Source organism: Sphingomonas sp. BK235 (assembly GCF_004345855.1).
In the GTDB taxonomy this organism is placed as follows: Bacteria; Pseudomonadota; Alphaproteobacteria; order Sphingomonadales; family Sphingomonadaceae; genus Sphingomonas.
The window spans coordinates 341,706-397,655 of sequence record NZ_SLXN01000004.1 but is presented as its reverse complement, the minus strand read 5'-3'; the positions used below and the strand labels follow the sequence as shown (position 1 = coordinate 397,655).

At 72.6% G+C, this 55,950-nt stretch carries 56 protein-coding genes and 1 tRNA gene (2 of these 57 running past the window's edge); 35 read left to right on the top strand and 22 right to left on the bottom strand.

Annotated elements, in window-relative coordinates; genetic code table 11:
- The 12 genes in view from EV292_RS13670 to EV292_RS13620 are tightly spaced (at most 31 nt apart) and all read right to left on the bottom strand, a layout consistent with a single transcriptional unit that may run on beyond the window.
- Positions 1–124: the beginning of a hypothetical protein gene (locus EV292_RS13670; RefSeq protein ID WP_132909761.1), read on the bottom strand. 566 nt of this gene lie to the left of the window's left edge; the window shows 124 of its 690 coding nt (coding positions 1–124); the start codon lies at positions 122–124; the stop codon falls past the left edge of the window.
- The gene (locus EV292_RS13665) at positions 121–582 is read right to left on the bottom strand and encodes a hypothetical protein (protein ID WP_132909760.1); all 462 of its coding nucleotides are present in this window, start codon (positions 580–582) and stop codon (positions 121–123) included. Before EV292_RS13665 ends, EV292_RS13670 begins: the two co-directional genes overlap by 4 nt.
- Positions 579–1,904, bottom strand: a complete 1,326-nt coding sequence (locus EV292_RS13660; protein ID WP_132909759.1) for a FliI/YscN family ATPase — start codon at positions 1,902–1,904, stop codon at positions 579–581. The genes EV292_RS13665 and EV292_RS13660 overlap by 4 nt, the downstream gene beginning before the upstream one ends.
- Positions 1,891–2,511, bottom strand: a complete 621-nt coding sequence (locus tag EV292_RS13655) for a FliH/SctL family protein (RefSeq protein ID WP_165927109.1) — start codon at positions 2,509–2,511, stop codon at positions 1,891–1,893. The genes EV292_RS13660 and EV292_RS13655 overlap by 14 nt, the downstream gene beginning before the upstream one ends.
- A complete protein-coding gene (locus EV292_RS22670) occupies positions 2,508–2,981 on the bottom strand; it encodes a hypothetical protein (protein ID WP_165927108.1) in 474 nt (157 codons plus the stop codon). The genes EV292_RS13655 and EV292_RS22670 overlap by 4 nt, the downstream gene beginning before the upstream one ends.
- On the bottom strand, positions 2,978–3,745 hold the full coding sequence (sctJ, locus tag EV292_RS13650; RefSeq protein ID WP_165927107.1) for a type III secretion inner membrane ring lipoprotein SctJ: 768 nt from the start codon (positions 3,743–3,745) through the stop codon (positions 2,978–2,980). Before sctJ ends, EV292_RS22670 begins: the two co-directional genes overlap by 4 nt.
- A complete protein-coding gene (locus EV292_RS13645; protein ID WP_132909756.1) occupies positions 3,742–4,140 on the bottom strand; it encodes a hypothetical protein in 399 nt (132 codons plus the stop codon). The genes sctJ and EV292_RS13645 overlap by 4 nt, the downstream gene beginning before the upstream one ends.
- A 14-nt stretch (positions 4,141–4,154) precedes the next feature.
- On the bottom strand, positions 4,155–4,463 hold the full coding sequence (locus EV292_RS13640) for a hypothetical protein (RefSeq protein ID WP_132909755.1): 309 nt from the start codon (positions 4,461–4,463) through the stop codon (positions 4,155–4,157).
- Positions 4,464–4,494: 31 nt separating this feature from the next.
- On the bottom strand, positions 4,495–5,613 hold the full coding sequence (locus EV292_RS13635; RefSeq protein ID WP_132909754.1) for a hypothetical protein: 1,119 nt from the start codon (positions 5,611–5,613) through the stop codon (positions 4,495–4,497).
- Positions 5,610–7,589, bottom strand: a complete 1,980-nt coding sequence (gene sctC, locus EV292_RS13630) for a type III secretion system outer membrane ring subunit SctC (RefSeq protein WP_132909753.1) — start codon at positions 7,587–7,589, stop codon at positions 5,610–5,612. The genes EV292_RS13635 and sctC overlap by 4 nt, the downstream gene beginning before the upstream one ends.
- A gap of 16 nt (positions 7,590–7,605) precedes the next feature.
- Entirely contained in the window at positions 7,606–9,600 is a 1,995-nt protein-coding gene (locus EV292_RS13625; protein WP_132909752.1) for a flagellar biosynthesis protein FlhA, read from the bottom strand.
- A gap of 3 nt (positions 9,601–9,603) precedes the next feature.
- Entirely contained in the window at positions 9,604–10,311 is a 708-nt protein-coding gene (locus EV292_RS13620; RefSeq protein ID WP_132909751.1) for a lytic transglycosylase domain-containing protein, read from the bottom strand.
- Positions 10,312–10,747: 436 nt separating this feature from the next.
- Here EV292_RS13620 and EV292_RS13615 point away from each other — a divergent pair, with 436 nt between their 5' ends.
- From EV292_RS13615 to EV292_RS13555, 13 genes are all read left to right on the top strand, one after another.
- Positions 10,748–11,953 (top strand): EscU/YscU/HrcU family type III secretion system export apparatus switch protein, encoded by a 1,206-nt coding sequence (locus EV292_RS13615; RefSeq protein ID WP_243693769.1) that lies wholly within the window; start codon positions 10,748–10,750, stop codon positions 11,951–11,953.
- Entirely contained in the window at positions 11,953–12,273 is a 321-nt protein-coding gene (locus EV292_RS13610; protein WP_132909750.1) for a flagellar biosynthetic protein FliO, read from the top strand. Before EV292_RS13615 ends, EV292_RS13610 begins: the two co-directional genes overlap by 1 nt.
- The gene (locus tag EV292_RS13605; protein ID WP_132909749.1) at positions 12,270–13,295 is read left to right on the top strand and encodes a FliM/FliN family flagellar motor switch protein; all 1,026 of its coding nucleotides are present in this window, start codon (positions 12,270–12,272) and stop codon (positions 13,293–13,295) included. The genes EV292_RS13610 and EV292_RS13605 overlap by 4 nt, the downstream gene beginning before the upstream one ends.
- Before the next feature lie 4 nt (positions 13,296–13,299).
- Entirely contained in the window at positions 13,300–13,980 is a 681-nt protein-coding gene (sctR, locus tag EV292_RS13600) for a type III secretion system export apparatus subunit SctR (RefSeq protein ID WP_132909748.1), read from the top strand.
- A gap of 13 nt (positions 13,981–13,993) precedes the next feature.
- Positions 13,994–14,263: a type III secretion system export apparatus subunit SctS gene (sctS, locus tag EV292_RS13595; protein ID WP_132909747.1), complete on the top strand. Its 270-nt coding sequence runs from the start codon at positions 13,994–13,996 to the stop codon at positions 14,261–14,263.
- 7 nt (positions 14,264–14,270) lie between these two features.
- Complete coding sequence (sctT, locus tag EV292_RS13590) at positions 14,271–15,059, top strand: type III secretion system export apparatus subunit SctT (protein ID WP_132909746.1); 789 nt, start codon at positions 14,271–14,273, stop codon at positions 15,057–15,059.
- A complete protein-coding gene (locus EV292_RS13585) occupies positions 15,056–15,418 on the top strand; it encodes a LuxR C-terminal-related transcriptional regulator (protein ID WP_243693768.1) in 363 nt (120 codons plus the stop codon). Before sctT ends, EV292_RS13585 begins: the two co-directional genes overlap by 4 nt.
- 114 nt (positions 15,419–15,532) lie before the next feature.
- Positions 15,533–16,189 (top strand): hypothetical protein, encoded by a 657-nt coding sequence (locus EV292_RS13580; protein ID WP_132909745.1) that lies wholly within the window; start codon positions 15,533–15,535, stop codon positions 16,187–16,189.
- Between the two features lie 98 nt (positions 16,190–16,287).
- The gene (locus EV292_RS13575) at positions 16,288–17,052 is read left to right on the top strand and encodes a hypothetical protein (RefSeq protein WP_132909744.1); all 765 of its coding nucleotides are present in this window, start codon (positions 16,288–16,290) and stop codon (positions 17,050–17,052) included.
- An 81-nt stretch (positions 17,053–17,133) separates the two neighbouring features.
- The gene (locus EV292_RS13570) at positions 17,134–17,670 is read left to right on the top strand and encodes a hypothetical protein (protein WP_132909743.1); all 537 of its coding nucleotides are present in this window, start codon (positions 17,134–17,136) and stop codon (positions 17,668–17,670) included.
- 53 nt (positions 17,671–17,723) lie between these two features.
- Positions 17,724–18,563, top strand: coding sequence for a hypothetical protein (locus EV292_RS13565; protein ID WP_132909742.1), 840 nt, complete (start codon positions 17,724–17,726; stop codon positions 18,561–18,563).
- 568 nt (positions 18,564–19,131) lie between these two features.
- Positions 19,132–19,836 carry a DNA/RNA non-specific endonuclease gene (locus EV292_RS13560; protein WP_132909741.1) on the top strand — a complete coding sequence of 235 codons (705 nt, stop codon included), beginning with the start codon at positions 19,132–19,134 and terminating at the stop codon, positions 19,834–19,836.
- A gap of 31 nt (positions 19,837–19,867) precedes the next feature.
- Positions 19,868–20,278, top strand: coding sequence for a hypothetical protein (locus tag EV292_RS13555; protein WP_132909740.1), 411 nt, complete (start codon positions 19,868–19,870; stop codon positions 20,276–20,278).
- A gap of 73 nt (positions 20,279–20,351) precedes the next feature.
- Here the strand turns inward: EV292_RS13555 and EV292_RS13550 are convergent, their stop codons facing one another.
- Complete coding sequence (locus EV292_RS13550; RefSeq protein ID WP_243693767.1) at positions 20,352–21,056, bottom strand: SIMPL domain-containing protein; 705 nt, start codon at positions 21,054–21,056, stop codon at positions 20,352–20,354.
- A gap of 84 nt (positions 21,057–21,140) precedes the next feature.
- Here EV292_RS13550 and EV292_RS13545 point away from each other — a divergent pair, with 84 nt between their 5' ends.
- The 5 genes from EV292_RS13545 to EV292_RS13525 all read left to right on the top strand — a co-directional run bounded on the left by EV292_RS13545 (position 21,141) and on the right by EV292_RS13525 (position 25,476).
- Entirely contained in the window at positions 21,141–21,593 is a 453-nt protein-coding gene (locus tag EV292_RS13545) for a VOC family protein (RefSeq protein ID WP_132909738.1), read from the top strand.
- Positions 21,593–22,312, top strand: coding sequence for a hydroxyacylglutathione hydrolase (gene gloB / locus EV292_RS13540; RefSeq protein WP_132909737.1), 720 nt, complete (start codon positions 21,593–21,595; stop codon positions 22,310–22,312). The genes EV292_RS13545 and gloB overlap by 1 nt, the downstream gene beginning before the upstream one ends.
- Before the next feature lie 147 nt (positions 22,313–22,459).
- Positions 22,460–22,858 (top strand): hypothetical protein, encoded by a 399-nt coding sequence (locus tag EV292_RS13535; RefSeq protein ID WP_132909736.1) that lies wholly within the window; start codon positions 22,460–22,462, stop codon positions 22,856–22,858.
- A 20-nt stretch (positions 22,859–22,878) separates the two neighbouring features.
- On the top strand, positions 22,879–24,198 hold the full coding sequence (locus EV292_RS13530) for a cystathionine gamma-synthase family protein (RefSeq protein WP_132909735.1): 1,320 nt from the start codon (positions 22,879–22,881) through the stop codon (positions 24,196–24,198).
- Between the two features lie 114 nt (positions 24,199–24,312).
- Positions 24,313–25,476, top strand: a complete 1,164-nt coding sequence (locus EV292_RS13525; protein ID WP_132909734.1) for an NAD(P)/FAD-dependent oxidoreductase — start codon at positions 24,313–24,315, stop codon at positions 25,474–25,476.
- A gap of 547 nt (positions 25,477–26,023) precedes the next feature.
- Here EV292_RS13525 and hemA read toward each other — a convergent pair.
- Positions 26,024–27,268, bottom strand: coding sequence for a 5-aminolevulinate synthase (gene hemA, locus EV292_RS13520; RefSeq protein ID WP_132909733.1), 1,245 nt, complete (start codon positions 27,266–27,268; stop codon positions 26,024–26,026).
- Between the two features lie 457 nt (positions 27,269–27,725).
- A complete protein-coding gene (gene murI / locus EV292_RS13515) occupies positions 27,726–28,508 on the bottom strand; it encodes a glutamate racemase (RefSeq protein ID WP_132909732.1) in 783 nt (260 codons plus the stop codon).
- A gap of 84 nt (positions 28,509–28,592) precedes the next feature.
- Between murI and plsY the strand changes: the two genes are divergently transcribed.
- Positions 28,593–29,282 carry a glycerol-3-phosphate 1-O-acyltransferase PlsY gene (gene plsY / locus EV292_RS13510; RefSeq protein ID WP_132909731.1) on the top strand — a complete coding sequence of 230 codons (690 nt, stop codon included), beginning with the start codon at positions 28,593–28,595 and terminating at the stop codon, positions 29,280–29,282.
- 12 nt (positions 29,283–29,294) lie between these two features.
- On the top strand, positions 29,295–30,404 hold the full coding sequence (dprA, locus tag EV292_RS13505; protein ID WP_132909730.1) for a DNA-processing protein DprA: 1,110 nt from the start codon (positions 29,295–29,297) through the stop codon (positions 30,402–30,404).
- 24 nt (positions 30,405–30,428) lie between these two features.
- Here dprA and EV292_RS13500 read toward each other — a convergent pair whose 3' ends face one another.
- Entirely contained in the window at positions 30,429–32,507 is a 2,079-nt protein-coding gene (locus EV292_RS13500; protein WP_243693774.1) for a TonB-dependent receptor, read from the bottom strand.
- A gap of 190 nt (positions 32,508–32,697) precedes the next feature.
- Here EV292_RS13500 and topA point away from each other — a divergent pair, with 190 nt between their 5' ends.
- Entirely contained in the window at positions 32,698–35,298 is a 2,601-nt protein-coding gene (topA, locus tag EV292_RS13495) for a type I DNA topoisomerase (RefSeq protein WP_132909728.1), read from the top strand.
- A gap of 481 nt (positions 35,299–35,779) precedes the next feature.
- Here the strand turns inward: topA and EV292_RS13490 are convergent, their stop codons facing one another.
- On the bottom strand, positions 35,780–36,070 hold the full coding sequence (locus tag EV292_RS13490) for an SEL1-like repeat protein (protein WP_132909727.1): 291 nt from the start codon (positions 36,068–36,070) through the stop codon (positions 35,780–35,782).
- A gap of 71 nt (positions 36,071–36,141) precedes the next feature.
- A complete protein-coding gene (gene panC / locus EV292_RS13485) occupies positions 36,142–37,005 on the bottom strand; it encodes a pantoate--beta-alanine ligase (protein ID WP_132909726.1) in 864 nt (287 codons plus the stop codon).
- Positions 37,006–37,100: 95 nt separating this feature from the next.
- Here panC and EV292_RS13480 point away from each other — a divergent pair, with 95 nt between their 5' ends.
- The 4 genes from EV292_RS13480 to EV292_RS13465 all read left to right on the top strand — a co-directional run bounded on the left by EV292_RS13480 (position 37,101) and on the right by EV292_RS13465 (position 41,310).
- The gene (locus EV292_RS13480) at positions 37,101–37,916 is read left to right on the top strand and encodes a division plane positioning ATPase MipZ (RefSeq protein WP_132909803.1); all 816 of its coding nucleotides are present in this window, start codon (positions 37,101–37,103) and stop codon (positions 37,914–37,916) included.
- A 322-nt stretch (positions 37,917–38,238) separates the two neighbouring features.
- Positions 38,239–38,499 carry a J domain-containing protein gene (locus tag EV292_RS13475; RefSeq protein WP_207913428.1) on the top strand — a complete coding sequence of 87 codons (261 nt, stop codon included), beginning with the start codon at positions 38,239–38,241 and terminating at the stop codon, positions 38,497–38,499.
- A 13-nt stretch (positions 38,500–38,512) separates the two neighbouring features.
- Positions 38,513–39,889, top strand: coding sequence for a phosphomannomutase/phosphoglucomutase (locus tag EV292_RS13470; protein ID WP_132909725.1), 1,377 nt, complete (start codon positions 38,513–38,515; stop codon positions 39,887–39,889).
- 188 nt (positions 39,890–40,077) lie between these two features.
- Positions 40,078–41,310 (top strand): dicarboxylate/amino acid:cation symporter, encoded by a 1,233-nt coding sequence (locus EV292_RS13465; RefSeq protein WP_132909801.1) that lies wholly within the window; start codon positions 40,078–40,080, stop codon positions 41,308–41,310.
- Here the strand turns inward: EV292_RS13465 and EV292_RS13460 are convergent.
- Positions 41,252–41,797 (bottom strand): YcxB family protein, encoded by a 546-nt coding sequence (locus EV292_RS13460; protein WP_132909724.1) that lies wholly within the window; start codon positions 41,795–41,797, stop codon positions 41,252–41,254. The two genes, EV292_RS13465 and EV292_RS13460, sit on opposite strands and share 59 nt — an antisense overlap.
- 17 nt (positions 41,798–41,814) lie before the next feature.
- Positions 41,815–42,315, bottom strand: coding sequence for a YcxB family protein (locus EV292_RS13455; RefSeq protein WP_132909723.1), 501 nt, complete (start codon positions 42,313–42,315; stop codon positions 41,815–41,817).
- A 169-nt stretch (positions 42,316–42,484) separates the two neighbouring features.
- Between EV292_RS13455 and infA the strand changes: the two genes are divergently transcribed.
- The 5 genes from infA (at position 42,485) to EV292_RS13430 (ending at position 44,566) form a co-directional block, all read left to right on the top strand.
- Positions 42,485–42,730 carry a translation initiation factor IF-1 gene (gene infA, locus EV292_RS13450; RefSeq protein WP_022685627.1) on the top strand — a complete coding sequence of 82 codons (246 nt, stop codon included), beginning with the start codon at positions 42,485–42,487 and terminating at the stop codon, positions 42,728–42,730.
- A 44-nt stretch (positions 42,731–42,774) separates the two neighbouring features.
- Positions 42,775–43,365, top strand: a complete 591-nt coding sequence (locus tag EV292_RS13445) for a nucleoside triphosphate pyrophosphatase (RefSeq protein ID WP_132909722.1) — start codon at positions 42,775–42,777, stop codon at positions 43,363–43,365.
- Positions 43,358–44,284 (top strand): ribonuclease, encoded by a 927-nt coding sequence (locus EV292_RS13440; protein WP_132909721.1) that lies wholly within the window; start codon positions 43,358–43,360, stop codon positions 44,282–44,284. Before EV292_RS13445 ends, EV292_RS13440 begins: the two co-directional genes overlap by 8 nt.
- Positions 44,281–44,460, top strand: coding sequence for a DNA gyrase inhibitor YacG (yacG, locus tag EV292_RS13435; protein ID WP_132909720.1), 180 nt, complete (start codon positions 44,281–44,283; stop codon positions 44,458–44,460). Before EV292_RS13440 ends, yacG begins: the two co-directional genes overlap by 4 nt.
- 30 nt (positions 44,461–44,490) lie before the next feature.
- A tRNA-Phe gene (locus EV292_RS13430) sits at positions 44,491–44,566 on the top strand.
- Positions 44,567–44,927: 361 nt separating this feature from the next.
- On the opposite strand, the gene EV292_RS13425 is transcribed toward EV292_RS13430, so the two are convergent.
- The gene (locus EV292_RS13425) at positions 44,928–47,453 is read right to left on the bottom strand and encodes a TonB-dependent receptor (RefSeq protein WP_132909719.1); all 2,526 of its coding nucleotides are present in this window, start codon (positions 47,451–47,453) and stop codon (positions 44,928–44,930) included.
- Between the two features lie 366 nt (positions 47,454–47,819).
- Entirely contained in the window at positions 47,820–48,524 is a 705-nt protein-coding gene (locus EV292_RS13420; RefSeq protein WP_132909718.1) for a Crp/Fnr family transcriptional regulator, read from the bottom strand.
- A gap of 174 nt (positions 48,525–48,698) precedes the next feature.
- On the opposite strand from EV292_RS13420, the gene murA reads away from it, so the two are divergent.
- From murA to EV292_RS13395, 5 genes are all read left to right on the top strand, one after another.
- On the top strand, positions 48,699–49,997 hold the full coding sequence (murA, locus tag EV292_RS13415; protein WP_132909717.1) for a UDP-N-acetylglucosamine 1-carboxyvinyltransferase: 1,299 nt from the start codon (positions 48,699–48,701) through the stop codon (positions 49,995–49,997).
- 203 nt (positions 49,998–50,200) lie between these two features.
- Positions 50,201–51,835: a diguanylate cyclase gene (locus EV292_RS13410; RefSeq protein ID WP_132909716.1), complete on the top strand. Its 1,635-nt coding sequence runs from the start codon at positions 50,201–50,203 to the stop codon at positions 51,833–51,835.
- Positions 51,836–51,968: 133 nt separating this feature from the next.
- Entirely contained in the window at positions 51,969–52,649 is a 681-nt protein-coding gene (locus EV292_RS13405; protein ID WP_132909715.1) for a DUF1013 domain-containing protein, read from the top strand.
- 436 nt (positions 52,650–53,085) lie between these two features.
- Entirely contained in the window at positions 53,086–53,856 is a 771-nt protein-coding gene (locus EV292_RS13400) for a 3'-5' exonuclease (protein ID WP_132909714.1), read from the top strand.
- A gap of 246 nt (positions 53,857–54,102) precedes the next feature.
- On the top strand, positions 54,103–55,950 hold the 5' portion of the coding sequence (locus tag EV292_RS13395) for a TonB-dependent receptor (RefSeq protein WP_132909713.1). Its footprint extends 1,125 nt past the window's final position; 1,848 of the gene's 2,973 nt are visible here — the first part of the coding sequence; the start codon lies at positions 54,103–54,105; its stop codon lies off the right edge, out of view.

Genomic DNA, 55,950 nt, shown 5'->3' with positions numbered 1-55,950 from the left:
GCGCGCGCGCGAAAGCGTCGCCCATCTCGCGCACGTCGCTCGCGCTCGGCGCGCGCGCGGGGCCGCGGGGCGCGGTATCGGGGGCGCGCGTCGGTGCGGCGCGGGCGGGGGAGACGTTGGTCATCGGAACCTCCTGATCATCTCGCGATCCTGCTGCTCGCGCGTGTCGGCGCGGGCGCGCCGCGCGCGTCGCAGCCCGGCGGTGCGCTCGGCGAGCGCGTCGTGGCGCGCGCGCGCCACGATCGCGGCGCGGCGCTGCTGCGCCTCCGCCGCGGCGGCGCGCGCCTCGGCGTCCTCGGCCGCCTCGGCGTCGCGCGCCGCGACCGAGCGCCGGAACAAGGCGCGATCGAGCACCGCCAGCCGCCGCTCCGCCTCCGCCGGGTCGGCGACGAGCGCCGCATGGGCCGCGACCTGCGCCTCCTGCGCCGCCTCGGCCGCCGCCCCCGCCGCGCGCGCCGCGGCGCCGGCCCGCGCGGTCGCGTCGCGCGCCGCCGCCAGCGCGCGCGCCGCGGCGGCGAGCCGCACGGCGCGCAGCCGCAGCAGCGCCGCGGCCTGGTCGTGGAGCGCGCGCGCGCGGCTCATCCGCCGATCCCGCGCAGCCGCAGCAGCGCCGCGTCGAGCGGCTCGTGCTGGTCGGCGAGCTGGCGCAGCAGCGCGTCGATCTCGGGCTTGGCGGCGATGGCGCGATCGGCCAGCGCGTCGGCGCCGGGCTTATACTCGCCGACCTGCACCAGGAACTCGATCTCGGCATGTTTGGCGAGCAGCGCGCGCACCCGCGTCGCCGCGGCACGATGCTCCGCGCCGGCCAGCCGCGGGAACAGTCGCGACAGGCTGCCGAGCACGTCGATCGCCGGATAATGGCCCGCCGATCCCAGCTTGCGCGACAGCAGGATATGGCCGTCGAGGATCGAGCGCACCTCCTCGCCGATCGGATCGCCCTCGTCCTCGTCCTCGAGCAGCACGGTATAGACCGCGGTGATGGTGCCGCGCTCGTCCGCGCCCGCGCGCTCGAACAGCCGCGGCAGCTCGGCGAAGACCGAGGGCGGGAAGCCGCGTCGCACCGCCGGCTCGCCCGCGGCCAGCCCGATCTCGCGCAGCGCGCGCGCGAAGCGCGTCACCGAGTCCATCAGCAGCAGCACGTCCTTGCCCTGCGCGCGAAAGCCCTCCGCGATCGCGGTCGCCTGATAGGCGGCGCGGACGCGCTCCATCGCGGCGCGGTCCGAGGTGGCGCAGACGATCACCGAGCGCGCCAGCCCCGCCGCGCCGAGCGCGTCCTCGATGAACTCGCGCACCTCGCGCCCGCGCTCGCCGATCAGCGCGATCACGATCACGTCGGCCGCGGCGAAGCGCGCGAGCGAGCCGAGCAGCGTCGACTTGCCGCCTCCCGCCGCGGCGAACACCCCCATCCGCTGCCCGCGCCCGAGCGTCAGCAGCGTGTCGATCGCGCGCACCCCGGTGGGCAGCGGCGTGTCGATCAGCCGCCGCCGCATCGGGCTGGGCGCGGGGGCGTGGAGCGCGCCGCGCGGCAGCGTCGCGGGCAGCGGCGGGCCGTCGTCGATCGGCGTGCCGCGCGCGTCGAGCACGCGGCCGAGCAGCGCGTCGCCGTGCGCGACTCGATCGTCGCCGGGGCGGACGATCACCTCGGCGTCGACCGACAGCCCGCGCACGTCGGCGAGCGGGGTGAGCACCGTCGCCTTGCCGGCGATGCCGACCACCTCCACCGGCACGACATGGCCGGTGGCGGGCTCGATCACCTCGCACGCCTCGCCGATCCGCGCCGCGATGCCGGTGACCTTGAGCGTGGTGCCGAGGATCTCGGTGATCCGCCCGCGCCGGTCGAGCGTGCGTGCGCCGTCGAGCCCGGCGATCAGCCGGTCGACCAGCGCGGCGTCATCGCGCGCCATCGTCATCCTCCGCCACGTCCCACGCGCGCGCGATCTGCGCGAGCTGCACCTCCAGCCCCGCGCGCGCACGGCCCAGCGGCGTCTCGATCTCGCAGTCGCCGGGAGCGAGCGCGGGATCGGCCTCGACCCGCAGCCCGGCGCGGTCCGCCAGCCGTCGCTCGGTCGCCGCCACCGCGATCGGGGCGACGCGCACCACCATGTCGCCGGGATCCGCCACCGCCTCGGCCGCGCGGGCCGCCAGCGCCGCGACCAGGTCGGCGGGGCCGAGGCCGTCGGCGACGCGGCGCACCACCTCGAGCGCGAGCCGCGCGATCTCGTGCGCGCGCGCCTCCGCCCGCGCGCGATCGCGCGCCGCGAGCGTGGCGAGCAGCGCCGCGGCCGAGGCTTCCCCGGCGGCGCGCCCCTCACGATAGCCGATGTCGTGCGCGGCGCGGCGCGCGGCGTCGGCGGCGTCTGCCACGGTCGCGGCCTGGCCGTCGTGGAGCGCGCGCGTCGCGGCGAGCAAGGCGAGCGAATCGCGCAGCGGCGCGATCGCCTCGGCGCGCACGATCGGCGACTCGGCGAGCAGCGTCGTCAGCCGGTCGGCGTGGAGCAGCGTGAAGCTCATCGCTGCGCCTCCGCGACCAGCCGGCGCGCCTCGGGCGCGGCCAGCGCGAGCGGAACGTCGCGCGCGGCATCGCCCAGCGCGCGCAGCCCGGGCGGCAGCGCGCGGCGCAGGATCGTCAGCCCCAGATCGGTCAGCGCCGCCGGCGCGATCCAGGCGCATTGCGGCAGCCCGGTGCCGCCGCGCGCGATCGCCTGGTCGACCGCCTCGGCCCCCGCCACCTCGGCGAGCGCGCCGAGCCACGCGCCGTCGATCGAGCGCGCCAGCTCGTCCGCCAGCGCGAACAGCGCGACACGCTGCGCCAGTCGCGCGCGGGTCGCCTCGCCCGCGCGCAGCCAGTCGGGGGCGAGCGCCAGTTCCTCCCAGCGCACCGACGGGCGTGCCGTCGGCGTCGACAGTCGCCGCGTGCCGCGCGGCGGGCTGAGGTCGCGCCCGATCGCGGCGAGCGCGGCGCGGGCCTGCGCCGCGCTCACGGCCGCACCTGCGGCAAGGCGGCGCGGCGGCGCTGGTGCCAGCGGCGGAAGGCGGGGTAACCGAACAGCGCGGCGAGCAGCGCGCCCAGCGCGGCCATGCCCGCGATCAGGGGCGTCGATACCGCCGCGGCGTGCGCGGGCGGCGCGACCAGCCGCATCGGCTCGGCGGGGAAGGTCTCCACCGTGACGCGCTCGTATTTGAGGCCCTCGACCGAATTGACCACCAGCGCTTTGACCTTGCCGATCTGCTGGTCGATCGCCGCCCCCGGCCGGTATTTGATGAACACCGAGGCGGAGGAACTGGGAGGCGTCTCCGCCAGCGGCTGCGCCTCGGGCAGCGCGAGATGGACGCGCGCGCCGACCACGCCGTCGATCTGCGAGATCGTCTGCTGCAGCTCCTGCTGGAGCCCGTAGGTCAGCCGCGCGCGCTCCTCGGTCGGGGAGGACAGCACGCCCTTCTTGGGGAACAGCGTGCCGAGCGACTGATAATCCTCGCGCGGATAGCCCTGGGTGTGGAGCACCTCGATCGCGCGCGCGAAATCGCCCTTGGCGGTGCTGATCTGCCACTGGCCCTCGCCGGCGTCGCTCTTGTCGGCGGCGATCCCGGCGCTCTGGAGCACCGCGACCATCTCATTGGCCTGCGCCTCGGTCAGCTTGGAATATAGCTCCGCGCGCCCGCAGGCCGCGAGCAGCAGCAGGAGGAGGACGGGAAGGAGCGGCGCACGGCGCGCCGCCCCCGTCGCGGGATCAGCGCGGCCGCTCACGATTGCTGGCGGAACAATTGCTGGATGCCGTCCGACGTGCGGTTCGCGATCGACGACGACAATTGGCAGTGGAACATGAACTCGTGGCATTTCATCGTCAGGTTGACGACCTCGCCCGGGGTCATGTCGGCGCCCCCCGCCGCGGCGGCCTGCGCGACGTCGGCGACCGAGCGCGCCTCGCCGTTCACTTTCTCGATCTCGCCCAGCATCGCCTTCATCGCCGGCGCGATCGCGTCGGGGCTGGCGACCGGGGCGGCGGGGGCGGCACCGGCGGCGCCGAGCGCGCCCTGGAAACCGGTCATGTCGGCGAGGCTGGCGCCGGGGGCGGCCTGGCTGATCGCGGGGGTGTCGATCGACACCCCCATGCCGCCGGCCGCGATCGGATCGATCGTCATCGCGTTCCTCCCGATCAGCTCTTGCGCGCCATCGTCTCGAGCGCCTTGCCGACGCTGTCGAGCGAGCTGGACGAGCTGTTCGACAGGAACGACATGCGCATCGCTTCCGCGGTCAGCTCGGTGATCTGCGACGGATTGTCCTGTCCGCCGTTGCCGAGCTGCTGCGACAGCGTGTCGAGCTTGGCGGCCTGGCGGTCGAGCGTCGCGCCCCAGGCGTCGGACAGCGCCTCGAACCAGCTGCCCGAGCCGTCGCGCGGGCGGGTGCCGCTCAGCGGTGCGCTGGCCATGGTCGTCAGTCCGGTGGTGATCATGCTGTCGCTCATCTCTCTTGCTCCTTCTTCGGTGGGTTGCGGTTCAGAAGGCGACGCGGCTCTGCCGCCCGCCCTTGTCGAGGACGACGAGATTGCCCTGGATCGCCACCAGCCGGTGGCCGCTGGGCAGCAGCGCGCCGCCGAAATAGCGCGCGCCGTCCACGGTCAGGATGTACGAGGGGTCGCCCGAGACGACGGTGGACACCTTCTTGGTCGCGTCGGACACCTGGCGCAGCACGACCTCCTCCGCCGCGGGCAGGTCGCTGCGCAGCTTAAGCCGGCGGATGCCGGGGACGTCGCTGCGGATCGCCGCGACCAGCCGCTCGCGCTGCGCCTCGCCGATCGGCGCGGTGCGCAGCTCCACCACGCGCTCGCCCAAGGGGCGCGCCGCGGCGCGGATATCCTGTAGCCGCGCGACATCGGCGCTGGCGGCGGCGAGGTCCGCGGTGGTGCGCAGCCGCAGCTCGGCGGGGATGTCATTGGCCGCGAGCGTCTGCGCGACGCGGTCGCGCGCCGCGCCGCCCGCGACGAAGCCCTGCACCAGCACGCCGTCGTCCGCGCCGCGCTCGCTCACCGCCAGCCGCGCGAAGCCCGCCTGCGCGAGCACGCGTTCGGCGCGCGCCACCGGGGTGCCGAACAGCCCCAGCCCCGCCACCGCGGTGGGCATCACCAGCGCGAGCAGCAGCACCACCACCGCCACCCCCGCGAGCGTCGCGGCGCGGCGATCGTGCGCCCAGCGCGCGAGCCGTGCCCCCGCGCCACCCAGCGCGGCGAGTGCCTGGTCGGTCACCGGCGCGGGCAGCTCGGGCGGCGCGGGCTGGGCGCCGGCGAGCTGCGCCGCCTCGTCCCAGCGCGCCGCGTCGGGCGCGCCCCAGGCCACGGCCACCCCGCCGATCGCGAAGGGCACGTAGGGCGGCAGCAGCGCGGTGGTGCCCGCGCCGACCGGCGAGCCGAGCAGGGTCACGCTGCCGCTCAGCACGGTGAGCTGCGCGCCGTCGCCGTCGCGCTCCAGCTCGACCGCTATCCCCTTGGTGGCGGGATCGCGGATCACCACGTCCTGCCAGAATTCATGGCCGACCGAGACGCGACCGCTGGGCGGCAGGCGCTTCTCGGTCCCGGTCAGGCGTCCGCTGAGGACGCGCAGGACGGCGGCGTCGATCATGGTCGGCTCGCTCCTCGGATGGGCAAGGCTGCGGTTGGCTGAGGTGCGGTGGGCGGGGGGGCGGCGGGCTGGGCCGGCGCGGCCGGCACGCGCGTGCCCGGGGTCAGCGGCGCGGACAGCGGGGTGGCGGGCACCTGCATCGTCGCCACGCTGGTGTTGGCGCCGACGTCGACGACGCGCGGCGAGATCAGGAACAGCCGCTCGATCCGCCCGCGCGAGCGCGAGCGCGACTTGAACAGATTGCCCAGCACCGGGATGTCGCCCAGCAGCGGGATCTTGTATTCGACGTCGCTGTCCTCGTCGACGGTCATCCCGCCGAGCAGCAGGCTCTGGCCGTCCTGCACCATCGTCTGGTTGGTGACGCTGGCGCGGTCGACCACGGGCAGGCCGTCGACGCGATCGGAGGTGATCGCACCGTCCTCGATCGTGACGCGGACGCGGATGCGCGTCTGGTCGTGGTCGCGGAACACGTGCGGGGTGACGCGCATGATCGTTCCCGCGGTGACGTTGAACAGGTCCACCTCCTGCCGCCCCGCGACGCGGACGTAGAAGGTGCGCGTGCGGTCGAACAGCGCCTCGACGTTGGACAGCGTCATCACCTGCGGGCGCGCCACCACGCGCGCGACGTTCTTGCGCTCCAGCGCGTTGAGCCGGCCGATGAACTCGCGGCTGTTGCCGATGATCGCGGAGATCGCGCCCCCCTGCGCGCTGGGGGTGATGTTGTCGACGTTGCCGCGGCGGCCGCCGCCGATGCGATTGAGCCGCCCGTCCGAATCGGCGTCGCCGCTGCCGAACAGCGCGCCGAACCCGCCCGAGCCGAAGCGCCAGTTGATCCCGAGGTTGCGCAGCTTGGTGGTGTCGATGTCGATGATCGTGGCGTCCACCTCGACCACCTGCGGCTCGACGTCGAGCGCGCGGATCAGCGAGTCATAGGCCGCCATCCGCTCGGGCACGTCGCGCACGACCACCGCGTTGAGCTGCGGGCTGGGCTCGATCCGCACCACGTCCTGGGTCAGCGGCGCGACCAGATCGCCCCCGCCGCCCGCGGGCGCGCCGAGCACGTCGCCGGTCTGCGGATAGGCCCCGCCCAGCGGCAGGCCGAGCAGCGGCGTCTGCTGGCCGTTGGGCTGCACCGAGTCGAAGCCGAAGCCCTTGAGCCGCGGCTGGCTCTGCCGCACCAGCCGCGCGCCGAACTGCGGCGCGTTGGGGGCGGCGCTGCCGCCGGGGCGCTGGTCGAGCACCAGGTTCTGCAACACGGTGGCGAGACCGGGGACGGTGAGCTGCTGGCTGCCCGAATAGACCGTGGTGTCCTGCGCCTGGGCATAGCGCAGGTAGAAGACGCGGAACTCGAGCGGCTGCACCGGCGCGGCGGGCGCGCCCGGCCCGTAGCCGCCGAGCAGCCCGCTGCCGCCGCGCGGCGCCGCGCCGGCGCCCGCCAGCGCCGGGGTCGCCCCGGCGGCACCGCGCGCGAGCGTCGCGACCTGTTCGAGGAAGCGCGGCGTCCCGCTCGCCACCAGGCTGCCGTCCGCCGCGGCGCGCAGCGTGTTGCGCTCGTTGCCGAGCCGCAGCGCGCGCACCCGCGCGAGCACGCGCGCGGCATGGCCGTCGGCGGCGGGGATGGTCTGCACGCCCAGCTCGTTGCTGGCATAGACGTAGAGCGCCGCGCCGTCGTCGTAGCTGACCAGGTTGAAGGCGCGCGCGATGTCGCGGAAGATCCGGTCGACCGTCCCGCTGAACACGCCGTTGACGGTGCCGCTCAGGTTGCGGCTGGCGATCACTGGCCGCCCGGTGCGGCCGAAGAGGTCGCGCAGGAACGCGCCGACGGGCTGGTCGCGCGCGGTGATCGACACCGTCGCCGCGCCGCCGGGGGTGACCTGCGCCACCGCGCCGGGGGTGGCGACCGGTCCGCTCACCAGCGCCACCGCCACCAGCGCGCCCAGGGATCGTTTCCGCACGTTCGGGGCCTTCACCTTCATCCGCGACTCCTTTTGTTCAGGGCTGGGCATCGGCGAGCGCGGGCGCGGCATAGCTGGGGGCGATCCCCGCGGGCATGCCGACCTGGCCGACGACCGTGATCGATGTGGTGGCGCTCAGTTCGTTGAACGCCATGACCGGGAGGTCGAACAGCGCCTCCTCGATCAGCTGGCGCATCGCGCGGCGCACCTCGAAGGCGGTCACCAGCGCGGTCGCACCGGTGTCGCGCGCCGCCGCGGCGATCGCGTCGATCAGCTGGCGCGCCACCTCGGGGGGCAGCGCGGCGCGCTCCACCCCGTCGACGAGGCGGACCGAGTCACGGACCGCGGTCTCCAGCTCGGGCGCGACCACCAGCGCGCGCACCGTGCCGTCGAGAGCGGCCTGTTCGAACAGGTAGCGGCGCACCGCGACGCGGGTGAGGTCGGCGATGCGCGGCACGTCGCGTTCCTGCGCGGCGGCATCGGTGAGCCCCTCGAGCACGTCGCGCATGTTGCGCAGGCTCACCTCCTCGGCGGCGAGGCGGCGCAGCACCTCGGCGATGCGCGGCGCGGGCAGCGCGCGCACCGCCTCCTTGACCACCTCGGGATAATCCTCGCCGACGCGGTTGAGCAGCGTCACCGCCTCCTGCACGCCGAGGAAGCGCGGCAGCTGGCGCCGCATCAGCGCGGCGATCGCCGCGACCGCGGCCTCGGACGTGTCCCAAGCCCCGGCGCCGACCGGCAGCTCATAGGCGAGCAACTGCCACGCGCGCGCGCGCTCGGGCGCGACGAAATGGATCGCGAGCCGCGGCAACGGCACGCCGCTGCGGTGCTGGAGCCGGTCGAGCATCGCGCGCAGCGCGGCGGCGAGCGCCTCCTCCTCCACCTGCGACGGGCGCGGCCCGCTGAGCTGGAGCAGCAGCGGCAGGATCGGGCGCGGCGGGGCGGGCTCGGCCGCGAGCGTCGCCGCGCGCGGTGCCTCGCGCCCGCGCGCGGCGACGCGGCGCAGCGGCCCGGCATGGCGCAGCACGTGCGGGCGCAGCCGCGGATGCAGCGACGCCCCCGCCAGCATCAGCGCCAGCCCGAGCAGCACGAAGGTCACCGTGGGAAAGCCGGGGATCAGCGCGAAGGCGAGCGCGATCGCGCCCACCACCAGCAGCACGCGCGGCTGTGCGGTGAGCTGGCGCTGGATCGCCTGGCCGAGGTTGGAGTCGCGCTCCTCGTCGATCGAGCGGGTCACCATCAACCCCGCCGCCATCGCGCCGAGCAGCGCGGGGATCTGCGCGACCAGACCCTCGCCGATCGTCAGGATCGAATATTGGTGCGTGGCGGCGCCCACCTCCATGCCCTGCTGGAGCACGCCGATCGCGAGCCCGCCGATCAGGTTGACGACGACGATCACGATCGAGGCGATCGCGTCGCCCTTCACGAACTTCATCGCGCCGTCGAGGCTGCCGTGCAGCTTGCTCTCCAGCTCGAGCACGCGCCGCCGCCGCCGCGCCTCGTCCTTGTCGATCAGCCCCGACCGCAGGTCGCTGTCGATCGAGAGCTGCTTGCCCGGCATCGAATCCAGGCTGAACCGCGCCGCCACCTCGGCGACGCGCTCGGCGCCCTTGGCGATGACGATGAACTGCACCACCGTGATGATGAGGAACATCACCAGCCCCACCACCACGTTGCCCGCGGCCATCAGCTGGCCGAAGGTCTGGATGATGTGGCCGCCGTGCCCCTCGCTCAGGATCAGCCGCGTCGTGGTGATCGACAGCGCCAGCCGGAACAGCGTGCTGACCAGCAGGATCGCGGGAAAGGCGGAGAAATCGAGCGGTGCGCGGATGTAGAGCGTGGTCAGCAGCAGCGTGACGCCCAGCGTGATGTTGATCGCCACCAGCATGTCGACCACGACGATCGGCAGCGGCAGGAACAGCAGCGCGACGATCGTCACCAGCACCGCGACCAGCCCGAGATCGGAGAAGCGTGCGCTCAGCGACGGCCGCGGCGCGGCGCTGCTGGACTGGAAATAGCGTTCGACGCTCATCGCTCAGCGCCCGCGCCGTTGCTGCCAGCGCGTCAGGATCGCGCCGACATAGCCCTGCGTCTCGCGATAGCGCGGCACCTGCCGCCCGGCCTTGAGTACCGCGCCCGGCCCGGCGTTGTACGCGGCGAGCACCAGCGGCACGTCATTGCCGAACTGCGCCTGGAGCCGCTTGAGATAGACCGCGCCCGCGGACAGCGCGAGCACCGGGTCGGTCAGCATCGCGCGCGGGTCGCGCACCCCGACGCTGCGCGCGGTGGCGGGCATCACCTGCATCAGCCCGAGCGCGCCCTTGCCCGACACCGCGTCGAGCCGGCCGCCCGATTCCTGCTGGAGCATCGAGGCGAACAGGTGCGGATCGATGCGATAGTGGCGGCTGATCGCGGTGACGAGCGGCGCGGGGAGCGGCGCGGGCGCCGCATGTGACCGGCGATCGCGCGCGACCGGTGCCCGACCACCGGCCGCGGCCATCCCCGGCGTCGCGGCGCGCGCCGCCGGCATGGCGACCGAGACGCTGCGCGGTACCTCGCCCACGATCGGCAGCGCCGCTACCGGTGCCGCGGGCGACGCCGACGCGTCGCCGCACCAGGCGGCGGCCTCGTGGAAGCGCGGGTCGATCGCGCCGGCGCCGCATCCCGCGGCGGCGGCGGGGCCGCCGGCCACCAACGCGGCGCCGAGAACGGCGCGCGTCAGCCATCTCTCGTGCATCGCCATCGATCAACCTCTCCGTCTCGTCGCGCGGGCGGCCCGGGGGGCAGCCGCGCTATTGGCGAAAGGTCGACGTTCGTGGGGGGTCCTGCGGCGCCGTCGTTGCCGTATTGCGACAAAGGATATCCAGACGCGGGGCGACCGCAACCGCCCAATTCTTACAATGGTTGCGCGGCTCGCCGGCATTTTAGCACGCCTAATCCCGCAATTTCTGCCACAAATCCGTAAAGAACGTGGTTTCGTTCGAGTAACGACCCGCAGCCGGCCGCGGATTCGAGTGCGACGGGCCGGGCAGCATCTACGATCCGGTGAAACGGTTTCATGACATTGCTGCTGTCGCATCGAGCGGTTATTCCGCCGCCATCGGTTCGACACGTGGAACGGGTCCTGCGGTCTACCGAGAGGCTCCTGCCATCATGGCGCGGGGCCGACGTGGCCGACCATGGCGACCGCGGGCGCGCTTCCTCGAGCGGGGGAGCGGCGCGCGCGGCGGCAGGCGGAGCGACTGGTGGCGAGCAACAACGACGGCGGCGACAAGACCGAGAAGCCCACTCCCAAGAGACTGGCCGACGCGCGTCGCAAGGGCGACGTCGCCAAGTCACGCGATCTCACCGGCACCGTGACGCTCTTCGTCTGGGCGATGGTGTTCCTGTTCGGGGTCGGCGTCGCGGGGACTCGGCTGGTCGGGCTGTTCGACGATACGTTCACCGCGGTGGCGCGCGGGGGCGCGTTCGCGCCGTCGGCGCTGACGCTGGGCGGCAGCGCGCTGACCGCGCTGGTGTTCATCACCGCCGCCGCGCTGCTGCCGCCCGCGATCGCGGGCTTCCTCTCCGAATTCCTCCAGGCCGGCGGCGTGTTCACGCTGGAGAAGGTCAAGCCCACGCTCGACAAGATGAACCCGGTCGAGGGCATCAAACGCATGTTCAGCGTCGACAATCTTGGCGAGCTGGCGAAGACGCTGGTGAAGACCGCGCTGATCGTGGCGGTGATGTGGCTGGTGTTCCGCCAGGCGTCGCCCGCGATCTTCAACGGCGCCGGCCCGGCATGGCTGGCGAGCGGCGCCACCGACGGGCGCGCCGCGGCGGGCGCGGCGCTGCTGTCGAGCGGCGCGGTGGTGCGCGACGCGCTGCTGTGGACCTTCGGCGTGTTCCTGTTCGTCGCGGTGCTCGACATGGCGTGGCAGCGGCATCGCTACGTCAAGAAGCTGCGCATGAGCCTGCGCGACATCCGCGAGGAGTCCAAGGAGAACGAGGGCAACCCGCTGATCAAGTCGAACCGCCGCCAGCTCCACGAGGAATGGGCCAACCAGAATGCGGTGGGCGCGGCGCGCAAGGCGAACGTGCTGGTGGTCAACCCCACCCACATCGCGATCGCGCTGGACTATGACGCGGAGAGCTGCCCCGTCCCGGTGATGACCGCCAAGGGCGAGGGGCCGCTCGCGCAGGCGATGCGCGCCGCCGCGGTGGAGGCGGGGGTGCCGATCGTGCGCCACGTGCCGGTGGCGCGCCGGCTCTACGAGGACGCCGGGGTCGATGAGGTGATCCCGCGCGACATGTTCGATGCGATCGCCCAGATCGTGCTGTGGGCGCAGCGCGCGCGGGGCGAGGGCGCGGCGGCCGAACCGGTCGACCTGGAAGGAGTGGCGTGATGGACTCGACGATCGGCACCGCGCTGACCGGGCTGCTGGGCATGATCATCGCGCTCGCGATCGTGCTGGGGCTCGCCTATGTCGCGCTGCGCACGCTCAAGACGTGGCAGGACCGCGGCTTCGAGCGCGGCGCGGCGGCCGACCGCCAGCTCCGCTTCGTGCGCGCGCTGCCGATCGGCCAGCGCGAGCGGCTGTTGCTGGTCGAGGCCGAGGGCGAGCTGCTGCTGATCGGCGTCGCGGCGGGATCGGTCAGCCTGTTGCGCAACTATGGTGCGCCCGGCGACCGACCCGCCGCCGCGAGCGAGCGGGGGCCGGCATGAGCGCGGGCGCGCTCGCGGGCCGGCTGCGCCGCGTCGACGAGGGCCGCGCGCGGCTTCAGACGCAGCTGATCGGCGCGCTCAACCACCGGCTGGTGGGCGAGCTGCACACGGTGGCGCGGCTCGCGCCCGAGCGCGACCGCCGCGCCGCGAGCGGCTGGCTGCGCTTCACCGGACAGGTCGGGCGGATCGCGATCTCGCCGCTGCTCGTCGACGGCGCGGTGGCGCATATCGCGGGGCCGCGCGGCGAGCTCGACGCGGTCGCCGCGGCGGCGCTGCTCGGCCCGATCGAGCCGCTGGTCGCCGCGCTCGAGACCGCGCTCGGGGGCGAACTCCACCCCGCCGGGCTGAGCCACACGGTCGAGCCCGATCAGCTCTTCATCCGCATCGACGCGGGCGCGCAGCCCAGCCGGGTGCAGACCCGGCTGCTGGTGGCGCTGCCCCCCGGCGCCGCGCTCGCCGACGACGCGCTGCCCGCGCCGCCGCTCGACCCCGCCGCGGTCGCGCGCGTGCGCATGGCGTGGCGCGCGACGATCGCGGGGCCGGCGGTGCCCGCGCGCGCGCTCGCCACGCTCGCGCCGCGCGACATGATCGTGCTCGGCGTCGCGCCGTTGCGCGTCGCGCTGGGGTGGCAGGCGGGCGGCGGCGACCTGCTCGCGCACATGGATTTCAGCCAGAGGAAGCTTATCGTGCAGGAAAATGCCACGCTGCCGTCGGACGACGACGCGGCTGACACGCCCGCCCCGCCGGCCGATGCGCCGCCGCCGCCGGGCGCGCCCGCGCTCGCCGCCGAACTAAGCGACGTGCCGGTGCGGCTCAGCTTCGCGTTCGACGGCAGCAGCCTGCCCGCGGGTGACGTCGCGACGCTGGGCGAGGGCAGCGTGCTGCCGCTGCCCGCCGCGGGACAGACGCTGGCGGTGCGGATCATGAGCGGGGGCGCGGTGATCGGCGCGGGCGAGCTGGTCGCGCTGGGCGAGGGCTTCGGCGTGATCGTCACGCGCGTCGGCGGGGCGGAGGCGCGCTGAGCCGATGGATCTCTCCACCTTCACGCCCGGTTCGGCGCTGGTCGTCGTCGTCGCGCTGGCGATCGCGCCCTTCTTCGCGGTGATGGTCACCTCCTTCACCAAGATCGTCGTGACGCTCAGCCTGTTGCGCAATGCCCTGGGGTTGCAGCAGGTGCCCCCCAATATCGTGCTCAACGGCCTCGCTCTGGTGCTGACGTTGTACGTCATGTACCCGGTCGGCCAGCGGATGCAGGACGCGATCGTCGCGGGCCAGGTGGCGCAGGCGCAGCAGCCGGGCGGCAGCCTGCTCGGCTCCACCTCGACGATGGTCGGCGCGGCCGATGCCGCCAAGGAACCGCTGCGCGACTTCCTCATCAAGCATTCGGACCCGCGCGAGCGCGCCTTCTTCCTGCGCACCGCGCAGCGCGTCGGCGATCCGCAGCGCGCGCAGCAGATGAGCGACCGCGACTTCGTGGTGGTGGTGCCGTCCTTCGTGGTGCGCGAGCTCAGCGCGGCGTTCCAGATCGGCTTCCTGATCTTCCTGCCCTTCCTGGTGATCGACCTGGTGATCTCGAACATCCTGCTCGCGATGGGCATGATGATGCTGTCGCCCACGACGATCTCGTTGCCGTTCAAGCTGCTGCTGTTCGTGCTCGTGGATGGCTGGGTGAAGCTCGCGCACGGTCTCGTGCTGTCCTACGCGTGACGGGAGCCGATGCATGAACGCCGATTTCGTCCAGCTCACCTATGACGCGCTGTGGCTGGTGCTGATCCTGTCGGCGCCGCCGATCGTGGTCGCGGCGGTCTCGGGGCTGCTTGTCGCGGTGGTGCAGGCGGCGACGCAGATCCAGGAACAGACGCTGCAATATACCGTCAAGTTCTTCGCGATCGTGCTGACGCTGTTCGTCACCGCCTCGCTGCTCGGCGCCTCGCTGTACCGCTTCGGCGACCGGGTGTTCACCCAGTTCCCGGCGTTGATCGCGCGGTGATCGCGGCGTGACCGGCTGGGCGGACCAGGTCCTGCTGCTGGGGGTCGCGACCGCGCGGGTGGCGGCGACCTTCCTGCTGCTGCCGATGTTCTCGAGCGAGACCGTGCCCGCGCTGGTGCGCAACTCGATCTTCGTCGCGATGGGGGTGATCTCGCTGCTGATCCAGCCGCCGCTGCTGGTGGCCGCGCTGGCCCCGCAGCAATGGGTGTCGCTGATCGCCAAGGAAGTGCTGGTCGGGCTGACGATCGGCTTCTTCTTCGGCTCGGTGCTATGGGCGCTGGAGGGGGCGGGGCAGATCATCGATGCCAAGGTCGGCGCGACGCTGGCGCAGGTGGTGGATCCGCTCTCGGGCAACCAGACCTCGCTCAACGGCGCCTTCCTCGGGCGGCTGGCGAGCGTGGTGTTCCTGTTCTCGGGCGGGCTCGGGCTGGTGGTGCAGGTGGTGGTGCAGAGCTACGCGATCTGGCCGATCGCGGCGCCGATGCCGCGGCTCGATGGCGCGACGCTGGCGCTGTACGAGGGCGAGTTCGGGCGGCTGATGGTGTTGGCGACGCTGTTCGCCGCGCCGGTGCTGAGCGCGCTGTTCCTGATCGACCTCTGCCTCGGGCTGATCAACCGCTTCGCGCAGCAGCTCAACGTCTTCACCCTGTCGCTGTCGCTCAAGTCGTTCGCCGCGACCGCGCTGATCCTGGTGCTGCTCGGCAGCTATGTCGCCGCGGTCGTCCACGACGTCGCCACCCGCCCCGACGCGCTGCTGGCGCTGCTGCGCGGCTTCGCCGGGAAGCCCGTGCCGTGACCGCGACGCAGGTCCGGCCGAGCAGCGAGGACGAGCGCATCGCCGCGATCGCCGAGCTGCTGCGTCGCGCTGACGCGCAGCCCGGCGCGCCGGCCGCGGTCGCGCTGGGCGAGCATATGGTCGAGGCCGCGCGCGTTCCTGCGCGCCATCGCGACGCGCTGCTGCGGCTCACCCCGACCGAGCTGACCTGCATCCGCTTCCTCGGCTGGGGCCGCGCCAACCGCGACATCGCGACGCTGCTGCTGATGTCGGAGAATACGGTGCGGGTCCATCTCGCCAATGTCGCGCGCAAGCTCGAGCTCGACGGGATGCGCGAGCTGGCCGCGCTCGCCGGGCTGCTGTTCTATCCCTCGGACTGAGCGCGCTAGTCGTTTCGACTAGGGCGGCTAGTCGTTTCGCTGAGCGCGCCGCGCCCCCCGCCACCGTATCACGTCCCCAACACCAGAGAGCACTCGGCAAGGAAGGACACGATCATGGGTTTCCTCAACAGCTTCAATCCGGTGAACCTCGCCTCCCAGGTCGCGCTGACCGCGGCCACCGGCGGGACGAGCCTGATCCTCCAGACCGCGCTGCGCGCCGTGGTCTCGAACATCGGCCAGCAGCTGATCCAGCAGCTCGGCTCGCAGTTCGGCGTGCCGCAGAACGTCATCGATCTGGCGCAGGGCAATTTCGCCGGCTCGGTCGGTGACTTCGAGGGCGCCTCGTCCAACTATCAGGACGTCATCAGCGAGTTCGTCGGCCAGGCCGGCGGTTCCCCGCTCGAGGAAGGCCAGCTGCGCGGCAGCGCCGACGAGCTGCGTGACTCGATGTTCCGCAACGCGATCGACCGGCTGCGCAATTCCGGCCCCGAGGAGGCGCGTCCCGGCGCCGGCGGCCGCAACGGCAGCGTGCTGATGCGCATCGCCATCGCGCTGGGCCAGCTGATGGACCAGAAGATGGACGAGATGGCCGGTCTGGCCGACAAGATCGGCGACATGGGCACGATCGACAACAAGAACCAGTCGCAGTTGATGGAGCTCAACGCGCGGCTCCAGGGCCTGTCGCAGGAGACCAACATCCTCGGCAACGCGATGACCAACTCGATCAAGACGATCGGCGAGAGTGCCGCGACCATCGCCCGCAAGGGGTGAGGATCGCGTTCCTGCGGAAAAGGGGGGCGGCCGGTCGCGGGACCGGCCGTCTCCTTTCTGCGTTCCCGACCCGTCGTTCACTGCGAAAGGAAGAAGTCATGCACCGCGCGCTGGCGCCCGCCGCCGTCCTCCTGCTCGTCGCCGCCCCGGCGCAGGCGCAGATCCAGCCCGATTTCACCCAGATCGGCCAGGCGGTGAACGGGCTCGCCTTCCCGGTGACGATGAACATGTGCAACGCCGGCTTCTGCGGGCCGCAGCGCGACTCCGGCGCGCGCGCGCCGTCGCGCCGCGGGCGGGCCAGTGCATCGGCGCTCGCCGCGACCTCGGGCGCGCCCGCGCGCGCCGGCACCGCGGTGGCGATCGGCACCTATGAGGCGAGCGACGCGCTCGCCAAGCAGACGCTCGACGGTTATGTCGCGCGCATCCGCCGCAGCGATCCGCGTGCCGCGGCGCAGGTCGCGCGCGAGTTCGGCCGGCACGACTATCGCACCGTGTACCGCGGCATCGTCGGCGACGCGGGGTTCCGCGCCGATTCGGTGTCGGACGCGATGGCGGCCTATATGATGATGGCCTGGCTGATCGCGAACAAGGGCACGCGCGAGCCCTCCGCCACCGAGGCGCTGGGCCTGCGCCGCCAGTTCGCCGCGCGCGCCGCCGCCGCGCCGGAGGTGCTGAGCAACCGCGCCAAGCTGGGCGAGGAGCTCAAGCTGCTGGTGGTGACGCTCAACGCGGGGATGCAGTCGGCGCAGCGCGAGCGCACGATGGACCGGTACGCCGATGGCGTCGCGACGATGGTGCAGCGGCAATATGGGCTCGACCTGCGCCGACTCCGCCTCTCCGCCGACGGCTTCGTGGACGCGTGAGCGCGCGGGGCTAATCGGAACGATGATGGCGCGACGCGGCGCAGGCGCGCATCTCTGTCCGGTGATTCGACAGGTGACATGATGAACGCGATCGACGGCTATGCCAGCTTCCCCGCCACCCCGCTCCACGGCGCGGGCGCGATCGCGCCCGCCCCGGCGGGGACGCACGCCGACGCGCGCTCGCTCGCGGGCACCGCGATCGGCGAGATCGGGCAGCGCGTGCTCGCCTGGGTCGGGCAGAGCGCGCGCTCGCACGACACCGCCTCGCACGCTTGGCAGGCGAGCAGCGGGGTGGCGGGCAGCTTCCGTCCCGACCCCGCCGAGCTGGCGCGCGGTGGCGACGTCTACGACCTGCGCGGGCTCGCCGCCGATCTCGGCGCGCACACCGGCGCGACCCCGACGCAGGAGGGCGAGCTGCGCCGCGCGCTCGAGGACGTGACCCGCGGTGCCGCGATCCAGCTCGCCGGCCTGTCGGGTGCGCCCGCCGACCGCCAGCTCGCGGGGATGCGCGAGGCGCTCGCCGGCGCGCTGGAGATCGGCGCGGGCGAGGGCGCGGACGGCGTGGTGGCGCGGCTCCAGGCGGCGGCCGCGACGCTCGCGCGCGGGCTGGACGGCTGAGCGCCATCGCCGCCGCGCCGCAGCACAGCGGCAAGCAGATCGAGGAGAGCGCGATGCGCGGCATGCTGGGTTGGGGAGTCGCGCTCGGGGTCGCGCTGGCGGCGACGGGCGGCGTGGCGGCCCCGCGGCGCGGCGCGCCGCCGCGCGCGCAGGTGGTCAACGCGGGCAGCGAGCAGGCGGTGCGCGTCGGCGCGACCACCGTCTCGCGCCCGTTCGGCGCCACGCTGGTCGACGCGCTGACGATCGTCGGCAGCTATCGGCTCGGCGACGAGCGGCTGTGGCTGATCCGCGGCGACGGCGAGGCGAGCTGCCCGCACCGCTATGTCGTGATCCGCCGGCGCTCGGCAGAGGAGATCGAGACCAGCACGCCGTTCGGCACCTGCGGGATCGCCGCGCCCGCGCGGGTCGCGCGCGGGGCGCTGCTGATCGCTTTCCCCGCCGCCGCGACCATCGGCGCGGCGCGTTACGCCTATCGCGGCGGCGAGGTGCGATCGCTCGACGCGCCCACCGCGGCGCAGCGCGCGGCGATGCCGGGCTGCATGCCGGGCATGGCGGTGTCCGCCGCCGACCAGACCGCCGCGCTGGCGGCGTTCGAGGCGCGCTATCCCGCCGCCTATGGCGACGCGAAGCGGCTGCGCGCGGCGGCGCTGACCCCGCCCGCGCTGCGCGAGCTGGTCGCGGGGCTGGCGTGCCTCGCGAGCTGGCCCGCGGCGCAGGACGTGGTGCCGCGCCGCGCCGCGCCCTTGTTCGCGAGCAAGCGCTGGGGCAGCGCCGCTTTCGCCGCGCTCGACGACATCGCGCAGGACCGTGCCAGCTCGCCGCACCTCGCCGCGGTGGCGCGCGCCTTCGCCGCCGAGATGCGCTACCGGGTCGACCGCCGCAGCACGATCTGACCGCGTCGCCACCGCCCTAATCGGAACGCTTATGGTTCCGCGCGCCGCCGCGGCTTAGCCCATCTCCCGAGAGCTTCGGGAGAGTGGAGATGATCGATCCCCTGAGTGCCGCGCGCGGTGCCGCCGAGACCGGGGCGCGCCTCGGCGCGTCGCAGGCGGCGACCCGGATCGTCGCGGACGCGCGCGTCGGCGCGGGCATCGACGCCGACCGCGCCGCCGCCGGGCTGAGCGCGCTGGCGCGGCACGATCCCGGCGCCGCCGCCGCGGCACGCGTCGAGGTCGAGGCGGCGATGACCCCGGTCGAGCGCGCGCAGCTCGACGTCCGCCTCGCCAGCAACGACAATCCTCCCGCCGCCCCCGCCGCCCCGCCGGTCGATCGCGCCGGGATGATCCTCGATCTCGGCCAGATGGCGCTGGATCTCACCGGCATCGTCGATCCCACCCCGATCTCGGACGGGACCAATGCGGTGATCTCGCTGTTCCGCGGCGACGTCTTGGGCGCGGCCATCTCGGCGGCGGGAATCATCCCGGTGGTCGGCGACGCGGCCAAGCTGGGCAAGCTCGGCAAATGGGCGGAGAATGTCGCCAATGCCGCCGACCTCGCGCGGCGCGATCCCGCTTTCGCCCAGGCGGCGCGCCCGCGCTGGAGAAGATCCGCGACCTGCTCCACAAGGCCGATCCCGCCGACCTGCCGCTGCCGCAATCGGCCAAGGACCAGCTGCTGGCGATGCGCGGCAAGCTCGACGAGGCGCTCGCCCCCGCGGCGCGCCAGTCGGTACGCACCTTCGACGACGCCGCCGCCTTCAACCGCGCCGCCAACGCCGCCGAGGCCAACACCACCTATGTCTACGGCAATTTCCGCTACACCACCGACGCCGCCGGACGCCCCGCGGTGGCCGAGGGGCGGGTGACGCTGACCCCGGCGGGGCGCAACGATCCCGATCTCCAGGCGCAGATTCGGCGCGAGGGGCGGCCGACCGACGTCGGCTTCCACGTCGTCGCCGACCGGTTCGGCGGCCAGACCAACCGGCTCAACGTCGTCGCGGGCAACGGGCGGCCGATCGGCGACGGCCTCTCCAACCTCAACCAGGGCGCGTACAAACGCTTCGAGAACACCGTCGCCTCGCTCGCGGAGAACCCCGCCAACCGCGTCGAGGTGCGGATCGAGACGCGCTTCGCCGAGGGCAACGCCACCGCGCGCCCCGACGAGTTCGTCGCGTCCTACCGAGTCAACGACGGGCGCTGGCGTACCCAGACGTTCGACAATAAATAAGGCGCTGACGATGCTGGCGGAAGGAGGGACCGTGACGCTGACCGAGGCACAGGAGCGCGTGGTACAAGCGCTCGCGGCGCGCGCGCCGGCGGGGTGGCGGCGGATCGTCGCCGATATCGAGGTGATCGAGGAGGCCGGCGGCTATGCGATGGACAGCGTCGCCTTCGCCATCGTGCCCAGCGGCAGCGATTACGCCGACCCGACGATCGAGGTCGACCGCGCCACCCGCGACGCGGTGGCGGCGCTGCACCGCGTGATCCGCGACGGCGGCGAGGACCGCACGCTGGGCAGCCTGGAGCTGACGATCGAGCAGGACGGCACCTATCGCTTCGCTTACGATTACGCGCCGCCGCGCCGGCTCAACGGCCAGTGGGACGCGGACCGGGAAGCGCGGCTCGACGGCTATCTCGATCTCTACCGCGCCGAGATGGCGGCGCGCTGACGCGCGCTCGCAGCCGGGATGATCGCGCGCTGACGCGCGCTCGCAGCGAGGATGACCGCGCGCTGACGCGCGCTCAGCGGAGGTAGAATTCCACCGTCGTGACGACACGCACCTTCTTGAAAGGCGTGTCGGCGACGCCATAGCCGCCGCCCTCGCCGTCGCGCGCCTCGACCGAGAAATAGCCCTGCGTCGCGCTGCGAATCCCGCCCACCGCGGTGCCGCTGTCCTGCGCGAACTGCTCGGCGGCGGCGCGCGCGTCGCGGGTGGCAGCGGCGACCATCGCGGGCTTGATCGCGTTGAGCCGGGTGAAGCTGTACGCCATCCCCGACCCTTCCTGGAGCTGGACGCCCTGGCGCACCAGCTCGAACTGGCGCGCCACCGCGGCGCGGGCGCGCGCCACGTCGGTGGTGCGCAGCTGGAGGCGCTGCGTGATGGTGACGGTGCGGACGCCGTTGTTCATCATGTGGCTCACCCCCGCGCCCGCCGGGGTCAGCGCGTCGGCGGGAAAGCCCAGCGCGGCGAAATAGCGCCGCAGCGTCTCGGTATCGCGCGCGATATCGGCCTGCGCCGCGGCGGAGTCGACGTTCTGCTCGGCATAGTTGAGCGTCCAGGTGGCGAGATCGGCGGTGACGTCGCGCTCGGCCAGCCCGCGCACCGTCACCGCACGGTCGCTGCGTTTCGCGCGCAGCAACCCGTCGCCGAGCAGATAGCCGCCCAGCACGATCCCCAAGGCCAAGATCGTCGCGGCCAGCAGCAGCGCGCGCGAGCGGTGTTCCATCGCGTCCTCCCGTCCCATATAGCGCGCACGAGGCTGGACTGGCCACGATGAACCGTTGCTTTACGTCGACGAATGGAAGATGCCATGACCCAATATCTCCACACGATGATCCGCGTCAGCGATCCCGACGCGACGATCGCCTTCTTCGCGCTGCTCGGGCTGAGCGAGGTGCGGCGGATGGAGAATGCGGCGGGGCGCTTCACGCTGATCTTCCTCGCGACCGCGGCGGACGCCGCGATCGGTGACCGCCGCGTCGAGGTGGAGCTGACCTACAATTGGCCCGCCGAGGACGGCAGCGCGCCCGAACAATATGGCGGCGGCCGCAATTTCGGGCATCTCGCCTATCGCGTCGACGATATCTACGCGACCTGCCAGCGGTTCGCCGACGCGGGTGTGACGATCAACCGCCCCCCGCGCGACGGTCATATGGCGTTCGTGAAGACCCCCGACGGCATCTCGATCGAGCTGCTCCAGGCCGGGTCGCCGCTCGCGCCGGCCGAGCCCTGGGCGTCGATGCCCAACACGGGAAGCTGGTGATGCTCGAGATCGTCCGCGTGCCAGTGCTGAGCGACAATTACAGCTGGCTGGTCCATGCCGGCGACGGGCGCGCGGCGGTGGTCGATCCGGGCGAGGCGGCGCCGGTGCTCGCCGCGGCCGCGGCGCGCGGCTGGACCATCGGCGAGATCTGGATCACGCACTGGCACCGCGATCACACCGGCGGCAGCGCGGCGGTCAAGGCGGCGACCGGCGCGACCGTCACCGCCCCGGAGGCGGAGCGCGCGCGGATCGATCCGATCGACCGCGGCGTGCGCGAGGGCGATTCGGTGACGCTGGGGCAGCATCGCGCGACCGTGATCGAGGTGCCGGGGCATACCGCGGGGCACGTCGCCTTCCATTTCGCGGACGACGGTGCGATCTTCACCGGCGACACGCTGTTCGCGCTCGGCTGCGGGCGCTTGTTCGAGGGCGACGCGGCGCAGATGTATCGCAACATGCGCCGCTTCGCCGCGCTGGCGGGCGAGACCGCGGTCTATTGCGGGCACGAATATACCCAGGCCAACGGGCGCTTCGCGCTGACGGTCGAGCCCGACAACGCCGATCTGGTGGCGCGGATGGCCGAGATCGACCGGCTGCGCGCCGCGGGCGAGCCGACCGTGCCGACGACGATCGCGGCCGAGCTGGCGACCAATCCCTTCCTGCGCGCGGACGATGCGGCGCGGCTGGGCGCGTTGCGCGCGGCCAAGGACGCTTTCTAGCGTGGTCCGCTGGCGCGAACCGGCGACGTGTTCCCGCGGAGGCAGGAGCACGCTCCGCCCGCGCGCCGCGCTGTAGGAAAGCGGGCGCCGGCCCGATTCGCCGCGTCGTGCGTTGGGGTGGCGCGGGGGCTCATGACGAATGAGGGTATGGCCATGCGTTTCCTCTCCACCTTCGCCGCCGCGGCGGCGCTGAGCGCGGGCGCGATCGCCGCCGCGCCGCGCGACCGCTCGCCCGAGGCCGAGTATCAGCGGCTGATCGCGGGCAAGACCGCGGGCAAGCCGCAGGATTGCATCGACACCAGGTTCACCAATCCGCAGCTCTCCGCCGCGGGCACCAAGCTGATCTACCGTGTCAGCAACAAGCTGGTCTATGTCAGCGAGACCGGCGGCGGGTGCGAGAACGTGCGCCGCGGCGACACGCTGGTGACGCGCCAGTTCCAGACCCGGCTGTGCCGCGGCGACATCGCGCAGACGATCGATCTGCCCGCGCGAATCCCCAGCGGCAGTTGCGCGCTCGGCGCTTTCGTGCCCTATCGCGCACAGTAAGTATCTGGAGAAACGATCGCATGGCCGACGAACCGACCGAGCAGGAGCTGACCGGGGTGGAGACGCGGGTCTCGCCCAAGCCCGAGGTGGACGCGATCGGCGGGCGCAAGCTGAAGCCCGCGACGCTGATGATGGGGCATGGCTATGACCCGACGCTGTCGGAGGGCGCGCTCAAGCCGCCGGTGTTCCTCACCTCTACCTTCGTCTTCCCCAATGCCGCCGCGGGCAAGCGCCATTTCGAGGGCGTCACCGGCAAGCGCCCGGGCGGCGCGGCGGGGCTGGTCTATTCGCGCTTCAACGGGCCGAACCAGGAGATCCTCGAGGACCGGCTCGGCATCTGGGAGGGCGCGGAGGACGCGCTGACCTTCTCCAGCGGGATGGCGGCGATCGCCACCTTGTTCCTGTCGCTGGTGCGGCCGGGGGACACGATCGTCCATTCCGGCCCGCTCTATGCCGCGACCGAGACGCTGATCGCGCGCGTGCTCGGGCGCTTCGGCGTGCATTGGCTCGATTTCCCCGCGGGCGCGACGCGCGAGGAGATCGACGCGGTGCTGGGCAAGGCCGCTTCCGGGCGCGTCGCGCTGATCTATCTGGAGAGCCCGGCCAACCCCACCAACGCGCTGGTCGACGTCGAGGCGGTGGCCGCCAGCCGCGACGCGATCTGGGGCGCGGCCGCGGAGAAGCCGCCGATCGCGATCGACAACACCTTCCTCGGCCCGCTGTGGTCGCAGCCGCTCCAGCACGGCGCCGACCTCGTCGTCTACAGCCTCACCAAATATGCCGGGGGCCATTCCGACCTGGTCGCGGGCGGGGTGCTCGGGTCCAAGGCGGTGATCGACACGATCCGCGCGATGCGCAACACGATCGGGACGATCTGCGACCCCAACACCGCCTGGATGCTGTTGCGCAGCCTCGAGACGCTGGAGCTGCGGATGAGCCGCGCGGGCGAGAATGCCGCGCGGGTGTGCGCCTATCTGCGCGATCACCCCAAGGTGGAGCATGTCGGCTATCTCGGCTTCCTGTCCGAGGCGGAGGGGCGCCAGGCCGATATCTATCGCCGCCACTGCACCGGGGGCGGCTCGACCTTCTCGCTGTACCTCAAGGGCGGCGAGCCCGAGGCGTTCCGCTTCCTCGACGCGCTGAAGATCGCCAAGCTGGCGGTGAGCCTGGGCGGCACCGAGACGCTGGCGAGCCATCCCGCGGCGATGACGCACCTGTCGGTGCCCGATGCGCGCAAGCAGGCGCTGGGGATCACCGACAATCTGGTGCGGATCTCGATCGGGGTCGAGGATGCCGACGACCTGATCGCCGACATGGAGCAGGCGCTGGCGGCGATCTGATCGGCGCCGGGGGGGGGCGCTCTCCCCCGCTCGTGAGGAGAGCCCCCCATTGGCCCACGCCCGGCGAGCGGCCACCCGCTCGACGCGGGCGTCGCGCTATGTCACGGCGCGCGCATGGAAGATTATGACGCCATCGTGCTCGGCGCGGGCGGGGCCGGGCTGATGGCGGCGGCGATCGCCGCGCAGCGCGGGCGCCGCGTCGTCGTGCTCGACCATGCCGACGCGCCCGGCAAGAAGATCCTGATCTCGGGCGGCGGGCGCTGCAACTTCACCAATCTGCACGCCAGCGCCGACCGCTATCTCTCCGCCAACCCGCATTTCGCCAAATCGGCGCTCGGCCGCTACACCGCGCAGGATTTCCTCGCGCTGGTCGAGCGCCACGGCATCGCCTGGCACGAGAAGACGCTCGGCCAGCTCTTCTGCGACGGCAGCGCGCGCCAGATCGTCGAGCTGCTGCTCGGCGAGTGCGAGGCGGGGGGCGCGACGATCCGGCTCGGCGCGCCGCTCGGCGCGATCGACCACGCCGACGCGCGCTTCACCGTCACGCACGGCGCGCGCCGCTATCGCGCACCCGCGCTGGTGGTGGCGACGGGCGGCCCCTCGATCCCCAAGCTCGGCGCGACCGGGGTGGCCTATGACATCGCGCGCCGCTTCGGGCTCAAGGTGGTGGAGCCGCGCCCCGCGCTGGTACCGCTGACGCTGCCCGGGAGCGAGGCGCTGTTCCGCGCGCTGTCGGGGGTCGCCACCGCGGTGGAGGCGCGCGTCGGCAAGGCGCGCTTCGCCGAGGCGGCGCTGTTCACGCATCGCGGCCTGTCGGGGCCGGCGATCCTGCAGGTGTCGAGCTATTGGCGCCGCGGCGAGGACGTCGCGATCGACTTCCGCCCCGACGTCGCGCCGGGCTGGCTGGTCGAGGCCAAGCGCGCGCGCCCGCGCGCGACGCTGGCGGCCGCGCTGGGGCTGCCGGCGCGGCTCGCCGAGGCGCTGGCGGAGCGGCTCGGGCTGGGCGAGCTGGGCGCGGCGAGCGACCGCGCGCTGGCCGAGGCGGAGCGGCGGCTGGCGGACTGGCGCTTCCACCCCGACGGCAGCGAGGGCTTCGCCAAGGCCGAGGTGACCGTCGGCGGCATCTCCACCGCCGAGCTGTCGTCCAAGACGATGGAGGCGCGCACGGTGCCGGGGCTGTACGCGATCGGCGAGGCGGTCGACGTCACCGGCTGGCTCGGCGGGTATAATTTCCAATGGGCGTGGGCGAGCGGCTACGCGGCCGGGCAGGCGGTGTGAGCGGGTGAGGATGGGGCGGATACGCGATGGCGCGCGCGTCCGCGATCGATCGCGCCGCCTGTTTCCGGCGTCATCCTGAACTCGTTTCAGGATCCACGGATCGGGATCCCAAAGGCCCGGGCTCGACCCGGGATCCATGGGTCCGGACCCAAAAAGCGGCGGCTGGCGGCTCGGCTGGTCTGAGCTGTCGCTGGTCCGCAAGCGGCTGATCCGCCGCGGTAATTCTTCCCTCACCGTCATCCCGGCCTCGAGCCGGGATCCATGCCTCCGCGAGCGCAACGCCGGTATTCCTCGCAGCACCATGGATCCCGGGTCGAGCCCGGGATGACGGTTGCGGCGAGCCACCTGCTCCTCAACAGGCTTTTTGGGTCCGGATCAATGGTGCCACGAGAGCCGTGGGCGTCGCTCCGGCGGACGGTTGGATCCCCGCTGGGAACCAAGATGACAGCGCCGCCAGCCGCGCGGTGGATCCTGAAACGAGTTCAGGATGACGCCGGGATCGTGCGACGGTCCCCGCCGTCCCGAGCTGACCGACGCTGTCCGCCCGTCACGCCGCCAGGCGCAGCTCCAGCCGGTCCCAGATCTCGACCAGCGCCGCGGTCAGCTCGCGCATCATCGCCTCGTCGTGCGCCGGGCCGGGCGTGAAGCGCAGCCGCTCGGTGCCGCGCGGCACCGTCGGGTAATTGATCGGCTGCACGTACACGCCATATTCGGCGAGCAGGATATCGCTGATCTTCTTGGCCTTGACCGGATCGCCCACCATCACCGGCACGATGTGCGTCTCGCCCAGCATCACCGGCAGCCCGGCCTCGCGCAGCATCGCCTTGAGCGCCGCGGCGGCGGCCTGCTGGCCGTCGCGCTCCGCGCTCGACGCCTTGAGGTGGCGCACGCTCGCCAGCACGCCCGCCACCAGCACCGGCGACAGCGAGGTGGTGAAGATGAAGCCCGGCGCGTAGGAGCGGATCACGTCGACGATGGTGCGGTCGGCGGCGATATAGCCGCCCATCACGCCGAACGCCTTGCCCAGCGTGCCCTCGATGATGGTCAGCCGATCGGCCACGCCGTCGCGCTCGCTGATCCCGCCGCCGCGCGCGCCGTACATCCCGACCGCATGGACCTCGTCGAGATAGGTCAACGCGTTATACTTGTCCGCCAGGTCGCAGATCGCGCCCACGGGGGCGACGTCGCCCTCCATGGAATAGACGCTCTCGAACGCGATCAGCTTGGGCGCGGCGGGATCGTCGGCGGCGAGCAACTCCTCGAGGTGCGCGAGATCGTTGTGGCGGAACACGCGCTTCTCGCACCCGGCGTTGCGGATGCCCGCGATCATCGAGGCGTGGTTGAGCGCGTCCGAGTAGATGATGCAGCCGGGCAGCACCTTGGCCAAAGTCGACAGCGTCGCTTCGTTGGAGACATAGCCGCTGGTGAACAGCAGCGCCGCTTCCTTGCCGTGCAGGTCGGCGAGCTCATGCTCGAGATCGATGTGATAGTGCGTGTTGCCGCCGATGTTGCGCGTGCCGCCCGAGCCCGCGCCGACGTCGTGGAGCGCTTCCTCCATCGCCGCGATCACCTTGGGATGCTGGCCCATGGCGAGATAGTCGTTGGAGCACCAGACCGTGATCGGCTTCGGCCCGTTGTGCCCGGCGAAGCAGCGCGCGTTGGGGAACATGCCCTTGTTGCGAAGGATGTCGATGAAGACGCGGTAGCGCCCTTCGGCATGGAGTCGATCGATCGCCTGCGTGAACACGCGCGAGTAGTCGACGCCGCGCGCCTCTCTGCTGTCGCTGATCATGGCGCCCGCGATTACTCCCCTCCGCCCCCGATGGCCAGCGGATAAGGCCGCTATGTCTGATCGAGCGCTGGGACAAATTGTCCCACCCCTGTCGCCGGTCAAGAGGGAAGTGGCGGCGCAGCGTGAGGGGGCGGCGCGGCGACGGACGTCGTGGCGCTCGGCGTCGCGTCTTCTCCGCCGTCGCCGCGTCTCTCCGTCGCCGCCGTCCGTCTCCCCCTCCTCCCTCCGTCATCTCCGCGAAGGCGGGGATCCAGACACGCTGACGTCGCGGCTCAAGTCGCCAGGTCCGCGCGTCTGGATTCCCGCCTCCGCGGGAATGACGGAGGGCACGGGCCTGGGCCAGGGTCGAAGCAGCGGCAGGGCTGGAGACAGGGCGGGTGCAGGCCCACGAACAGAGAGACGGGAATGGGCCCGCGGCCGAGCCGGTCGTCACGCCTCCGCCCGCGGCCCGCCTAGGTTACAGCGCTTCCACCCGCGCGAACGCCAGCCTCGCGGCGACGCGCCGCTCGTGCTCGCCGAGCCGGGTGAACACCAGAACGTCGGGCGCCGCCGCCCAGTCCTGCCCCGCGGTGAGCGACTCGATCCGCCGCGCGATCCCCGGCCCGCCGTCGACGAAGCGCACGCCCGCGGGCGCCGCCGCGGCGAGCTCCTCGCCCAGCAGCGGGAAATGCGTGCAGGCGTTGACCACCACGTCGATCCGCTCGCCGCCGGGCTGGTCCAGCAGCCCCGCCAGCGCGCCGGCGACCGCGGCGGGATCGACCGGCTCGCCCGCCAGCTTGGCCTCGGCCAGCGCGACCAGCGTGGCGGAGCCGTGGCGCACCACCACGCAGTCGCCCGCGAAGCGCGCGGCGAGGTCGTCGACATAGGGCTGGCGCACCGTCGCCTCGGTGCCGAGCACCCCGATCACGCGCGTGGCGCTCATCGCCGCCGCCGGCTTGATCGCGGGCACGGTGCCGACCACGGGCACGTCGAGCGCGGCGCGCACCGCCGGGAGCGCGATCGTCGAGGCGGTGTTGCACGCGATCACCGCCAGCCGCGGGCGATAGCGCTCGACCAGCCGCCCGAGCAGCGCGGGGACGCGGGCCGCGATCTCCGCCTCGCTCCGCGTGCCATAAGGGAAGCCGGCCGAATCGGCGGCGTAGACGATCGGCGCGCGCGGCAGCAGCGCGCGCGTCGGCGCCACCACCGACAGGCCGCCGACGCCCGAGTCGAAGAACAGGATCGGTCGCGGATCGCTCATCAACCGCGCGCTTACGATCTCTCCCCGATGCCGGCAACGCCGGCCGGCGCAGGAGGTGGCGTACCCGAAATGTTTCGGCTAGGGATGGGCCGCAATGGGGGACCGACACTGACCGCCGACCTCGTCTGGACGTCGCCCGCGGCCGCGGTGCTGCTGGGCTATCTGCTGGGCTCGATCCCGTTCGGCGTGCTGCTGACGCGCGCGTTCGGCGCGGGCGACCTGCGCCAGATCGGGTCGGGCAATATCGGCGCCACCAACGTGCTGCGCACCGGCCGCAAGGGGCTGGCGGCGGCGACGCTGCTGCTCGATCTCGCCAAGGGTGCCGCGGCGGTGCTGATCGTGGGATGGCTGCTGCCCGGCGGCGAGCCTTATGCCGCGGCGGCGGCGATGCTGGGGCATTGCTATCCGCTGTGGCTGCGCTTCCGCGGCGGCAAGGGCGTGGCGACGCTGATGGGCGTGGCGCTGGCGCTCCACTGGCCGCTGGGGGCGGTGTTCGCCTTGCTGTGGCTGGGATTGCTCGCGGCGCTGCGGATCTCGTCGCTGGCGGGGATGGCCGCGGCGATCAGCACGCCGGTCACCGCCGCGGTGCTGGGCGAGTTCGATCTGGTGCCGCTGCTGATGGGGCTGGCCGCGCTGGTGCTGTGGAAGCATCGTGCGAACATCGCGCGGCTGATCGACGGCACCGAGCCGCGCGTCGGCCGGTCGAGCGGCGGCCCCGCGCCTGCTCCCACCGACGCCCCTACCGACGCCCCCGCCGACGCCGAGCGGGGATAAGAGGCACCGCGCGTGCGCGACGAGGCGGAACGCGCGGCGCGGCTAAGGCTGATCCGCACGCCCTCGATCGGCCCGGTGAGCTATCGCCAGCTGCTGGCGCGGTTCGGCTCGGCGCAACGCGCGATCGACGCGCTGCCCGATCTGGCGCGGCGCGGCGGCGGGCGCGCCCCCGCGGTGCCGCCGCTCGCCGCGATCGAGCGCGAGCGCGCCTGGGTGGCGCGGCTGGGCGCGCGCCACCTGATGCTCGGCGATCCCGATTATCCCGCGCTGCTCGCCGCGCTCGACGATTCGCCCGCGGTGCTGACGCTGCGCGGCGACCTCGCGCTGGCGGCGCGCACCAGCGTCGCGATCGTCGGCGCGCGCAACGCCTCGGCCGCGGCCTGTCGCTTCGCGCGCGAGCTGGCGCACGATCTCGCCGCGGCGGGCGCCAGCGTGGTGTCGGGGCTGGCGCGCGGCGTCGACGCCGCGGCGCATGGGGGCGCGCTGCCCGCGACGATCGGGGTGGTGGCCGGCGGGATCGACGTCGCCTATCCGCCCGAGCACGCCGGGCTGCAGGAGCGGATCGCGCGCGAGGGGCTGTTGCTCGCCGAGATGCCGCCGGGCACCGAGCCGCGCGCGCGGCTGTTCCCCTATCGCAACCGCGTGGTGACCGGGCTCGCGCTGGGCACGCTGGTGGTGGAGGCGGCGCCGCGCTCGGGCTCGCTGATCAGCGCCCGGCTCGCGGGCGAGCAGGGGCGCGAGGTGATGGCGGTGCCCGGCCATCCGAGCGATCCCCGCGCGCGCGGCTGCAACGCGCTGATCCGCGACGGCGCGACGCTGGTGCAATCGGCCGAGGACGTGCTCGAGCTGCTGCGTCCGCTCGACCCGCGGCTGGTGCGCGCGGGCGGGACGCACTGGACCGCGCCCGACGGGCCGGCGCCGCACGACGCGCCCGCGCCGCTCCACGACGCGCGCGATCGCGCGCACGTGCTGGCGCTGCTCGGTGCGGCGCCGGTGGCGATCGACGAGCTGGTGCGCCAGAGCGCGCTTCCGGCGGCGCTGGTGCAGGACGTGCTGCTCGAGCTCGAGCTGGCCGGCCGGATCGACCGCCACCCAGGCGGCCAGGTGAGCCGCGTCGGGTGAGCGGCGTCGGGTGAGCAGGGGCGCCTACCAGAACAAGGTGGCGCCGATCACCCCGTTGCGGCGCTCGCCGATGTCGTTGGTCGACCAATAAGCGTGATCGAACACGTTGTTGACGTTGGCGCTGAGCAAGAGCCGGCGATCGCCGAGCCGCGTCTCGTAGCGGCCGCCGAGATAGGCGAGCGTGCTGGCGGGCGTGTAGACCCGGTCGGCGTCGGTGATCGGCGCCTTGCCGGCATAGCGCAGGTTGCCGTGCAGGCTCAGTCCGGGCAGCCCGGCGACCTCCCAGTCGACGCTGCCGGTCGCCTGCCATCGCGCCACCTGCATCGGTACGTGACCCGCGATCGCGGCATTGTCGGGCGAGACCCGGCGGTAGCGCGGATCGAGGTGGAGCAGCCCGAGGCCGAGGCGCCAGCGCGCGTCGATCGCGTAGCGAGCGATCGCCTCGGCGCCTTTGTAGAGGGTGAGGCCATCCTGCGTCTGATAGCGCTGCCCCGCCTCGCGCCGGTCGATCACCGCCGCGCGCGCGACCCGGAAGAGCGCGCCGGTGAGCTCCACCGCCGCGTGATCATATTTGACCCCGATCTCGCGCTGCGTGCTGACCGTCGCGGGCAGCACCGTGCCGCCATTGGCATAGTCCTCGGGCACGCGCCCGCCCGCCTCGAGCGACTGGACATAGCTGGCGTAGAGCGTCGCGAACGGCCTGGGCTTGTAGATCAGCGCGACCGTCGGGGTGAGCGCGCTGGACCGGATCGGCACGGGGGAGGCGCCATAGACCTGCCGGTCGACCGTGCGGCGAACCCCCGCCAGCAACCGGTAACGCTCGTCGAGATCGATCGTGTCGCTGAGGAACTGTCCGGCCTGGGGCTCGCGATAATGTTCGGTCACGAAGACGCCCAGCGGGCCGCGCGGGACGTGGTAATCGGGTGTGCGGCCCAGATTGCCGTCGAAGCTGTGCGGTTCGTACCGGCCGGCGAGCTGGTAGAGGTCGATCGTCGCCGACGCGCCCGCGACGAGATGATGGCCGAACGGACCGGTGCGCGCCTCACCCTGCAGCAGCGCCTGGGCGAAGTGAAACCGGTCGCTCCCCGTGAAGACGAACAGATGGCCGCGATAGTCGCCCGCCTCGTTCCGCAGGTCGCCGTAGACGCGCCGCGAGACGTGGATCTTGCTGGTATAGCCGTAGGTCAGACCGAGCGACCAGTCGCGCGCGAGCTGCCAGTCCAGCCCGGAGGAGGCCACCAGCGTCTTGGTGCGATAGAAGCTGCCGGCGATGCTCAGGTGTTCGTACCGGGCGCGCGGTGCGGGCAGCGCGGCACCGGCGAAATCGTCCATATAGAGATAGACCGGCTGATCGCGCAGGTCGGCGTGCTCGTAGGTGGCGGTCGCGTGCCAGCGGATCGACGGCGACAGCTGCCCTGCCAGCGCCGGCGCGACCAGCAGGCGCGCCGGCCGCGCACGATTGTACAGGACGCCGGCCTCGCGCGCGAGGTTGAGCCGATAGCCCAGCGCCTCGCCCGCGATCGGCCCGCCCGAGTCGATCCGCGCGATACCCGCGCGCGGCGAACGCCACACGATCTCGGTCGACAGCAGCGGCTCGGCGGTCGGCCGCTTGGTACGATAGCTGAAGACGCCGCCGGGGGTGCCGAAGCCGTACATGAAACCGCTCAGGCCCTTCAGCGCCTCGACCCGGTCGACCGATTCGATCGGGAACTCGCCGCCCCAGCTGAGCTGGAGCGGCACGTCGTCGACGAACATGTTCTGCACCGGCAACCCGCGGATCTGCGGCCCCCACCAATTGGTGGTGCCGTTGACCGCGGCGGAGAAGACGGAGGGATCGTCGAGGAAGATCTGCCCGACCGTCATCACCTGGCGGCGATCGATGTCGTCGCGCGTGACGACCGTCTGCGAGAAGGGCGTATCGAGCAGCACGCGCGCGCCGAGCGCGCCGTCCGCGGTCACCGACGACTGGCCGCCGTCGTGCGCGGTGACCACGACGTCGGTCCGCGCCGCATCGTGCTCGGCGCGTTCCTGCGCCGTCGCGGACGCGGTGGCGAGTGTCGCCATGGCCATGCCGATCCAAGCTGCCGTGCCCTGTCGTGTCATCACCTTGCCCCCCATCGTCGAGGCGTAAGGCGATGCGTAGAAGCACTAATGCGAGTCAATAGCAGTAATTGGTTCCTCTCGCCTTTACCGTAGGACGTCGCCGGGGGACTCCGCGCGCCGCCCTCGCTTGACGTGCCCGCTCCGGCCACCCACCCTCGCGCGTACACGTAAGGACCGCTACCGACCGCTTATGCAGCTCGTCATCGTCGAATCGCCCGCCAAGGCGAAGACCATCGAAAAGTATCTGGGCTCCGACTATCGCGTGCTCGCGAGCTACGGCCACATCCGCGACCTGCCGCCGCGCGACGGGTCGGTGAATCCCGACGAGGGGTTCGCGATGGAATGGGAGAATTACGCGGACAAGGCCAAGCAGCTCAAGGCGATCGCCGATCTCGCCAAGGGCGCCGACCGGCTGATCCTCGCCACCGACCCCGATCGCGAGGGCGAGGCGATCTCGTGGCACGTCCAGGAGGTGCTGGCCAAGCGCAAGGCGCTGCCCAAGGACGTCCAGCGCGTCACCTTCAACGCCATCACCAAGCCGGCGGTGACGCAGGCGATGGCCAACCCGCGCCAGCTCGATACCGACCTGATCGACGCCTATCGCGCGCGCCGCGCGCTCGACTATCTCGTCGGCTTCACGCTCTCGCCGGTGCTGTGGCGCAAGCTGCCCGGCGCCAAGTCGGCGGGGCGGGTCCAGTCGGTCGCGCTGCGGCTGATCGTCTCGCGCGAGCGCGAGATCGAGGCTTTCCGCGCGCAGGAATATTGGTCGGTCACGGCGAACCTCGAGCAGGACGGGACGCCCTTCGTCGCGCGGCTGGTGCAATGGGAGGGCAAAAAGCTCGACCGGCTCTCGATCGGCAACGAGGGCGACGCGCTGCGCGCCAAGGCCGACGTCGAGGCGGGGCGGTTCGCGGTCGAGTCGGTCGAGACCAAGCCGGCGACGCGCAACCCGCCGCCGCCCTTCACCACCTCGACGCTGCAGCAGGAGGCGGCGCGCAAGCTCGGCTTCTCCGCCGACCATACGATGCGGATCGCGCAGCAACTCTACGAGGACGGCGCGATCACCTATATGCGGACCGACGGCGTGCAGATGGACGGCAGCGCCATCTCGGCCGCGCGCGCCGCGATCGCGCAGCGCTACGACGGCGGCTATGTCCCCGACAAGCCGCGCATGTACCAGACCAAGGCGAAGAACGCGCAGGAAGCGCACGAGGCGATCCGCCCGACTGACTTCTCGCGCGACCGCGTCGGCTCGGGCGACCACGCTCGGCTGTACGATCTGGTGTGGAAGCGCGCGCTCGCGAGCCAGATGGCCTCGGCGCGGATGGAGCGCACCACGGTGGAGCTGGCCGACGGCACCGGCCGCCACGTGCTGCGCGCCACCGGGCAGGTGGTGCTCTTCCCCGGCTATCTCGCGCTCTACGAGGAAGGCCAGGACGACAGCCAGGACGAGGACGCGAAGCGCCTGCCGCGGCTGCGCGAGGGCGACTCGCCCGCCAAGAAGGGCGTCGACGCCGAGCAGCATTTCACCCAGCCGCCGCCGCGCTTCTCCGAGGCGTCGCTGGTCAAGCGGATGGAGGAGCTGGGGATCGGCCGGCCCTCGACCTATGCCTCGATCATCAAGACGCTCAAGGACCGCGCCTATGTCCGCGTCGAGAAGAACCGCTTCTTCGCCGAGGAGAGCGGCCGGCTGGTGACCGCCTTCCTCGAGCGCTTCTTCGAGCGCTATGTCGGCTACGACTATACCGCCGGGCTGGAAGAAGAGCTCGACGACGTCTCGGGCGGGCGCGCGCAGTGGCAGGCGGTGCTCGAGGCGTTCTGGCGCGATTTCAAGCCGCGCACCGCCGAGGTGATGGAGCAGAAGCCGAGCGAGGTCACCGCGCAGCTCGACCAGTTCCTCGCGCCCTATCTCTTTCCCGACAAGGCCGACGGCACCGACCCGCGGCTGTGCCCGGCGTGCCATGTCGGCAGCCTGGCGCTGCGCGGCGGCAAGTTCGGCGCGTTCATCGCGTGCAGCAACTATCCCGAGTGCAAATACACCCGCCGCTTCGCGCAGGGCGGCGAGGCGGGCGAGGACGCCGCGCCCGAGCAGCTCGGCCACGATCCCGAGACGGGGCTGCCGGTCGAGCGCAAGTCGGGGCGGTTCGGCCCGTACATCCAGCTCGGCGACGGCAAGGATGCCAAGCGCGCCTCCATCCCCAAGGATATCGGCGAGCTCGACCTGGAGATGGCGCTCAAATTGCTCCACCTGCCGCGCGTGATCGGCCAGCACCCCGAGACGGGCAAGGACATCGCCGCCAGCATCGGGCGCTACGGCCCCTATCTGGTCCACGAGGGCAAATACGCGCGGCTGCAGTCGACCGCCGAGGTGTTCGAGACCGGCATGAACGCCGCGGTGGTGAAGCTCGCCGAGGCGGCGGCGGGCGGCGGGCGGCCGCAGCGCGGCGCGGCGCGCGCGCCGCTCAAGGTGCTGGGCGCGCACCCGCGCACCGAGGCCGAGCTGCGGCTGATGGAAGGGCGCTACGGGCCGTACGTGACCGACGGCACCACCAATGCGACCTTGCCCAAGACGATCGCGCCCGATCAGCTCACGCTGGAGGAGGCAGCGCAGCTGATCGACGCACGCGCCGCCGCGGCACCGGCGAAGAAGCCGGCCAAGAAGAAGGCGCCGGCGAAGAAGGTGGCGGCGAAGGCGGAAGCGGGCGCGGCGAAGGCGCCGGCGAAGAAGGTGGCGGCGAAGAAGGTGGCGGCGAAGAAGGCGCCCGCGAAGAAGGCCGCGGCGAAGACGTAGCGCCAGCCCGTCTCCCTCGCGACGAGTGAGCTAGGAGGATGCGTCGCGCGCACCTCCGCGGCCGTCATCCTGAACTCGTTTCAGGATCCACGGGTCCGGACCCAAAAGGTTCATTGTCGCGGAAGCGGCTTACTCCCGTCATCCCGGGCTCGACCCGGGATCCATGGTGCCGCGAGGGCCGCCGGCGTTGCTCTCGCGGAGGAATGGATCCCGGCGCGAGGCCGGGATGACGATGAGGGAAGAGAAAGCGGCCTTCCTCATCGCAGTGTATCACCCGCGAATAGTAGCGGCAGATCAGACGGCCGAAGATGCCAGCCTCCCTTTGGCTCCGGACCCACCCGTCCTCACTCTCCCCGGCCGCTGGAAAGGCGGAGCCGTGGATCCTGAGACGAGCTCAGGATGACGCGAGGGGCAGGGGGAGGAGCATCACGCCCGTCGCCGTCAGCGCCGTCATCGACCGGGCGCCGCGGGTGAGCGTGGCTCAGGCGGCGCGGCGGGTGCCCAGCGCGAGCACGTCGCGCGCGGCGCGCTGCGCGGTCGCGATCTCGCGCGCGGTCATGTCCTCGGCCACCTCGGCGCGGGCGGCGGCGGCGGCCTCGTGACCGCGCGCGGCGGCGAGGTTGAACCATTTGTGCGCCTCGATCAGGTCGAGCGTCGCGCCGGCGGTGCCGGTCGAGTAGGCCACGCCCAGGTCGTAGGCGGCGTCCTCATTGCCGCGAGTCGCCTCGGCAGTGCGGCGCGCCAGCAGCGCGTTCTCGAAATCGGTCGGCATCGCAGGATCACCCTCAAATCCGTGGAATAATGAGGGTTTTCGCTGATTCGGCTTCCTAATTGGTTAACCGGTTAATGCGACTTCGGTCGAACCCGGGCCGGCTCCACCGCGAGATTGTCGATCAGCCGCGTGTGGCCGAGCCGCGCCGCCGCGAGCAATTGCCGCCGCCGCTCGGGCGCGGGATCGAGCGCGAGCGTCTCGGCGTCGACCAGCGCGACATAATCCACCTCGAACCCCGCCGCGGTCAGCGTCGCGACGGCGTCGTCGATCGCCTTGGCCGGCGCGGTCCCGCGGCGGATCGCGCGCGACGCCACGCCCAGCGCGCGCGGCAGTGCCACCGCCTTCTGGCGCTCCTCGGGCGAGAGATAGACGTTGCGCGACGACAGCGCGAGCCCGTCGTCCTCGCGCTGCGTCGGCACGCCGACGATCTCGACGTCGAGGTCGAGGTCGGCGACCATCCGCCGCACCACCGCGAGCTGCTGGAAGTCCTTCTCGCCGAAATAGGCGCGGGTCGGGCGCACCTGGTTGAACAGCTTGGCCACCACGGTGGCGACGCCGTCGAAATGGCCCGGCCGCGCCGCGCCGTCGAGCCCCTCGCTCACCCCGCTCACCGACACATTGGTGGCGAAGCCGTCGGGGTACATCTGCTCCACCGACGGCAGCCACAGCAGGTCGCAGCCCGCCTCGGTCAGCATGGCGATGTCGCTGGTCTCCTTGCGCGGGTAGCGCGACAGGTCCTCGCCCGCGCCGAACTGGCGCGGGTTGACGAAGATCGACGCCACCAGGGTCGTGCCCGGCCGCCGCGCCGCCTCGACCAGCGCGACGTGGCCGGCGTGCAGCGCCCCCATGGTCGGCACCAGCGCCACCTCGCGCCCGCTCGCGCGCGCCGTCTCGAGCGCCGCGCGAAGCCCGGCGAGCTCCCGATATATGTCCACCCGTTACCCCTCGAAACTCGCGGCGCCGGGTTCTATGGTCGCGACGAACCGCAATCAATCAGGGATGCGACGATTTGTCCGACACCGTTGCAGGCGTGCACGAGGAGGGTCCGGGCGGGGGACCCCCGGGCGGGCGCACGCACGTCATCGTCTTCGCCAATGAGAAGGGCGGGACGGGCAAGAGTACCACCGCGGTCCATGTCGCGATCGCGCTCGCGGCCAAGGGCGCGCGCGTGGCGTGCATCGACCTCGATCATCGCCAGCGCACGCTGGGTCGCTATCTCGAGAATCGCGAATCGACGGTGAAGCGCGCCGAGATCGACCTGCCCGTCCCCGCCCACGCCACCGGCGACGGGCGCGCCGACGGCATCTTCGCCGAGCTCTACCAGCGTTTCACCGACGGCTATGATTTCCTGGTGATCGACACGCCGGGGCGCGACGACCCCGCGGCGCGGCTGGCGGCGGCGTTGTCGAACACGCTGGTGACGCCGATGAACGACAGTTTCGTCGACTTCGACCTGATCGGCCAGGTCGATCCCGAGACCTACAAGGTGACGCGCCCGAGCTTCTATTCCGAGCTGATCTGGGACGCGCGCAAGGCGCGCGCGCGCGAGGACGGCACCACGATCGACTGGGTCGTGCTGCGCAACCGCCTGCAATATCTGGAGGCGCGCAATATGCGCCGCGTGTCGGACGCGCTCGACCAGCTCGCCCGGCGCGTCGGCTTCCGCATCATCCCGGGGCTGGGCGAGCGCGTGATCTACCGCGAGCTCTTCCCCAAGGGGCTGACCTTGCTCGACGCCAAGGCGTTCGGCGGGATGGGGCTGAGCCACGTCGCCGCGCGCCAGGAGCTGCGCGAGATGATGGCCGCGCTGGCGCTGCCCGAGACGACGATGCCGCTGTTCGCGTGAGGGTGCTGTGCGAAGCGGTGTTCCTGCGGAGGCAGGAACCCAGAATAGCGGGCGTCGCGCTGCGTGGCCCTGGGCTCCTGCGTTCGCAGGAGCACGTGGCGTGTGAGGCATGCGCCGTACTCACCCACCTGCCGTCATCCCGAACTCGTTTCGGGATCCACGGTGCCGCGTACTCAGAAGCGGCGATGGTCGCGGACGAGTGGATCCTGAAACGAGTTCAGGATGACGCCAGTGGGTGGGATAGCGCCAGGTCAGCGCTGGGCGCCGTTGCCGTTGCCATCACCGGCTCAAATCAGAACGTCGCTAGCCTCGACGCACGCCCATGCTGAAATGGCTTCTCCTGCTCGCGATCGTCTACGCCGCGTGGCGTTTCCTCCGCCCCGCGCCCAAGCGTCAGCGCTCGCCGCTGGCCGACGCGCGCGCGCTGCTCGGCGTCACGCACGACGCCGACGAGGCCGCGATCCGCGCCGCGCACCGCCGCCTCATCGCCGAGATCCACCCCGACCGCGGCGGCTCGCCCGAGCGCGCGCGCCAGGCCAATGCCGCGCGCGACACGCTGCTCGCGCGCTTGCGCCGCGACTGACCGGACCATCGCCGTGACCCACCGCTTCGACCCCGTTATCCTGCGCGAATATGACGTGCGCGGCACCGTCGGCACCAACCTGTCGGAGGCGGACGCTTATGCCGTCGGGCGCAGCTTCGCGACGCGGCTGCGGCGCGCGGGCGGGACCAGCGTCGCGGTCGGTTACGACGGACGCACCCACTCGCCCGCGCTCGAGGCGGCGCTGGTGCGCGGGCTGAGCGAGGGCGGAGTCGACGTGGTGCGCGTCGGGCTGGGGCCGTCGCCGATGCTCTATTATGCCGCGGCGACGCTCGGGGTCGACGGCGGGGTGCAGGTCACCGGCAGCCACAACCCGCGCGACGACAACGGCTTCAAGCTGGTGCTGCGCGGCGACAGTTTCTTCGGCGACGACATCGCCGATCTCGCGCGGCTCGCCGCGGCGGGCGACTGGACCAGCGGGCAGGGCGGGGTGAGCGCGCGCGACGTCCGCGCCGATTATGTCGACCGGCTGCTCGCGGGCGATCCGGAGCGCCACGAAGGGCGACCGCTCCGCGTCGGCTGGGACGCGGGCAACGGCGCCGCGGGCGAGGTGGTGCGCGCGCTCACCGCGCTGCTGCCGGGCGAGCATCACCTGCTGTTCTGCGACATCGACGGCACCTTCCCCCACCATCATCCCGACCCGACGGTGGAGGCCAATCTCGCCGACCTCAAGGCGCTGGTCGCGCGCGAGAAGCTCGACCTGGGCTTCGCCTTCGACGGCGACGGCGACCGGATCGGCGCGGTCGATGCCGCCGGCCGCGTGCTGTGGGGCGACGAGATCCTCGCGCTGCTCGCCGCGCCCCTGCTCGAGGAGCTGCCCGGCGCGACGATCGTCGCCGACGTGAAATCGAGCGACGCCTTGTTCGACCGGATCGCCGCGCTGGGCGGCAAGGCGCTGATGTGGCGCACCGGGCACAGCGAGATGAAGTCGAAGATGAAGGAGGTGGGCGCGCCGCTCGCGGGCGAGCTGTCGGGGCATATCTTCTTCGCGCACGGTTATTACGGCTTCGACGACGCGCTCTACGCGGCGGTGCGGCTGCTGCGCGCGGTGCGGCGCGCGGGCGCGCCGCTCGCCGACCTGCGCGCCGCGCTGCCGCCGCGTTGCACCACGCCCGAGTGGCGCGTGCCGGTCGACGAGGCGCGCAAGCTCGCGGTGGTCGGCGAGGTGGCCGAGCGGCTCGCCGCCGCGGGCGCGCGCGTTGATCGCACCGACGGCGTGCGCGTGTCGACCGAGGACGGCTGGTGGCTGCTGCGCGCGTCGAACACGCAGGCGGCGCTGACGCTGCGCGCCGAGGCGCGCGACGCGGCCGGGCTGGCGCGGCTGGTCGAGGCGATCGACGCCGAACTCGCCGCCAGCGGGGTGCGGCGCTAGCGAGTGATCCCGCTCGCCTGAAGCGGCGGAATGCTCCTGCGGACGCCGGAGCCCGGTTCGATCGCGGGATCGGACTCGAGCGCGGCCTGCCCCCGGGCGCCCGCGCGGAACCGCGACGCCGCGCCGGTACTTGATCCGGCGTGACCGACCCCGCCCCATCGCGCGCGCGCTTCCCGCTCCAGCTCCAGATGCTGCTGGGGTTCGCGATCGGGCTCGGCGCGGGGCTGATCGTCAATGCCACCGCGGGCGATGCCGCCTGGGTCGCGGCACTGACCCGGAACGTCACCGCGCCCTTCGGCCAGCTGTTCCTGCGGCTGCTGTTCATGCTGGTGATCCCGCTGCTGTTCGCCGCGCTGGTCACCGGCGTCGCGGAGATGGGGGATGTCGCGCAGCTCCGCCGCATCGGGCTGCGCACGCTCGCCTTCACGCTGCTGCTCTCGCTCGTCTCGGTCGCGGTCGCGCTCGCCGCGGTCAACCTGCTGCGCCCCGGCGACGGGGTCGACCCCGCGCTCGCGCGCCAGATGCTCGCGCAGGCGGCGGAGGGCGCGGGCGCGATCGTGCGCGCGGGGCGCGACCAGCCCGGCGCGATGGAGCAATGGCTCGGGATCGTCCCCGCCAACGCGGTCCGCGCCGCGGCGGACGACGACATCCTCGCGCTGATGGTCTTCGCGCTGGCGATCGGGATCGGCGTGGTGATCGCCAAGAGCGACAAGGTCACCGCCTTCCAGCACGCGATCGAGGGGTTGCTGGAGGTGACCATGGCGCTGATCGGGCTGGTGATCCGGCTCGCCCCGCTGGCGGTCGCCTGCTTCATGTTCAACCTTGCCGCGCTGTTCGGCGCGGACATCCTGGTGCGGCTCGGCGCCTATGTCGGCACCGTGATCGGCGCGCTGCTGGTGCAGATGCTGCTGGTCTATTCGCTGGCGGTGTGGTGGGCGGCGGGGCGCACGCCCTGGGGGTTCTTCCGCGCGATCCAGGAGGCGCTGGTGATGGCCTTCGCCACCTCCTCGTCCAACGCGACGCTGCCGACCTCGCTCGCGGTGGCGGAGCGCGAGCTGAAGCTGCCGCGCAAGGTGTCGCGCTTCGTGCTGACGATCGGCGCCACCGCCAACCAGAACGGCACCGCGATCTTCGAGGGGGTCACCGTGATCTTCCTCGCGCAATTCTTCGGCGTGGAGCTGGGCGTGACGCAGCAGCTCACCGTGCTCGGCATCTGCATTCTCGGCGGCATCGGCACCGCGGGGGTGCCCGCGGGCTCGCTGCCGGTGGTGGCGCTGATCCTCGGCATGGTCGGGGTGCCCCCGGCCGCGATCGGGATCGTGCTGGGGGTCGATCGCTTCCTCGACATGTGCCGCACCGCGCTCAACGTCTCGGGCGATCTCGCGATCGCGACCATGGTGGCGGGGCGGGCGCGCGACTGAGCAGCTCGGCGCGCTGGCGCGGCGACAGCACCGCCAGCGGCACGAACAGCGGCGTGCCGCGCGCACGGTGGAGCAGCAGCAGCCCGCCGCGCTCCTCCGCCGCCACGATCGCGTCCCAGCCGAGCCGCAGCGTCCCGCGCGGCGACGCCAGCACCAGCCCGCGTGGGTGCCAGCCGATCGTGGTGAGCAGCGCGGTGGCGGGCTGGCGCGCGACCAGCGCGCGGATCCGGCGCGGCGCGAGCAGGCGATACGCCAGCGGCAGCGCGGCGAGCGCGCAGGGCAGCCACAGCAGCACGGCGATCACGACCCCGGCCTCGACACGCCAGGGCGCCGCGACCGCGCGCCGCGCCAGCAGCGCCCCCGCCGCGACGCAGGGGGCGAGCGCGAGGCCGGCCGCGCGGCGCCACAGCCGCGCGGCCAGCCGCGGCCGGGCGGCGTGGAGCAGATCGTCGCGGCGGATCGCGAAGGTCGCGGCGCGCCACCGCATCGCGCCGCTGCGCCGGCTCAGCGCCCGTGCGCGAGCGCGACGAGATCGTCGCACTGCGCCGGCGCCAGCACCCGTGCGGGCACGAACAGGATCACCTGCCCGTCGCGGCGCAACACCAGTTGCGTGCCGTGCCGCGTCGTGGTGAGCGTGGACCAGGGGCGGCGCGTGATGGTCGCGCCCAGGCGGATCTCGATCGCTTCCTCGTCCCAGCGCAGGCCGCGCTCCGCCCGCAGCGCGGGCTCCCGCGCGATGCGGCGGCGGGTGCGAAGGGGCAGCAGCAGCCAGCCCGCACCGAGCATGGCCACTTGGACCGCGGCGCAGAGCGCGACGACGCGCGCCGCGCCGATGGCGTCGCCGCCCGCCGCCCATGACGTGGCCGCGCCGAAGAGCGCGCCGAGCAGCAGCCAGCGCGCCAGCGTCATCGCGAGCCGTCGCGGTGCGAGCCAGCGGAGCCGCCAGGCGAGCCGTGTCGCGGCGAGCACGTCGTCGCTGGTCGGCCGGTACTCGATCGCGCGCATCGCCTCATTATAGCGCGGCGCGCGGCGGCGCCGGCTTGCGATGGCGGCGTCCTGGCCCCATATGGTTGCTGCGCCGCGACCGGGGTCGCCGCGCGATCCACGCGCTCGCCTTTCCTTTTTTCGCCGTCTCGGCTAAGGGCGCGCGCACTCAGCGCGAAAGAGACACCGTTTGGCGAAAGAAGAACTCCTCGAGATGCGCGGGCAGGTGGTGGAGCTGCTGCCCAATGCGATGTTCCGCGTCCGGCTCGAGAACGACCATGAGATCCTCGGTCACACCGCGGGCAAGATGCGCAAGAACCGCATCCGCGTCCTCGTCGGCGACGAGGTGCTGGTCGAGCTGACCCCCTATGATCTCACCAAGGGTCGCATCACCTATCGCTTCATGCCCGGCCGCGGTGGCCCCGGCCCGTCCTGAGCCGCGCGCCCGACCGCGATCCCGATGACGACGGCGGTGACCGCGTGACGCCCCCCGCCGGCGTCGCGCCGCTGGTGCTCGCCTCGTCGTCGCCGCGCCGGCGCGACCTGCTCGCGCGCATCGGCGTGGTGCCGGCGCGGGTCGAATCCCCCGATATCGACGAGACGCCGCGCGCCGGCGAGCTGCCGCGCGCCTATGCGCTGCGCCTCGCCGAGGAGAAAGCGCGCGCGGTGACGCGCGGCGCGGGCGAGGCGGTGCTCGCCGGCGACACCACGATCGCGCTCGGCCGCCGTATCCTGCCCCCCGCCAGCGATGCCGAGGTGCAGCGCACGCTGCTGCGGCTGCTCTCCGGGCGCCGCCACCACGCCCTGTCGGCGGTGTGCGTGATCGCGCCGGACGGGCGCGCGCGGACCCGGCTGGCCGACACGGTCGTCGCGTTCAAGCCGCTGAGCGAGGCGGAGATCGACGCCTATGTCGCGGGCGGTGAGGGACTCGGCAAGGCGGGCGGCTATGCCATCCAGGGGCGCGCCGAGGCGTTCGTCCGCTTCCTCGCCGGCAGCCACTCGGGGGTGATCGGGCTGCCGCTGTTCGAGACCCGCGCCCTGCTCGCCGCCGCGGGCGTGGCGCTTGGCTGAGTGGCTGTACGAGGACGGGATCGGCGAGGCCCGCGCCGCGCTGGTCGCGGATGAGCTTATCCTCGCCGGGCGGATCGAACTGCCCGGCACGCTGCGCGTCGGCACGGTGGCGCGCGCGCGGCTGGTCGAGCGCCGCGTCGCCGCGCTGGAGGACGGGCGCGAGCTGCTGCTCGATCGCGCGCCCGCGGGGGTGACGCTGGGCGCGGCGCTGACGGTGGAGGTGACGCGCGAGGCGATCCCCGAGCCCGGCCGCGCCAAGCGCGCGCGCGGGCGCGCGACCGACGCCGCCCCCGTGGCGGGCGCGACCCTGTACGAGCGGATCGTCGCCACCGGCCTGCCGGTGCGCCACACGCGCGCGCACGAGGCGGACCGGCTCGAGGCGGCGGGCTGGTCCGAGCTGCTCGAGGAGGCACGCACCGGCGAGATCGCCTTCGCGGGGGGCGCGCTGCGGATGTCGCCGACCCCGGCGATGACGCTGTTCGACGTCGACGGCGACGACGCGCCCGACACGCTCGCGCTGCGCGCCGCGACCGCGGTGGCACAGGCGATCCGGCGCCACGGCATCGGCGGCTCGATCGGGATCGATTTCCCCAGCGTGACGGGCAAGGCGGCGCGCCAGGCGGTCGCCGCCGCGCTGGACGCCGCGCTGCCGCCGCCGTTCGAGCGTACCGCGGTCAACGGCTTCGGTTTCCTCCAGGTCGTCCGGCCGCGCCCGCGCGCCTCGCTGCCCGAGCGCGTGCGCGACGACGCGATCGGCGCGGCCGCGCGCGCCGCGCTGCGGCTGATCGAGCGCGAGCCGCCGGGCGCGCCGCCGCGCGTGCGGCTGCCCGAGCCGGTGTCGGCGCGGATCGCCGCCGAGCCGGACTGGACCGCGGCGCTGCTGCGCCGGACGGGGCGGCTCCCTATCTTCGACCGATGACCCAATCCTGCCCGATCTGCGCCGCGCCGGCGCGCCCCGATCACGCCCCGTTCTGCAGCCGCGGCTGCAAGGATCGCGACCTGCTGCGCTGGCTCGGCGAGGGCTATCGCCTGCCCGGCCAGCCGATCGACGAAGAAACGTGGGAGGGGCTGGACAAGCCCGGCGGCACGGCTTAGGGACCGCGCCTCATCGCTCGCGAGCGGTGCGCCCAAGTAGCTCAGTTGGTAGAGCATACGACTGAAAATCGTAGTGTCGGTGGTTCGATCCCGCCCTTGGGCACCATTTCCCCGCCAGCGTCACGGATGATGCGCCGCGCCCGCGCGGGCGCGGATCGTCGTCGCGCGGTCCGCGATACCGGCGACGGCACCCTCCATCTCCCCTAGTGCCGCGCGGCAGTGATCGCTCGTGCCGCGCGCGCCGGGCGCCCGACTCGTCGTGGCACGCCGGGTCTCCCGGCCGGCTCGCGCGCTCCCGGCTGCTGCGCGGCTCGTCGCGCGCGATCAGCGCTCGATCGATGACACGGAGATCACGCGCACCGACCGCGACGTTCGGCCGCGCCGCCGGGCGGGGAGGCGGCGGCACGTCGGCGATCGGTCACCCGCCGGCCTTGCCACCCTGCGCGCGCCGCGCCTCGAGGGCGGGATCACAGCCGGACGCTGATCTCGCCGCCGAAGGTCCGCTGGTCGTTGAAGAAGCCGCTCAACCCTGCCTGCGGCGACCCCGATTTCACGAAGACATGCTGCTCGTCGAACAGGTTGCGCGCCCATAGCGAGACGGTGGCGGTGGCACCGCCCGACATCGCGATGTCCGCCAGCGCGAGCCGGGCGTTGACGATCAGGCTGCCGTCACCGCGCGGTTGCGGGTAGCGCACCGCGCGGGTCACCGGATCATAGGCGCTGTCGGTATAGCCGGCATAATAGCCCGACGCGACATTGCCATCCACATGCGCGCGCAGCACGAAGCCGCGCCCCGCGGCCTCATAGTCGATCGCGCCGCTCGCCGACTGCGGCGGCGTATAGACCTGATAGATCGGCACCGGGACCGTGATGAAGACGCCGCCCGTCTGCGGGAAGGGGTTGATCGTCGCGAGGATAACCACGTGGTTGCGCGCGTAGCTCGCGGTCAGCGTCAGCCCGCGCGCCGGGGCGACCAGCAGATCGGCCTCGATCCCGCTCAGGCGCCCCGTCCCGGGCGCGTTGACCGTGTTGATCGTCGTACGCGTGGTCGCCACGCGCACACCGCCGACCACGTCCTCGTACAGGCCGCTGAAGTCGAGCTGGATGTCCTTATAGCGGCCGGTATAGGCCGCGACGTTGAGGCGCGCGCGATGCTGCCAGAACTCGGTCTTGGCGCCGGCCTCCAGCATCGACACCGTCTCGGGATCGAAGGTGGCGTAATTGAGCGAGCGCGAATTGGCGCCGCCCGAGCGATAGCCGGTGCTCCATTTGGCATAAGCGTGGACGTCGGGGGTGAGGTCCGCCGCCAGCGTGACCAGCGGATCGACCCGCGACTGGCTGTACGCCAGCGGGATCGGCCCGGTGCGCGTCACGCCGCCGACCGGGAGCGTCGGCGGCGCATTGTTGACGATCAGCAGCGCGCCCTGCTTGCGGTCGTGGGTCAGGCGCGCGCCGGCGGTCAGGTGGAGCGCCTCGTCGAGCAGCGCGGGGGTGAAGGTCGCCTGGCCGTAAGCGCCGATGCTGGTCGTCGTCACCGCGCTCGCGCGATCGATCGGCCGGGTCGCGGGGTCGAGCGCGAGCGTGACATAGGCGCTGCCCGCCGCATCGGTGAAGGCGTTGGTGTTATAGGCCTGGGCGTCGTCGCGGACGTGCTCGCGATAATAGAGCCCGCCCAGCACGAAGCGCAGCCGCTCGCCCGCGTCGCCGATCGCCTGCACTTCCTCGCTGAACTGGTGCTGCCGGAACGAGGCGAGGCTGTAGCGCGCGAAGGCGAAGCCGGGATAGGTCACGCCCGCGATCGTGTTGCGGACGTTGAAGGCGCCGGTCGGATTGGCGGTGGTGAGCGGTTGTTGCAGGGTGGGCGCGGCGGAGCCGTTGTCGAACTGGCCCTGCGTCAGCTCGCGATAGGCGGTGATCGCCTTGAGCATCACCGCGGGCACCGCCTGCCACTCGAGGTTGAGCCGATATCCGGTCGAGGTGCCGATGCTGGGCTGTTCGGGCGATCCGACCGGGGCGACCGTCTGACGCCGGCGCGACGGTCGCGCGAGCGCGGCGAGCCGGTAGGGCGCGATCGCCGGACCGGTCGCGGTGGCGGCCAGCCCGGTGCCGGGGGCGAGCAACTGGTTGAACAGCGTCGTCGTGGCGTCATAGGAAGTGTCGAACGCGGCATCGGCGGTGAGATCGGGCGCCGGCTTCCACAACAGTTCGGCATGGACGCCGCGCTTGTCATAGCCGTTGAAGTCCGCGGCGCCGGACAGCGGATTGCGCACCAGCCCGTCGCGCCGGCTCACCACGCCGTCCAGCTTCAGCCGCCATCCGCGGTAATCGGGCAGGTCGAGGTGCAACTCTCCCTTGTAGCTGCCGTAATTGCCCAGGCCTGCGGTGGCGTGGAGGGCGAAGACGCCGCTGGGGCGCTTGGTCACGATGTTCACCGCGCCGCCTTCGGTGTTGCGGCCGAACAACGTGCCCTGCGGGCCCTTGAGCACCTCGATATTCTCGATGTCGTACAGCGCCGCGCCGAGGCCCTGCGGCCGGCCCTGGTAGACGCCGTCGATATAGACGCCGACTCCCTGATCGCGCGCGGGCTGGTTGCTGTCGGACAGTACGCCGACGCCGCGGATGTTGACGATCAGCGCGCCCGGCCGCGAGAAGAAGGGCGCGACGCGCAGCGAAGGGATCGCGCCATCGCCCAGGTCGGTCAGCGACTGGACGTGCCGGTTGACCAGATCCTCGTTGGTGAGGACCGACAGGCCGATCGGCGTCTTCTGCAGCGACTCGGGGCGTTTCTCGGCGGTGACGATGATGTCGTCGAGCGGGCGCGCCGGCGCGCCCGCGGCGGGGTCGGGGTCGATCGGCGCCGGCGCCGCGTCCGGTGTGGCGAGCGGCGGCGTCGGCCGCGGTGTCGCCGCCAGCGCGACCTGCGGCGCCAGCGACAGCAATGGCAACGCGGTCGTGGCGACGAGCGTGACGAGTACGGCTCTGGTGGTCGACATGGGCTCCCCTTCTCGGGGCGCCGGCTAGATCAGCGCTGTTTCGGATTCACGAAGCTTCCGTGACCGGGCGATGAAGCCGCGCGGCGCATCATCATTAGCATAGCGTTAAGGACGAGTTGCTCGAACGATAGACTTGCTGGTGTCGATGAACGCGATGAGGATAAAGCGCGGCGGTGATAAGTATCTGGAGGATCGGCGGGTTCATCTATGCGGCGGTGCCGCGCTGCGCGCTGGATACTGCCGCCGTGCGAGTGACAAGGCGGGTCGCGATGGCATCGCGCCCGGCGCGGGATCGGCCAGAAACGGGGCGCGCGCCGCTGCGTCATCGTGGACCCGGAATGGCGATCCCGCGTCCGGCCGCGCCGCTTACCCGATCGCCGGACCGGGCAGCCAGTTGAGGTCCACCGTGGCGAGCCGGTCGACATGATTGGCGCTGCGCTTGAGCCGCGCCTCGTCGAGCAACGTGACGCGGCCGTTGGCGCGCGCGATCAGGCCCTGGTCCTCGAGCTGGCGCAACATGCGGTTGACGTGCACCGCGGTGAGCCCGGTGGCGTCGCCGATCTCTTCCTGCGTCAGCCCCAGGGTGAAGGTGTTGCCCACCACCTCGTCCTGCCGCCGCAGCCGGTCGCGGATGTCGAGCAGCACCGCCGCGACGCGCGCCCTGGCCGACAGCCGCCCCAACCCGGCGAGCCGGTCGGTCAGCGTCGCGCGCTCCACCTGCTCCAGCGCGGCGAGCGCGAGCGCGACGCGCGGGTGGCGGAACACGATGTCGGCGACCTGCTGGCGATCGATCGGCACCACCACGCTGTCCGCCAGCGCCAGCAGCGCATGCGGCGCCTTGCCGAAGGCGATCACCGCCATGCCCACCAGGTCGCCCGGGAAGATGAAGCGCAGGATCTGGCGGCTGCCGTCGTCGAGCAGCATGTACGCGATCAGCATGCCGCTCTTGAGCGTGAACAACTCGGTCGACCGTTCGTTCTCGCGCACCAGCGTCATGCCCTTGCGGACCGAGCGCTCGCGCTCGCCGAGCTGGTCGAGCGCCGCCCGCTCGGGCGGGCTCAGGGTTATCATGTCGCCGATCCTGTCGGCGAGGCTACGCGCTGGCACCCGGTGGATATCCCCTTGATCTCCACGTTCGTTACGCGGGGGATAGACCAACGTGCATTAAAACCGATCAAGCGGCGGCGGCGGAGCCGCGCGTCACGCGTCCTTGGCGACCGCGCGGGGCTTCGATAGAGCGGCGCGATGGATCGCATTCTCATCCGCGGCGGCAACCGCCTGAACGGCCGCCTGCCCATCTCCGGCGCGAAGAACGCCGCGCTGACCCTGATGCCCTGCGCGCTGCTCACCGACGAGCCGCTGACGCTGCGCAACCTGCCGCGGCTCGCCGACGTCGACGGCTTCGGCCATCTGCTCAACCAGCTCGGCGCCTCGACCACGATCGAGGGCAGCCGGCCCGAGGACTTCGGTCGCGTGATGACGATCCGCGCCGGCCAGCTCACCTCGACCGAGGCGCCCTATGACATCGTGCGCAAGATGCGCGCCTCGATCCTGGTGCTGGGGCCGATCCTGGCGCGCGCGGGCCAGGCGCGCGTGTCGCTGCCGGGCGGTTGCGCCATCGGCAACCGGCCGATCGATCTGCATCTCAAGGCCTTGCAGGCAATTGGCGCCGATCTGGAGATGTCGGCCGGTTACGTCACCGCCACCGCTCCCAGACAGGCAGGGGGGGGCGGACGGCTCGGCGGCGGGCGCTACACCTTCCCGATCGTGTCGGTGGGCGCGACCGAGAACGTGCTGATGGCGGCGGTGACCGCGAAGGGCAGCAGCCGGATCGAGAATGCTGCGCGCGAGCCCGAGATCGTCGACCTGTGCCGCTGCCTCGTCGCGATGGGCGCGCGGATCGAGGGGATCGGCACCGAGACGCTCGAGATCGAGGGCGTCGCCGAGCTGCACGGCGCCACCTATGGCGTGATGCCCGACCGGATCGAGGCGGGCAGCTATGCCTGCGCCGCGGCGGTGGCGGGCGGGACGGTCGAGCTCGCCAATGTCAACGCCGCCGACATGGGCGCGACGCTCGACGCGCTGCGCGCCGCCGGCGTGGGGATCGAGGAGCGGCGCGACTCGATCGTGGTGAGCAGCGAAGGCAAGCTGGCGCCGCTGACGCTCTCCACCGCGCCCTATCCGGGCTTCGCGACGGACATGCAGGCGCAGTTCATGGCGATGCTGTGCAAGGCCGACGGCACCAGCGTGCTGACCGAGACGATCTTCGAGAACCGCTACATGCACGTCCCCGAGCTGGCGCGGATGGGGGCGGACATCCAGGTGCACGGCCGCACCGCGGTGGTGAAGGGGGTCGACCGGCTGGTCGGCGCGCCGGTGATGGCCACCGATTTGCGCGCCTCGATGAGCCTGATCATCGCGGGGCTGGTCGCCGAGGGCGAGACCGCGGTGGCGCGGGTCTACCACCTCGACCGCGGCTATGAGCGGCTGGAAGAGAAGCTTTCCGCGGTGGGGGCGGATATCGAGCGCGATTCGGGCGGCTGAGCGGGCGCGCTGCGACGCCGGATGAGAAGGTCCGTTGCGTCGCGTCCGCGCACGATTCCGTCGTGCGTGACCGCCGCCGCCTTGCCGATCACGTGCTGACCTCCCGCGCGCGGCGCAATATATGATCGCGCCGTTAACCTTCCCTTCGGGTTCGCGCGGTTAAGCGCCATCGCATGGTCGGGGGCAGGTTCTCACGCTGGATCATGCGCGTCGTCGCCGTGCTGGCGGCCGTGATCGCCTGTGTGCCGCCCGCCGCGGCACTGGCCGGCACCCCGCTCGCCACCTGTTTTCGCCGCGCCCAGCCCGGGGACACCGCCGCCGCCATCTTCGCGCACCCGCGCGGTTTCGACTGCCGCAGCCCGCAGCGCGGTGCCGGCCCCGGCGATTATTGGGTGCTCGCGCCGCGCCTCCCCGCCGCGGCGGCCGACGCGCGCGTGCGCTCGGCCAGCGTGTGGCAGGGCGCGGTGGCGCTCCACGTCCGCTACGCCGACGGCGCGATCCGCACCACCGGCTTCACCAGCGCCACCGCCTGGCGCGACCTGCGCCTCGGCGCGGTGTTCGAGCTGGCGCTGCCGCCACATTCCGCGCGCGCGGTCGCCCTGCTGTGGCACGTGCGCGCCGCGCCGGTGACCCGTGCGATCGTGCTCGACCCGCGGCTCGCCACCCCCGCGCAGTCGCACCGGATGGAGGTGGCGATGGCCGCTTTCTACGCGGCCTTCGGCGGGTTGTGCGTGGCGCTGCTGATGTCCAATCTCGCGCTCGGCGCCGCGCTGCGCCAGCGCTTCCACCCGCCCTATTGCGCGATGGTGCTGTGCCTGCTGGCCTATGGCGTCAGCTCGTCGGGGCTGCTCGGGCAGCTGACCGGGCTGGACAATAATCTGCGGCTGCGGCTCAACACCGTGCTGCTCGCGCTCGCGCTCAGCTTCGCGATCCTGTTCGCGCGGCGCTTCTTCCACCCGCGCGTCTTCGCCGGCTGGGTCGGGCGCGCGACCGTGATCGCGGTGGGAGCGGTGCTGGCGACCAGCACGCTCTACGTCGCGCTGATGCCGTGGCAGGCGCAGCTGCTCGACGCGCTGCTCACCGTCGCCTTCGCCGCGGCCGCCGCGCTGGCGCTGCCGCTGCTGTGGCGCGGCTGGCAGGCGGACAGCCCGCACGCGCGCGTGTTCGTGCTGGCCTGGGGCACGCCCTTCGCCTTCGCCGGGCTGCGGATCGCGCAGGCGGCGGGGCTGGTGGAGTGGAACTTCTTCGTCGACAATTCGACGCTGGTGGCGATGGCGCTGGAGGCCTCGTGCAGCGCGCTGGTGATCGCGTGGCGGATCAAGCTGGTGGTGGGGGAGCGCGACGCCGCGCGCGAGCAGGAGATGCTGGCGCGGCTGCTCGCGGACAGCGATCCGCTGACCGGGCTGATGAACCGCCGCAGCTTCCTGCGCGAGGCGATCGGGCGCGCCGACCAGCAACTGCTGGTGCTGATCGACATCGACCATTTCAAGCAGGTCAACGACACGCTCGGGCATGACGGCGGCGACGAGGTGCTGCGCACCTTCGCGCGCGCGCTGCTCGCGGTGGCGCCGGCGGAGGCGCTGGTGGCGCGCGTCGGCGGCGAGGAGTTCGCGATGCTGGTCCCCGCCGCGCTGACCGACCTGCCCGAGCAGATCCTCGGCGCGGTGCGCGCGGCGCGGATGCCGTTCGACCTGGCGGTGACCGCGTCGCTCGGCAGCGAGCGCGGGCCGATCGCCACCGAGGCGGAGTGGAAGCGGCTGTATCGCCGCGCCGACGCCGCGCTGTACGACGCCAAGACCGCGGGACGCGATCGCGCGCGCTGGGCCGCGGCGGCCTGAGCCCGCGCCTCAAGGGCAGCGCGGCGCCGCGCGCCGAGCGTGCTTGCCCTCGCGCGCGCCACGCACTAAGTCGTTGGGCAACAGGCGGCCGCTCCGGGAAGGGGCGGCCCTTTGCATTTATGGAGTATCCCGCATGGCCCAGCCGCTCATGCCCCACGCCACCGCCTCCTGGCTGGTCGACAATACCGCGCTCTCGTTCGAGCAGATCGCCGACTTCTGCGGGCTGCACATCCTCGAGGTGCAGGCGATCGCGGACGACACCGCCGCCACCAAGCTGACCGGGCGCGACCCCGTCCGCGCGCACGAGGTGACGCAGGAGGAGATCGACAAGGCGCAGGCCGATCCCGCCTATCGCATGAAGATGACCAAGGGCCCCGACCAGGTGCGCCGCACCAAGGGCCCGCGCTACACGCCGGTCAGCAAGCGCCAGGACAAGCCCGACGGCATCGCCTGGATCATCCGCAACCACCCCGAGATCAGCGACGGCGCGATCGGCAACCTGATCGGCACGACGCGCACGACGATCGCCGCGATCCGCGACCGCAGCCACTGGAACATCGGCAACATCACGCCGAAGGACCCGGTGACGCTCGGCCTCACGACGCAGCGCGAGCTGGACGCGGCGGTGGCCAAGGCGGCCAAGGCGGCGGGGATCGAGCAGCAGGCCAATGACCCGCGGCTCGACGGCGACCGCGAGGCGCTGATCGCCTCGCTCCGCGCCGAGCGCGAGCAGGCCGCGCGCGACGCCGAGGCGGCCGAGGCGGGCGAGCTGCGCGGCCCGGTGTCGCCGTTCGAGGACCCGTTCCGGCGCTGAGCTGAAGGGGCGGGGCGGCAGCGCGGCGCGGCGCCCGCCGCCCCGCCGCCCGCTGGTAACCGAGGCGCTCACCTCTCTCCCTGCCGTCATCCTGAACTCGTTTCAGGATCCACTCGTCCGCACGCGCCGGTGCGTGTGAGTACGACTTATCTCCTCCCGACCGTCACCGTGCTCCGGCGAACGCCGGAGCCCACGGCCACCGACTCCAGCCCGCGAGTACCGGGCAGCGTGGAGCGAGCCGCCTCCAGCGACACGCGCGGCTGCCGCGGCGAGGGCCATGCTCGCGGCACCGTCGCGCGTCGCCACCGCCGCCGGGAAGCGCTGCCCGGTGGATCCTGAGACGAGCTCAGGATGACGGCAGTGAGGAAGCGACATGCCCACCGCCCCCTACCTCACGCTGGCATTCCCCGCGCCGCCGCCCCACATAGCGCGGCACATGAGCTACGCCCGTCGCCCGCAGCCGCAGATCGTCCGCGTCATCGACCTCGAGACCACCGGCTCGGCCCCGCCCGCGCACGCGGTGTGCGAGGTCGGCTGGCAGGATGTCGCGCTCGGCGCCGACGGCCGCTGGGAGCTGTACGGCGAGGGCGGCAACATCCTCGTCAACCCGGGCCGGCCGATGCCCGCGATCACCCAGGCGGTGCACCATATCCGCGACGAGGACGTCGCCGACGCGCCGTGGTGGCACGATGTCGCGCGCCAGGTGCTCGATCCCTATCCGCGCCGCGTCGCGCTGGCGGCGCACCGCTCGGCGTTCGAGGAGCAGTTCTGCACCCCCGCGCTGACCCATGGTGCCGACTGGATCTGCACGTGGAAATGCGCGCTGCGGTTGTGGCCCGACAGCCCGAGCTTCTCCAACCAGGTGCTGCGCTACTGGCGCAAGCCCGCCGGGCTGGAGCATGAGCGCGGGCTGCCCGCGCACCGCGCCTTCCCCGACGCTTATGTCACCGCGCACCATTTGCGCGACCAGCTCAACGAGGCCTCGGTGGCGCAGCTGATCCAATGGACCAGCGAGCCCGGGCTGCTGCCGCGCGTCCGCTACGGCCCCGATCGCGGCAAGGAGTGGCGCGAGATCGAGGAGGAGAGCCTGGTCAAGTTCCTCACCGACCGCGACCCCGACGTGCGCTACACCGCGGAGACCGAGATGGCGCGGCGCCGCGGCGGCGGCCATGTCGGGCGGATGACGCCGCAGGAATTGCTGCTCTAGCGGCCGGGGCGCCGCCCCCGCCGCGACCACGGTCGCGCACCCATATCCCGCGTCTATGCCGCTCCCAACCCTCGGAAACGACACGGCGCTTGACGCTTCCGGTCGCGGCGCTTCACCTTCACCGCCGTTACCCGACCGCCCGGCGCGCGAACGACCGAGGCCGCGGGCGCGCGCAGCGAGGGCGACGTCTGGTCCCACCGGGCCGGGCGCAACGCATCGGCCCGGTCAGGGTCATAGGGGGCAGAGATGACAGAACAGCGGCAGTTCGGGCGCGGCGCGCTCCTCGCGGGATGGGCCGCCGGCGCGCTCGCGGCGGCGCTCGCGCTGCCCGCCGCGGCGCAGACCGCCCCCGCGACGCCCGCGGCGGGCGAGCTCGCCGCCGCGCAGGTCGACCCCGCGCCGACGACCGACGCGGGCAGCGCGAGCGACGTGGTCGTCACCGGCTCGCGCGTGCTGCGCAGCGGGTTCGAGGCGCCCACGCCGCTCACCGTGCTGAGCCAGGAGGAGATCCAGAACGGCTCGCCCAGCAACAACATCGCCGACTTCGTCAACCAGCTGCCCGCACTGGCCGGCTCGACCCGGCCGGCCAATTCGCGGCTCAATCTCAGCAGCGGCCAGGCCGGGATCAACGCGCTCAACCTGCGCAACCTCGGCGAGACGCGCACCCTGGTGCTGCTCGACGGGCGCCGCTCGGTCGCCTCGACGATCACCGGGCTGGTCGACGTCAACACCATTCCCCAGGCGCTGGTGAAGAGCGTCGAGGTCGTCACCGGCGGCGCCTCGGCGGCCTATGGCTCGGACGCGGTGGCGGGCGTCGTCAACTTCGTGCTCGACAAGCAATATGAGGGGATCAAGGTCAGCGCCGACACGGGCATCACCGACAAGGGCGACGGGTACAATTACTCGCTCGCGGTCACCGGCGGGCTCAGCTTCGCGGGCGGGCGCGGGCATCTCGTCGTCAACGCCGAGCTGGCGCATCGCGACGGTATCTTCCAGGTCGACCGCGACTGGAACGCGACCGGCTATGTCCGCATCCAGGATCCCAGTTGGACCGCGACCAGCACCACCCCGCAGTTCCTGATCCGCCGCCAGGTCGGCGCCGCCAATTCGACGCCCGGCGGCATCGTCACCGCCTCCTCGGGGGGCACCGCCAACCGGCTGCGCGGCTATTATTTCGGCGCGGGCGGCGCGGTGCAGCGCTACAATTACGGCGCGCTGACCTTCCCCGCGCCGGGCGGCAGCGCGGCACCGACGCTGACCCAAAGCGGCGACTGGCAGGTCAACGACACCGGGCGCCGCATCGGGCTCGACCCCGAGGACGACCGCCACGGCGTGTTCGCGCGCGCGGGCTTCGAGGTGGCCGACGGCATCGAGCTGTTCGCCGAGGGCTCGTACAACCGCCAGCGCGTCTTCTTCAACGCCGGCCCCAACCTCGCCACCGGCATCACCTATCAGAGCGATAACGCCTTTCTCCAGAACACGCTCGGCCCCGCGCTGCTGAGCGGGATCAACACGGTCACGGTCGCCACCTCGGCCGCGGACCTGCCGTTCCGCGCGGTCGACAACCGCCGCGAGGTGCAGCGCTACGTCATCGGCGCGGAGGGCAAGACCGAGGCGTTCGGCCGCCCCGCCACCTGGAACGTCTATGGCCAGTACGGGCGCGCCGACCTGCGCGAGCAGCTCCGCAACATCATGAACCTGGCGCGGATGAACGCCGCCACCGACGCGATCGCCGCGGGCGGCACGATCGCCTGCCGCGTCAACACCGACGCCAACCCGGCCAATGATGCGCCCGGCTGCGTCCCGCTCAACCGGCTCGGCGTCGGCGTCGCCGATCCCGCCGCGGTGCGCTACGTGCTCGGCGATCCCTATCGCGACGAGGTGGTGGAGCAATGGGTCACCGGCGCCAACGTCGCCTTCAACCCCTTCGCCACCTGGGCGGGCGACGTCAGCCTCGCGCTCGGCGCCGAGTATCGCCGCGAGAAGATCCGCGGCTTCGTCCCCGCCGAGTTCCAGCCGACCGTCACCCAGACCAGCACCGCCAACGCCTGGTCGGTCGGCAACTACCTGCCCACCAACGGCGACTATGACGTG

Coding starts and splice junctions, on each gene's coding strand:
- EV292_RS13665 (WP_132909760.1), bottom strand. CDS start 582: ATGAGCCGCGCGCGCGCGCTCCACGACCAGGCCGCGGCGCTGCTGCGG.
- EV292_RS13660 (WP_132909759.1), bottom strand. CDS start 1,904: ATGGCGCGCGATGACGCCGCGCTGGTCGACCGGCTGATCGCCGGGCTC.
- EV292_RS13655 (WP_165927109.1), bottom strand. CDS start 2,511: ATGAGCTTCACGCTGCTCCACGCCGACCGGCTGACGACGCTGCTCGCC.
- EV292_RS13645 (WP_132909756.1), bottom strand. CDS start 4,140: ATGACGATCGATCCGATCGCGGCCGGCGGCATGGGGGTGTCGATCGAC.
- EV292_RS13640 (WP_132909755.1), bottom strand. CDS start 4,463: ATGAGCGACAGCATGATCACCACCGGACTGACGACCATGGCCAGCGCA.
- EV292_RS13635 (WP_132909754.1), bottom strand. CDS start 5,613: ATGATCGACGCCGCCGTCCTGCGCGTCCTCAGCGGACGCCTGACCGGG.
- sctC (WP_132909753.1), bottom strand. CDS start 7,589: ATGAAGGTGAAGGCCCCGAACGTGCGGAAACGATCCCTGGGCGCGCTG.
- EV292_RS13625 (WP_132909752.1), bottom strand. CDS start 9,600: ATGAGCGTCGAACGCTATTTCCAGTCCAGCAGCGCCGCGCCGCGGCCG.
- EV292_RS13620 (WP_132909751.1), bottom strand. CDS start 10,311: ATGGCGATGCACGAGAGATGGCTGACGCGCGCCGTTCTCGGCGCCGCG.
- EV292_RS13615 (WP_243693769.1), top strand. CDS start 10,748: ATGGCGACCGCGGGCGCGCTTCCTCGAGCGGGGGAGCGGCGCGCGCGG.
- EV292_RS13610 (WP_132909750.1), top strand. CDS start 11,953: ATGGACTCGACGATCGGCACCGCGCTGACCGGGCTGCTGGGCATGATC.
- EV292_RS13605 (WP_132909749.1), top strand. CDS start 12,270: ATGAGCGCGGGCGCGCTCGCGGGCCGGCTGCGCCGCGTCGACGAGGGC.
- sctR (WP_132909748.1), top strand. CDS start 13,300: ATGGATCTCTCCACCTTCACGCCCGGTTCGGCGCTGGTCGTCGTCGTC.
- sctS (WP_132909747.1), top strand. CDS start 13,994: ATGAACGCCGATTTCGTCCAGCTCACCTATGACGCGCTGTGGCTGGTG.
- EV292_RS13580 (WP_132909745.1), top strand. CDS start 15,533: ATGGGTTTCCTCAACAGCTTCAATCCGGTGAACCTCGCCTCCCAGGTC.
- EV292_RS13575 (WP_132909744.1), top strand. CDS start 16,288: ATGCACCGCGCGCTGGCGCCCGCCGCCGTCCTCCTGCTCGTCGCCGCC.
- EV292_RS13570 (WP_132909743.1), top strand. CDS start 17,134: ATGAACGCGATCGACGGCTATGCCAGCTTCCCCGCCACCCCGCTCCAC.
- EV292_RS13565 (WP_132909742.1), top strand. CDS start 17,724: ATGCGCGGCATGCTGGGTTGGGGAGTCGCGCTCGGGGTCGCGCTGGCG.
- EV292_RS13560 (WP_132909741.1), top strand. CDS start 19,132: ATGGGCGGAGAATGTCGCCAATGCCGCCGACCTCGCGCGGCGCGATCC.
- EV292_RS13550 (WP_243693767.1), bottom strand. CDS start 21,056: ATGGAACACCGCTCGCGCGCGCTGCTGCTGGCCGCGACGATCTTGGCC.
- EV292_RS13545 (WP_132909738.1), top strand. CDS start 21,141: ATGACCCAATATCTCCACACGATGATCCGCGTCAGCGATCCCGACGCG.
- gloB (WP_132909737.1), top strand. CDS start 21,593: ATGCTCGAGATCGTCCGCGTGCCAGTGCTGAGCGACAATTACAGCTGG.
- EV292_RS13535 (WP_132909736.1), top strand. CDS start 22,460: ATGGCCATGCGTTTCCTCTCCACCTTCGCCGCCGCGGCGGCGCTGAGC.
- EV292_RS13530 (WP_132909735.1), top strand. CDS start 22,879: ATGGCCGACGAACCGACCGAGCAGGAGCTGACCGGGGTGGAGACGCGG.
- EV292_RS13525 (WP_132909734.1), top strand. CDS start 24,313: ATGGAAGATTATGACGCCATCGTGCTCGGCGCGGGCGGGGCCGGGCTG.
- hemA (WP_132909733.1), bottom strand. CDS start 27,268: ATGATCAGCGACAGCAGAGAGGCGCGCGGCGTCGACTACTCGCGCGTG.
- murI (WP_132909732.1), bottom strand. CDS start 28,508: ATGAGCGATCCGCGACCGATCCTGTTCTTCGACTCGGGCGTCGGCGGC.
- plsY (WP_132909731.1), top strand. CDS start 28,593: ATGGGCCGCAATGGGGGACCGACACTGACCGCCGACCTCGTCTGGACG.
- EV292_RS13500 (WP_243693774.1), bottom strand. CDS start 32,507: ATGACACGACAGGGCACGGCAGCTTGGATCGGCATGGCCATGGCGACA.
- topA (WP_132909728.1), top strand. CDS start 32,698: ATGCAGCTCGTCATCGTCGAATCGCCCGCCAAGGCGAAGACCATCGAA.
- EV292_RS13490 (WP_132909727.1), bottom strand. CDS start 36,070: ATGCCGACCGATTTCGAGAACGCGCTGCTGGCGCGCCGCACTGCCGAG.
- EV292_RS13475 (WP_207913428.1), top strand. CDS start 38,239: ATGCTGAAATGGCTTCTCCTGCTCGCGATCGTCTACGCCGCGTGGCGT.
- EV292_RS13465 (WP_132909801.1), top strand. CDS start 40,078: ATGCTGCTGGGGTTCGCGATCGGGCTCGGCGCGGGGCTGATCGTCAAT.
- EV292_RS13460 (WP_132909724.1), bottom strand. CDS start 41,797: ATGCGGTGGCGCGCCGCGACCTTCGCGATCCGCCGCGACGATCTGCTC.
- EV292_RS13455 (WP_132909723.1), bottom strand. CDS start 42,315: ATGCGCGCGATCGAGTACCGGCCGACCAGCGACGACGTGCTCGCCGCG.
- yacG (WP_132909720.1), top strand. CDS start 44,281: ATGACCCAATCCTGCCCGATCTGCGCCGCGCCGGCGCGCCCCGATCAC.
- EV292_RS13425 (WP_132909719.1), bottom strand. CDS start 47,453: ATGTCGACCACCAGAGCCGTACTCGTCACGCTCGTCGCCACGACCGCG.
- EV292_RS13420 (WP_132909718.1), bottom strand. CDS start 48,524: ATGATAACCCTGAGCCCGCCCGAGCGGGCGGCGCTCGACCAGCTCGGC.
- murA (WP_132909717.1), top strand. CDS start 48,699: ATGGATCGCATTCTCATCCGCGGCGGCAACCGCCTGAACGGCCGCCTG.
- EV292_RS13410 (WP_132909716.1), top strand. CDS start 50,201: ATGCGCGTCGTCGCCGTGCTGGCGGCCGTGATCGCCTGTGTGCCGCCC.
- EV292_RS13405 (WP_132909715.1), top strand. CDS start 51,969: ATGGCCCAGCCGCTCATGCCCCACGCCACCGCCTCCTGGCTGGTCGAC.
- EV292_RS13400 (WP_132909714.1), top strand. CDS start 53,086: ATGAGCTACGCCCGTCGCCCGCAGCCGCAGATCGTCCGCGTCATCGAC.